54 protein-coding genes and 1 tRNA gene are annotated in these 52,643 nt (G+C 68.2%); 22 read left to right on the top strand and 33 right to left on the bottom strand.

Going from position 1 to position 52,643, the window contains the following annotated elements:
- Nucleotides 1-610 (bottom strand): xanthine dehydrogenase family protein molybdopterin-binding subunit (locus tag E0L93_RS14980; protein ID WP_424511432.1); only part of this gene is annotated, 610 nt, incomplete at its 3' end.
- 14 nt (nucleotides 611-624) lie between these two features.
- The gene (locus tag E0L93_RS14975; RefSeq protein ID WP_132692880.1) at nucleotides 625-1,107 is read right to left on the bottom strand and encodes a (2Fe-2S)-binding protein; all 483 of its coding nucleotides are present in this window, start codon (nucleotides 1,105-1,107) and stop codon (nucleotides 625-627) included.
- 316 nt (nucleotides 1,108-1,423) lie between these two features.
- Here E0L93_RS14975 and E0L93_RS14970 point away from each other — a divergent pair, with 316 nt between their 5' ends.
- The 6 genes from E0L93_RS14970 (at nucleotide 1,424) to E0L93_RS14945 (ending at nucleotide 4,933) form a co-directional block, all read left to right on the top strand.
- Nucleotides 1,424-1,819, top strand: a complete 396-nt coding sequence (locus tag E0L93_RS14970) for a Fur family transcriptional regulator (protein WP_165874408.1) — start codon at nucleotides 1,424-1,426, stop codon at nucleotides 1,817-1,819.
- Nucleotides 1,820-1,836: 17 nt separating this feature from the next.
- Nucleotides 1,837-2,166, top strand: coding sequence for a hypothetical protein (locus E0L93_RS14965; protein ID WP_132692878.1), 330 nt, complete (start codon nucleotides 1,837-1,839; stop codon nucleotides 2,164-2,166).
- A 67-nt stretch (nucleotides 2,167-2,233) separates the two neighbouring features.
- The gene (locus E0L93_RS14960) at nucleotides 2,234-2,755 is read left to right on the top strand and encodes a carboxypeptidase-like regulatory domain-containing protein (RefSeq protein WP_132692877.1); all 522 of its coding nucleotides are present in this window, start codon (nucleotides 2,234-2,236) and stop codon (nucleotides 2,753-2,755) included.
- Nucleotides 2,755-3,420: a cobalt transporter CbiM gene (gene cbiM, locus E0L93_RS14955; protein ID WP_132692876.1), complete on the top strand. Its 666-nt coding sequence runs from the start codon at nucleotides 2,755-2,757 to the stop codon at nucleotides 3,418-3,420. Before E0L93_RS14960 ends, cbiM begins: the two co-directional genes overlap by 1 nt.
- Nucleotides 3,417-4,178: a cobalt ECF transporter T component CbiQ gene (cbiQ, locus tag E0L93_RS14950; RefSeq protein ID WP_132692875.1), complete on the top strand. Its 762-nt coding sequence runs from the start codon at nucleotides 3,417-3,419 to the stop codon at nucleotides 4,176-4,178. The genes cbiM and cbiQ overlap by 4 nt, the downstream gene beginning before the upstream one ends.
- Entirely contained in the window at nucleotides 4,175-4,933 is a 759-nt protein-coding gene (locus E0L93_RS14945; protein WP_132692874.1) for an energy-coupling factor ABC transporter ATP-binding protein, read from the top strand. The genes cbiQ and E0L93_RS14945 overlap by 4 nt, the downstream gene beginning before the upstream one ends.
- Here the strand turns inward: E0L93_RS14945 and E0L93_RS14940 are convergent.
- Nucleotides 4,912-5,409, bottom strand: coding sequence for an NUDIX hydrolase (locus E0L93_RS14940; RefSeq protein ID WP_132692873.1), 498 nt, complete (start codon nucleotides 5,407-5,409; stop codon nucleotides 4,912-4,914). The genes E0L93_RS14945 and E0L93_RS14940 overlap by 22 nt on opposite strands.
- 147 nt (nucleotides 5,410-5,556) lie before the next feature.
- Here E0L93_RS14940 and nadA point away from each other — a divergent pair, with 147 nt between their 5' ends.
- From nadA to E0L93_RS14920, 4 genes are all read left to right on the top strand, one after another.
- Nucleotides 5,557-6,501, top strand: coding sequence for a quinolinate synthase NadA (gene nadA / locus E0L93_RS14935; RefSeq protein ID WP_132692872.1), 945 nt, complete (start codon nucleotides 5,557-5,559; stop codon nucleotides 6,499-6,501).
- Complete coding sequence (gene nadC / locus E0L93_RS14930) at nucleotides 6,498-7,328, top strand: carboxylating nicotinate-nucleotide diphosphorylase (protein ID WP_132692871.1); 831 nt, start codon at nucleotides 6,498-6,500, stop codon at nucleotides 7,326-7,328. The genes nadA and nadC overlap by 4 nt, the downstream gene beginning before the upstream one ends.
- Before the next feature lie 98 nt (nucleotides 7,329-7,426).
- The gene (locus E0L93_RS14925) at nucleotides 7,427-7,654 is read left to right on the top strand and encodes a hypothetical protein (RefSeq protein ID WP_132692870.1); all 228 of its coding nucleotides are present in this window, start codon (nucleotides 7,427-7,429) and stop codon (nucleotides 7,652-7,654) included.
- Nucleotides 7,655-7,659: 5 nt separating this feature from the next.
- The gene (locus E0L93_RS14920; RefSeq protein ID WP_132692869.1) at nucleotides 7,660-8,802 is read left to right on the top strand and encodes a cysteine desulfurase family protein; all 1,143 of its coding nucleotides are present in this window, start codon (nucleotides 7,660-7,662) and stop codon (nucleotides 8,800-8,802) included.
- On the opposite strand, the gene E0L93_RS14915 is transcribed toward E0L93_RS14920, so the two are convergent.
- Together E0L93_RS14915 and E0L93_RS14910 are read right to left on the bottom strand one after the other, a co-directional pair.
- Nucleotides 8,783-10,036, bottom strand: a complete 1,254-nt coding sequence (locus E0L93_RS14915) for an adenosylhomocysteinase (RefSeq protein ID WP_132692868.1) — start codon at nucleotides 10,034-10,036, stop codon at nucleotides 8,783-8,785. The two genes, E0L93_RS14920 and E0L93_RS14915, sit on opposite strands and share 20 nt — an antisense overlap.
- 3 nt (nucleotides 10,037-10,039) lie before the next feature.
- Nucleotides 10,040-10,912 (bottom strand): glycerophosphodiester phosphodiesterase family protein, encoded by an 873-nt coding sequence (locus E0L93_RS14910; protein WP_132692867.1) that lies wholly within the window; start codon nucleotides 10,910-10,912, stop codon nucleotides 10,040-10,042.
- 66 nt (nucleotides 10,913-10,978) lie between these two features.
- On the opposite strand from E0L93_RS14910, the gene E0L93_RS14905 reads away from it, so the two are divergent.
- A complete protein-coding gene (locus E0L93_RS14905) occupies nucleotides 10,979-11,716 on the top strand; it encodes an SGNH/GDSL hydrolase family protein (protein WP_132692866.1) in 738 nt (245 codons plus the stop codon).
- Between the two features lie 40 nt (nucleotides 11,717-11,756).
- Nucleotides 11,757-11,843 (top strand) — tRNA-Leu (locus tag E0L93_RS14900).
- A 101-nt stretch (nucleotides 11,844-11,944) separates the two neighbouring features.
- Here E0L93_RS14900 and secG read toward each other — a convergent pair.
- The 10 genes from secG to E0L93_RS14850 form a co-directional block, all read right to left on the bottom strand.
- The gene (secG, locus tag E0L93_RS14895; protein ID WP_132692865.1) at nucleotides 11,945-12,169 is read right to left on the bottom strand and encodes a preprotein translocase subunit SecG; all 225 of its coding nucleotides are present in this window, start codon (nucleotides 12,167-12,169) and stop codon (nucleotides 11,945-11,947) included.
- A gap of 37 nt (nucleotides 12,170-12,206) precedes the next feature.
- Nucleotides 12,207-12,968 (bottom strand): triose-phosphate isomerase, encoded by a 762-nt coding sequence (gene tpiA, locus E0L93_RS14890; protein ID WP_132692864.1) that lies wholly within the window; start codon nucleotides 12,966-12,968, stop codon nucleotides 12,207-12,209.
- Nucleotides 12,969-14,150 (bottom strand): phosphoglycerate kinase, encoded by a 1,182-nt coding sequence (locus E0L93_RS14885; RefSeq protein ID WP_132692863.1) that lies wholly within the window; start codon nucleotides 14,148-14,150, stop codon nucleotides 12,969-12,971. It abuts the gene before it with no gap.
- A 118-nt stretch (nucleotides 14,151-14,268) separates the two neighbouring features.
- Nucleotides 14,269-15,273 carry a type I glyceraldehyde-3-phosphate dehydrogenase gene (gene gap / locus E0L93_RS14880; RefSeq protein ID WP_132692862.1) on the bottom strand — a complete coding sequence of 335 codons (1,005 nt, stop codon included), beginning with the start codon at nucleotides 15,271-15,273 and terminating at the stop codon, nucleotides 14,269-14,271.
- Between the two features lie 71 nt (nucleotides 15,274-15,344).
- Complete coding sequence (whiA, locus tag E0L93_RS14875) at nucleotides 15,345-16,181, bottom strand: DNA-binding protein WhiA (protein ID WP_132692861.1); 837 nt, start codon at nucleotides 16,179-16,181, stop codon at nucleotides 15,345-15,347.
- Between the two features lies 1 nt (nucleotide 16,182).
- Nucleotides 16,183-17,145 carry a gluconeogenesis factor YvcK family protein gene (locus E0L93_RS14870; RefSeq protein WP_132692860.1) on the bottom strand — a complete coding sequence of 321 codons (963 nt, stop codon included), beginning with the start codon at nucleotides 17,143-17,145 and terminating at the stop codon, nucleotides 16,183-16,185.
- Nucleotides 17,146-17,163: 18 nt separating this feature from the next.
- Complete coding sequence (rapZ, locus tag E0L93_RS14865; protein ID WP_132692859.1) at nucleotides 17,164-18,081, bottom strand: RNase adapter RapZ; 918 nt, start codon at nucleotides 18,079-18,081, stop codon at nucleotides 17,164-17,166.
- A 52-nt stretch (nucleotides 18,082-18,133) separates the two neighbouring features.
- Nucleotides 18,134-19,954 (bottom strand): excinuclease ABC subunit UvrC, encoded by a 1,821-nt coding sequence (gene uvrC / locus E0L93_RS14860; protein ID WP_132692858.1) that lies wholly within the window; start codon nucleotides 19,952-19,954, stop codon nucleotides 18,134-18,136.
- Between the two features lie 31 nt (nucleotides 19,955-19,985).
- A complete protein-coding gene (locus E0L93_RS14855; protein WP_132692857.1) occupies nucleotides 19,986-20,639 on the bottom strand; it encodes a hypothetical protein in 654 nt (217 codons plus the stop codon).
- A complete protein-coding gene (locus E0L93_RS14850) occupies nucleotides 20,629-22,113 on the bottom strand; it encodes an alkaline phosphatase family protein (protein WP_132692856.1) in 1,485 nt (494 codons plus the stop codon). The genes E0L93_RS14855 and E0L93_RS14850 overlap by 11 nt, the downstream gene beginning before the upstream one ends.
- Nucleotides 22,114-22,348: 235 nt before the next feature.
- Between E0L93_RS14850 and E0L93_RS14845 the strand changes: the two genes are divergently transcribed.
- Complete coding sequence (locus E0L93_RS14845; protein WP_132692855.1) at nucleotides 22,349-23,674, top strand: S8 family serine peptidase; 1,326 nt, start codon at nucleotides 22,349-22,351, stop codon at nucleotides 23,672-23,674.
- Here the strand turns inward: E0L93_RS14845 and uvrA are convergent.
- Nucleotides 23,671-26,520, bottom strand: coding sequence for an excinuclease ABC subunit UvrA (gene uvrA / locus E0L93_RS14840; RefSeq protein WP_132692892.1), 2,850 nt, complete (start codon nucleotides 26,518-26,520; stop codon nucleotides 23,671-23,673). The two genes, E0L93_RS14845 and uvrA, sit on opposite strands and share 4 nt — an antisense overlap.
- 198 nt (nucleotides 26,521-26,718) lie before the next feature.
- On the opposite strand from uvrA, the gene E0L93_RS14835 reads away from it, so the two are divergent.
- The 3 genes from E0L93_RS14835 to E0L93_RS14825 all read left to right on the top strand — a co-directional run bounded on the left by E0L93_RS14835 (nucleotide 26,719) and on the right by E0L93_RS14825 (nucleotide 30,919).
- Nucleotides 26,719-28,386, top strand: coding sequence for a PucR family transcriptional regulator (locus E0L93_RS14835; RefSeq protein WP_132692854.1), 1,668 nt, complete (start codon nucleotides 26,719-26,721; stop codon nucleotides 28,384-28,386).
- A 263-nt stretch (nucleotides 28,387-28,649) separates the two neighbouring features.
- A complete protein-coding gene (locus tag E0L93_RS14830) occupies nucleotides 28,650-30,047 on the top strand; it encodes an ammonium transporter (protein ID WP_132692853.1) in 1,398 nt (465 codons plus the stop codon).
- Between the two features lie 116 nt (nucleotides 30,048-30,163).
- Complete coding sequence (locus tag E0L93_RS14825) at nucleotides 30,164-30,919, top strand: SDR family NAD(P)-dependent oxidoreductase (RefSeq protein WP_132692852.1); 756 nt, start codon at nucleotides 30,164-30,166, stop codon at nucleotides 30,917-30,919.
- Nucleotides 30,920-30,947: 28 nt separating this feature from the next.
- On the opposite strand, the gene E0L93_RS14820 is transcribed toward E0L93_RS14825, so the two are convergent.
- Nucleotides 30,948-32,396 carry an aldehyde dehydrogenase family protein gene (locus E0L93_RS14820; protein WP_207890539.1) on the bottom strand — a complete coding sequence of 483 codons (1,449 nt, stop codon included), beginning with the start codon at nucleotides 32,394-32,396 and terminating at the stop codon, nucleotides 30,948-30,950.
- 99 nt (nucleotides 32,397-32,495) lie between these two features.
- Nucleotides 32,496-33,314 carry a fumarylacetoacetate hydrolase family protein gene (locus E0L93_RS14815; RefSeq protein ID WP_132692851.1) on the bottom strand — a complete coding sequence of 273 codons (819 nt, stop codon included), beginning with the start codon at nucleotides 33,312-33,314 and terminating at the stop codon, nucleotides 32,496-32,498.
- A 132-nt stretch (nucleotides 33,315-33,446) separates the two neighbouring features.
- Here E0L93_RS14815 and E0L93_RS14810 point away from each other — a divergent pair, with 132 nt between their 5' ends.
- Entirely contained in the window at nucleotides 33,447-34,358 is a 912-nt protein-coding gene (locus E0L93_RS14810; RefSeq protein WP_132692850.1) for an MBL fold metallo-hydrolase, read from the top strand.
- Nucleotides 34,359-34,372: 14 nt separating this feature from the next.
- Here E0L93_RS14810 and E0L93_RS14805 read toward each other — a convergent pair whose 3' ends face one another.
- The 11 genes from E0L93_RS14805 to E0L93_RS14755 form a co-directional block, all read right to left on the bottom strand.
- The gene (locus E0L93_RS14805) at nucleotides 34,373-35,503 is read right to left on the bottom strand and encodes an FUSC family protein (RefSeq protein WP_132692849.1); all 1,131 of its coding nucleotides are present in this window, start codon (nucleotides 35,501-35,503) and stop codon (nucleotides 34,373-34,375) included.
- Between the two features lie 159 nt (nucleotides 35,504-35,662).
- Nucleotides 35,663-36,439, bottom strand: coding sequence for an ATP-binding cassette domain-containing protein (locus tag E0L93_RS14800; RefSeq protein ID WP_132692848.1), 777 nt, complete (start codon nucleotides 36,437-36,439; stop codon nucleotides 35,663-35,665).
- A complete protein-coding gene (locus tag E0L93_RS14795; protein ID WP_132692847.1) occupies nucleotides 36,436-37,440 on the bottom strand; it encodes an ABC transporter permease in 1,005 nt (334 codons plus the stop codon). Before E0L93_RS14795 ends, E0L93_RS14800 begins: the two co-directional genes overlap by 4 nt.
- On the bottom strand, nucleotides 37,440-38,516 hold the full coding sequence (locus tag E0L93_RS14790) for a sugar ABC transporter substrate-binding protein (RefSeq protein ID WP_132692846.1): 1,077 nt from the start codon (nucleotides 38,514-38,516) through the stop codon (nucleotides 37,440-37,442). The genes E0L93_RS14795 and E0L93_RS14790 overlap by 1 nt, the downstream gene beginning before the upstream one ends.
- 133 nt (nucleotides 38,517-38,649) lie before the next feature.
- Complete coding sequence (locus E0L93_RS14785; RefSeq protein ID WP_132692845.1) at nucleotides 38,650-39,435, bottom strand: SDR family NAD(P)-dependent oxidoreductase; 786 nt, start codon at nucleotides 39,433-39,435, stop codon at nucleotides 38,650-38,652.
- Nucleotides 39,432-40,601, bottom strand: coding sequence for a mandelate racemase/muconate lactonizing enzyme family protein (locus E0L93_RS14780; RefSeq protein WP_132692844.1), 1,170 nt, complete (start codon nucleotides 40,599-40,601; stop codon nucleotides 39,432-39,434). Before E0L93_RS14780 ends, E0L93_RS14785 begins: the two co-directional genes overlap by 4 nt.
- Complete coding sequence (locus E0L93_RS14775; protein ID WP_132692843.1) at nucleotides 40,598-41,539, bottom strand: U32 family peptidase; 942 nt, start codon at nucleotides 41,537-41,539, stop codon at nucleotides 40,598-40,600. The genes E0L93_RS14780 and E0L93_RS14775 overlap by 4 nt, the downstream gene beginning before the upstream one ends.
- Entirely contained in the window at nucleotides 41,536-42,285 is a 750-nt protein-coding gene (locus tag E0L93_RS14770) for a FadR/GntR family transcriptional regulator (RefSeq protein ID WP_132692842.1), read from the bottom strand. Before E0L93_RS14770 ends, E0L93_RS14775 begins: the two co-directional genes overlap by 4 nt.
- 98 nt (nucleotides 42,286-42,383) lie before the next feature.
- Nucleotides 42,384-43,862, bottom strand: coding sequence for a tripartite tricarboxylate transporter permease (locus E0L93_RS14765; protein ID WP_132692841.1), 1,479 nt, complete (start codon nucleotides 43,860-43,862; stop codon nucleotides 42,384-42,386).
- Nucleotides 43,859-44,317: a tripartite tricarboxylate transporter TctB family protein gene (locus E0L93_RS14760; protein ID WP_132692840.1), complete on the bottom strand. Its 459-nt coding sequence runs from the start codon at nucleotides 44,315-44,317 to the stop codon at nucleotides 43,859-43,861. The genes E0L93_RS14765 and E0L93_RS14760 overlap by 4 nt, the downstream gene beginning before the upstream one ends.
- 2 nt (nucleotides 44,318-44,319) lie before the next feature.
- A complete protein-coding gene (locus E0L93_RS14755) occupies nucleotides 44,320-45,294 on the bottom strand; it encodes a tripartite tricarboxylate transporter substrate binding protein (RefSeq protein WP_207890538.1) in 975 nt (324 codons plus the stop codon).
- A gap of 146 nt (nucleotides 45,295-45,440) precedes the next feature.
- Here E0L93_RS14755 and E0L93_RS14750 point away from each other — a divergent pair, with 146 nt between their 5' ends.
- From E0L93_RS14750 to E0L93_RS14730, 5 genes are read left to right on the top strand one after another with little or no spacing between them, the layout of a single operon-like run.
- Nucleotides 45,441-45,917: a 2,4'-dihydroxyacetophenone dioxygenase family protein gene (locus E0L93_RS14750; protein ID WP_132692839.1), complete on the top strand. Its 477-nt coding sequence runs from the start codon at nucleotides 45,441-45,443 to the stop codon at nucleotides 45,915-45,917.
- On the top strand, nucleotides 45,917-46,687 hold the full coding sequence (gene kduD / locus E0L93_RS14745) for a 2-dehydro-3-deoxy-D-gluconate 5-dehydrogenase KduD (RefSeq protein ID WP_279387509.1): 771 nt from the start codon (nucleotides 45,917-45,919) through the stop codon (nucleotides 46,685-46,687). Before E0L93_RS14750 ends, kduD begins: the two co-directional genes overlap by 1 nt.
- 30 nt (nucleotides 46,688-46,717) lie before the next feature.
- On the top strand, nucleotides 46,718-47,512 hold the full coding sequence (locus E0L93_RS14740) for an IclR family transcriptional regulator (protein WP_132692838.1): 795 nt from the start codon (nucleotides 46,718-46,720) through the stop codon (nucleotides 47,510-47,512).
- Between the two features lie 29 nt (nucleotides 47,513-47,541).
- Nucleotides 47,542-48,510: a sugar kinase gene (locus tag E0L93_RS14735; RefSeq protein ID WP_243638258.1), complete on the top strand. Its 969-nt coding sequence runs from the start codon at nucleotides 47,542-47,544 to the stop codon at nucleotides 48,508-48,510.
- Between the two features lie 5 nt (nucleotides 48,511-48,515).
- Nucleotides 48,516-49,367, top strand: a complete 852-nt coding sequence (locus E0L93_RS14730) for a dihydrodipicolinate synthase family protein (RefSeq protein ID WP_132692837.1) — start codon at nucleotides 48,516-48,518, stop codon at nucleotides 49,365-49,367.
- A gap of 14 nt (nucleotides 49,368-49,381) precedes the next feature.
- Here the strand turns inward: E0L93_RS14730 and E0L93_RS14725 are convergent, their stop codons facing one another.
- From E0L93_RS14725 to E0L93_RS14710, 4 genes are all read right to left on the bottom strand, one after another.
- Nucleotides 49,382-50,332, bottom strand: coding sequence for an FAD-dependent oxidoreductase (locus E0L93_RS14725; RefSeq protein ID WP_132692836.1), 951 nt, complete (start codon nucleotides 50,330-50,332; stop codon nucleotides 49,382-49,384).
- 112 nt (nucleotides 50,333-50,444) lie between these two features.
- Nucleotides 50,445-51,200, bottom strand: coding sequence for an SDR family NAD(P)-dependent oxidoreductase (locus E0L93_RS14720; protein WP_132692835.1), 756 nt, complete (start codon nucleotides 51,198-51,200; stop codon nucleotides 50,445-50,447).
- Between the two features lie 257 nt (nucleotides 51,201-51,457).
- Nucleotides 51,458-52,396 carry a D-isomer specific 2-hydroxyacid dehydrogenase family protein gene (locus E0L93_RS14715; protein WP_132692834.1) on the bottom strand — a complete coding sequence of 313 codons (939 nt, stop codon included), beginning with the start codon at nucleotides 52,394-52,396 and terminating at the stop codon, nucleotides 51,458-51,460.
- Nucleotides 52,389-52,643, bottom strand: a 255-nt coding sequence (locus E0L93_RS14710; RefSeq protein ID WP_207890537.1) for a LutC/YkgG family protein, incomplete at its 5' end; no start/stop codon positions are given. The genes E0L93_RS14710 and E0L93_RS14715, both read right to left, overlap by 8 nt.

Here is a 52,643-nt window from a genome sequence, read left to right as displayed (position 1 = left end):
GGGGCTCGATGGCGTTCGGGATCAGACGCTGCTGGATGTACCTCTCTTTGACCACCACATCCGCCCGCTCGAACGCCTCCTCCACATCTCCGACCTCAAGCGGCCAGGTGTAGCACTCGTTGGTGCCGAGCTCCTCATGCACCAGCGGCGAGCCCTCCTTAAGCGCCGCCTCCACGTCCACCACCGCATCCAGCGGCTCGTAGTCCACCTGAATGGCCTCCAGCGCGTCGCGCGCCCGGTAGCGGTCGGTCGCCAGCACCACCGCGACCGCATCCCCCACGTAGCGTACCTTGTCCCGGGCCAGCGGCCAGTGATCCGGGATCCTGAGGTCTTCTGTGACCTGCCAGCCACACGGCAGGGGAGCGGCCCACTCATCGGCCAGATCCCGGCCAGTGAAGGCCGCCACCACGCCGGGCATCTCCCTGGCGGGCGAGACGTCCAGGTTGGTGATCCTGGCGTGCGCGAACGGGCTGCGCAAGACCGCCATGTGCACCGTCCCCGGCAGCCGGATGTTGTCCGTCCAGGTGGCCCGCCCCGTAACCAGAGCCGGATCTTCCTTGCGGGGTACGCCGCCGCCGACGTACCTCTCAGGAGCCTGCGTCACTTGCACACACCTCCTCTCCCCTAAGACGCCGCCGCACGCTCGCCGCTGCGCTCCGCAGCCATCCGTACGGCCTTGACGATGTTCTCATAACCCGTACAGCGGCAGAGATTACCCTCAAGCCCCTCCCGGATCTCCTCCTCGCTCGGATCGGGATTCTCCTTGAGCAGGCTTACGGAAGCCATGATCATACCCGGCGTGCAGTAGCCACACTGCAGACCATGCGCCTCGTGGAAGGCCCGCTGTACCGGATGCCACTCCCCGTCCCGGGCCAGCCCCTGAACGGTGGTTATCTCATGGTTATCAGCCTGAACCGCAAGAATCGTGCAAGACTTTACCGACTCGCCATCCATCAACACCGTACACGCCCCGCAATTGGAGGTGTCGCACCCGACGTGCACCCCGCCAATGCCCAAAACCTCCCGCAGATAGTGCACCAGAAGCAGCCTCGGCTCAACCTCGTGCTCGTAACGCACCCCGTCTACCGTCACCCCTATCCTTCGCACCCTGCCTCCTTTCCAAGAATGACTTGCATTAGCAATAATCTATGCGTCAGCGGAGGATGCCGCGGACGGCTCGCTACCGATACGTTACTCAGACATCTCCCTTTCTCCCGCATCACCTGACCTGCTGAATGGTATCACAGTCTGCAGGAAGCGTATAAGTCAAGCCCGGCTGCGCACCAGCTCCCCGGCTAACCCGGCGAGCTGTTCCAACGGGCTCTCCACCGGTCCGGCAGAGAACCCGCCTAAGGCATTTTGCGCTACCAGCTCGTTTCTGCTATTTTTTTGCAGGAACATGGAAGTATCACATACACAGGTATTGCGTGAAAGGGGAGTACGGATCACGCCCCAGCGGGCTTTGATCTGGCAGGCGCTGTCTGAGTCCGGCCGGCACTTCACGGCCGAGGAGTTGTGGGAGCGGGTGCGAGGTGCGCTGCCGGGGCTGGAGCTGTCCACCGTCTACCGTTCGCTGGAGGCGTTGCGGGAGGCGGGGCTGGTGGTGGAGAGCCGGCTACCGGAGGGGCCTATGGTGTATGAGGCGCGTTCCGCACAGCATCCTCATCTGGTGTGCGGGGTGTGCGGCAGGATCTTTCATCCTGAAGATCCCCGACTGTGTTCCCGGTTGCTGGAGCTTCTGGGCGAGACTCCGGAGGGATTCGAGATCCGGGAGCTTCACGTGGTGGCTAAAGGAATCTGCAGAGACTGCAGAGCTTAGAGAGAAGGAGGCGTTCGGTGAGTAAGCTTCTGTTACCCGCCCTGTTGGCGGTGATATCTCTGACGCTCTTCGCGCCGGCCGCCCTGGCTCATGAGGGTCACCCCCACGGCGGCGCGGACTGTCACGGCGAGGGAGAAGACTTCCACTGTCACCTCGAAGACGGCACCGTCCTGACCGGCGACGAGGCCCGTGCCTTTGCCGCGGAGATGGGGCACGGAGATCACGAGGACGCCCATGACCACGAGGCTGAAGAGCTTCCGGACTCCGGCGGGCCGGCGATTCTGCCGATGGTAGCCGTTCTGATGATGCTAGGCGTTCTCATCGGTCTCGCCTGGCGGCGGAGTTAGCGACCAGAACAGGGTAATAGCCGGGGAGGAGTATACCTCCCCGGTCGTATCCGGGAGGTGATGTGCGGTGTCGCGCGGCAGCAAAGGGGAGAGATCCGGCCCGGCGGCGCTCCTTCTGGCGTTCCTTTTGGCGTGTGCCGCGGCGGCTCTAGCGGCTCAGCCCGCGGCCGCCCACGCCATGGAGGCCGAGCAGGGATGGGGCGAGGCGGTGGAGATCACGGCCACCTACGACACCGGCGACCCGGTAGACGGGGGACAAGTACTGGTCTACGCTCCCGGCGGCGACTCCGAGCCCTGGGCCACCGGCACGACCGATGACCGGGGCCGCTACGTCTTCATGCCGGACGCCTCGAAGCCCGGCGAGTGGGAGATACAGGTCCGGCAGGCCGGTCACGCCGCGAATGTGAGCGTGGAGGTCGGCGGCTCTCGAGAAGAGCCGGGGGAGGAGCGGGAGGCCGGAGACGAGATCCGGCCCGAGGACACCGATGAGGCCCGGGGCAGCGACACCCTGCAGCGCGTCCTGATGGGAGCCGCCGTGGTATGGGGTTTCATCGGGACCGCACTCTTCTTCGCGGGCCGGAGGCGCTGATGCACCTGCCGGACGGCATCCTGCCCGTGAGCGTGCTGGCCGCCGGTTATGCAGCCACCGGAGCTGTGACATGGTACTCGATGCGCCGGATAGGGCGGGAAGAAGATCCCCGGGAAGGCATCCCCAAAGCCTCCCTGCTCACGGCGGCCTTCTTCGTGGCGTCCCTGATCCACATCCCCGTACCTCCGACGAGCGTGCACCTGATCCTGAACGGCCTGCTCGGCGTGGTGCTGGGTTGGTACGCGTTCCCGGCCGTCCTGGTCGGTCTCTTCTTCCAGGCCGTCATGTTTCAGCACGGCGGCCTGACGACCCTGGGCGTAAACGCCGCGGTCATCGGCGGGCCTGCACTGCTGGCCTACGGGATATTCCGCCTCCGCCGGCTGCGGCCCGCCAGCCGGACCCTGACCGGGGTACTCGGATTCCTGGGCGGTGCGGCAGGAGTGGGTATTACGGTACTGCTGCTATTCGCCCTGCTCATCACCACCATCCCCGCCGAGCTGGATGCCGCCGCAGAGCGCACGGCCATCTATGCGCTCGTCCTGGCCCACGTACCGCTCATGCTCATAGAGGGCGTGTTCACCGCCATGGTGGTGCTCTTCCTGCTGCGGGTGCGGCCGGAGCTGCTGGGCGAGAAACGCCGGCCCCCGGAGGTCGCGGTGAGATGAAGACGTCTCTGGACGGGTACTCCCATCTGGACTCCCCACTGCACCGCTGGGAGCCCAGACTCAAGCTCATCGGGCTGCTGGCTCTGATCTCCGCCTTCGCCTTCGTGCGGGAGCTATACCTGCTGCCTGCCATGCTGGCTGCCGCCCTCGCCCTGCTCCTGCTCTCCAGGTTACCCGTCCGCTTCGTCCTGCGGCGGCTGCGCTATCCCGGCATCTTCATCCTGGCTCTGGCTGTGATCCTGCCGCTCTTCTCCGGAGAGACGGTGCTTCTGAGCGCCGGACCGCTGGCCCTGCACCAAGAGGGTCTGCTAGAGTTTCTGGTCATAGCGGCACGCTTCGCCGCCATTCTGGCGGTCGGGATAGTGCTCTTCGGCACGGCTCCCCTCCTGACGAACATCAGGGCACTGAGATCCCTGGGCCTGCCCTCCCTCCTCACAGACATGATGCTCTTCACCTACCGGTATCTGCACGAGCTGGCGACCGACCTGCGGGCGATGCAGACGGCTATGCGGCTGCGCGGATTCCGGGCGGTGAAGCCCGACGCCAGAAGCCTCGGTGGCCTCGCCAGCCTCTCGGGCAGCCTGCTGGTGCGCAGCTACGAGCGCTCCGAGCACGTTTACAGGGCCATGACGCTGCGTGGATACGGAAGAGAACCCCGGGCCCCGGAGGACCGGCAGATCACGCCGCGCGACACGGCCGCCCTCCTCTGCACGCTCACGGCAGCCGCCGCGTTCGTCGCCGCGGAGGTAGCCCTGTGAACGAACTCCTCGCCCTGTCGGTCTCCGGCCTGAACTTCTCCTACCCGGACCGCCCCGGCGTGCTGCGCGGAGTAGAGCTACGGGTGAGTCCCGGCGAAAGGGTGGGCGTGATCGGCCCGAACGGAGCCGGAAAGACGACGCTGTTTCACTTGCTCTGCGGCGTGCTGCGGCCGGCGTCCGGGCAGGTAGAGCTGTTCGGTAAGCCCGTAATCCCCGGGGAGTTCCGGCCCGAGATCGGGCTCGTCTTCCAGAACCCCGACGACCAGCTCTTCTGCCCCTCCGTCCGGGATGACGTGGCCTTCGGCCCGCAGAACATGGGCCTGCCGCAGAAGGAGGTCCGCGCGCGGGTGACCGCAGCTCTGGAAACGACCGGCACTCTGGAACTGGCCGACCGCCCCCCGCACCACCTCTCCGGCGGCGAGAAGCGGATGGTCGCGATCGCAGGCGTCCTGGCGATGCGGCCGCGCCTGATCGCCTACGACGAGCCCTCGGCCAGCCTGGATATCCGCTCCCGGCGGCGGCTCATCCGGTTTCTACAGGGGTCCGGGGAAACGTTCCTGCTCTCCTCCCACGACCTGGAACTGGTGCTGGAGGTCTGCGACCGGGTGCTCCTTATGGATGAAGGGCGAATAGTCGCCGAAGGAGCGCCGCGCGAGCTCCTGGGCGACACCGGCCTCATGGAGACACACGGCCTCGAAAAGCCCCACTCCCTCACCCCCCACACAGCCCCGCATCACGAACCGCGCCGCACGTAGTCCCTCAAGGCGTCGCGGGTGCTCGGAAACGCCAGCTTATCCCACGGGATCTCCTCCGGCGCGAAGCTCCGTACCTCCAGCACCTCGTCCAAGGGCGCAGGCTCCCCACCCCTCACCTCCGCAGTGTACACGGCGAGCGCCACCGCAGTGTCCACGTAGGAGTAGAGCCCCTGCAGCCCCACCACCTCGACCTCTACCCCGGTCTCCTCCAGAATCTCGCGCCGGACCGCCTCCTCCACAACCTCCCGGCGATCCACATACCCGCCCGGGAAGGTCCACCGCCCGTAGCCGGGCTCGATGGCGCGCCGGATCATGACGATCCCGCCCCCCAGCTCGAAGATGGCCCCCGCCGCCAGCTTCGGCCCCAGATAGAACACAAACCCGCACTCCGAACATACCGGCCGCTCCGGCTCCCCCGCCTTGACCTCCCGTAACTCCAGCCGCCCACCACACCGGGGACAGAACTCAAACTCCATGACCCCAAGTCTACACCCCCAGCCTGAAAACTACTTGCAATCTCCTCGTAAGCGTGTGATACTCTATGTAGTATATTGTTACAAACGACTTACTTTGTAACAAAAGCGAGTGGCAAGCTATCCGGATAGAGTTACAAGGAGGTAGGGTTGGAGGCGATCGGGGTGCGGCGGGATCTCTTTGAGGAGATCTCGGTGCGCAAGGAGGAGCTGAATGCGGTCATTCTGGCCCACTACTATCAGGAGCCGGAGATCCAGGACGTGGCGGACTTTATCGGGGATTCTCTGGCGCTGGCGCAGAGGGCGCAGCGGACGGCTGCGGACGTGATCGTGTTCTGCGGCGTGCATTTCATGGCGGAGACGGCCAAGATCCTAAACCCGGACAAGAAGGTTATTCTGCCCGATCTGGAGGCCGGGTGCTCGCTATCGGAGAGCTGCCCGCCGGACGCCTTCGCGGAGTTCGTGGAGCGGCATCCGGGGCATGCGGTGGTCTCCTACATCAACACTTCGGCGGCGGTGAAGGCGCTCTCGGACGTGATCTGCACGTCCTCCAACGCGGAGAAGATAATCGCGAGCATTCCGGAGGGGCGGCCGATCATCTTCGGCCCGGACCGACATCTGGGGCGGTACGTGGCGCAGAAGACGGGGCGGGATATGGTCCTGTGGCCGGGGACGTGCATGGTGCATGTTGTCTTCTCGGAGCGCAAGATCCGGCAGCTCAAGGTGAGGCATCCCGAGGCCGAGGTCCTGGCCCATCCGGAGTGTGAAGAAAGGGTGCTCCGGCTCGCGGACCACATCGGGAGCACCTCCAGCCTGCTCGCGCGGGTCGGGGAGAGCCCGGCCCGCAAGTTCATCGTGGCGACGGAGCCCGGCATCATCCACCAGATGCGCAAGCTCGCCCCGGAGAAGACCTTCATCCCGGCACCCGGCGAGGGGCCGGCCTGCACGGCGTGCAGCGAGTGCCCGCATATGCGCCTCAACACCCTGGAGAAGCTGCACCGGTGCATGGTCGAGCTGGAACCTGAGATAACGTTGGATGAGGAACTCCGGCTGCGGGCCCTCCGTCCCATCGAACGCATGCTGGAGCTGAGTTGAAGGAACCGGTGCGCCGGGCGCTGGCGGAGGACCTCGGGCGCGGAGACCTCACCTCGGCGCTAACCGTCCCGCCGGAGGCGCGGGCCACGGGGCGCTTCGTGGCGCGGGAGCGGCTGGTGGTGGCCGGGCTGGAGGTGGCGCGGGCGGTCTTCGAGGAGACCGGAGGAAGCACACGCTTCGCGCCGCTGGTACGGGACGGCGAAAAACTGGAGAGCGGCGGCGCGCTCGCCGAGGTACACGGAGCGGCGCGCGCCATCCTCGCCGGCGAGCGCGTCGCCCTGAACTTCCTCATGCGCCTCTCCGGGATAGCGACGCTCACACGCCGGTACGTCGCGGCGGTAGCGGGAACGGGGGCGAGGATAACCGACACCCGCAAGACCGCGCCGGGGCTGCGGGCGCTGGAGAAGGCGGCCGTGCGCGCCGGGGGCGGGATAAGTCACCGCTCCGGCCTGGACGACGGCATCCTGATCAAGGACAACCACCTCGCGCTCGCCGGGGGCGTGGCAGAAGCCGTGCGCCGGGCCAAGAAGGGTGCGCCGCACCTGCTCAAGGTGGAGGTCGAGGTGGAGAACCGGGAGATGCTGCGGGAGGCGCTGGAGGCCGGAGCGGACGCCGTGCTGCTAGACAACATGAGTCCGGAGGAAGTAAGGGAGGCGGTAGAGCTGGCCCGCTCCCTACGGCCGGACGTGCTGGTGGAAGTCTCCGGCGGCGTGAACCTGGAGACCGTGCGCCGCTACGCCGAGGCCGGGCCGGACCTGATCTCCGTCGGGGCGCTCACGCACTCCGCTCCGGCGGCGGACATCTCGCTGGACCTGGAGCCGCGGTGAAGGCGGAGGTAGTAATAGTCGGTGGCGGGGTGGCCGGGTGCTCGAAGCAGCGCTCCGCGACCCAAGCGGCAGGGGCCGGCACTACAGAGAGGAGATCCATGACCGAGGACGTATTCGAGTCGGCGGCCCGTAGCTACGAACGGGCCGCCGAGGAGCTGGAGAGAGCCGTAGCGCACCTGCGGGTGACGGCGCAGCACTTCCGGGACCGCGACGTGCCGCGCGGCTGCGCCCACGCCTTCGCCGCCCAGGGGCACGTGACCGGCGCGCAAAACCTCCTGGACGAACTGGCCCGGCTCCACGCCTCCCGCGCCCGGCCCGAGATCTAAGGCCGATGGAGCAGCCGGTCTACCTGGACAACAACGCCACCACCCCCCTCGACGAGCGCGTGCTGGAGGCGATGCTGCCCTACCTGCGGGAGAGGTTCGGTAACCCCTCCTCCGCCACGCACGCCTTCGGCTGGGAGGCCGAGGCCGCGGTGGAGCTGGCCCGGGAGGAGCTGGCCGCAGCCATCGGGGCCGAGCCGCAGGAGATCGTGTTCACCGGCGGGGCGACCGAGTCGGACAACCTGGCGCTGCAGGGCGCGCTGCGCCCCGGAGATCACCTGATAGTCTCCGCCACCGAGCATCACGCCGTGCTGGACACCGCCCTGTATCTCGCGGAAACGGGCGTCAAGGTGACCGTGCTGCCGGTGGACCGGTTCGGGCGGGTGGTCCCGGAGACGCTCCGGGAGGCCATAACCCCGCGGACCGCGCTCGTCTCCATCATGCTCGCCAACAACGAGACCGGGACGCTCAACCCGGTGCGGGAGCTGGCCGGGATAGCGCACGAATACGGTATCCCCTTCCACACCGATGCGGCCCAGGCGCTCGGCAAGATCCCTCTGGACGTGGAGGAGCTCGGCGTGGACCTGATGAGCCTCTCTGCCCACAAGTGCTACGGCCCGAAAGGAGTGGGCGCACTCTACGTCCGCCGGCGCCCGCGCCGCGTAAGGCTGCGCCCCATCCAGCACGGCGGCGGTCACGAACGCGGCCTGCGCAGCGGGACGCTCAACGTCCCCGGCATCGTGGGATTCGGCCGGGCGGCAGATCTGGCAGCGGAGGCGCTGCCCGGAGAGGCGCGGCGGCTGCGGGCGCTGAGAGACGAACTCTGGCGCCGGCTGAAGGCGCGCATCCCCGGGCTGAGGCTCAACGGGCACCCGGAGCTGCGGCTGCCGAACACGCTCAACGTGGCTCTCCCAGGCGGACGGGCGGAAGACCTGCTCCCCGGTATGCCCGGCGTGGCCGCCGCTCCCGGCTCGGCTTGCACCTCGGCAAGCACCAAGCCCTCACACGTGCTGCGCGCAATGGGGCTGAGCGAAGAGCTGGCCCGCTCCTCCGTCCGCCTCAGCGTGGGCCGCTTCAACACCCCAGAGGAGATAGCACGGGCGGCGGAGGAGATCTCCTCCGCCGCCCGGCTCAGTACCGCCAGGAGTTGAGGTAGTCTATCTGCTCCTGAGTCAGCTCCTCCGGCTCGACGCCCAGGCTGGCGAGCTTGGCGCGGGCAACGGTCTCGTCTATCTCGGGCGGTATGGGCTGCAGACCGGGCTCCAGCTCCCCGGCGCGCGTGGCTATGTAGTGAGCGCAGAGCGCTTGCACGGCGAAGGTCAGGTCCATGATCTCCACCGGGTGCCCGTCGGCCGCCGCGATGTTCACCAGCCGGCCGCGCGCAAGCACGTGCAGCTTGCGGCCGTCCTCCAGCTCGTACTCGGTCACGTTGCGGCGGACCTCCCGGATCTTTCGCGCCATCTCGCCCAAAGCCGCCACGTCCACCTCGTGGTCGTAGTGGCCGGCGTTGGCCAGGATCGCGCCGCTCTTCATCCGCTCGAAGTGCCGGCGGGTGAGTACCTTCAGGTTGCCGGTGCCGGTCAGGAAGACGTCGCCCTCGGAGGCGGCTTCGAGCGAGTTCATCGCCTCGTAGCCCTCGGCGTGAGCTTCGAGCAGCTTGACCGGGTCGGGCTCGCAGACGATCACGCGCGCTCCCATCCCGGCGGCATACTTGGCGAGCCCCCGGCCGACCCAGCCGAAGCCCATCACCACGACCGCCTTGCCGCTGAGGAAGAGGTTGGTGTTGGACATCACGCTGGCGATGGTCGAGTGCCCGGTGCCGTAGCGGTTGTCGAAGAGGTGCTTCATGCGGGCGTCGTTGGCTCCGAGCACCGGGAAGGACAGCACGCCCTCTCGCGTCATGGCCCGCAGCTTTAGGATGCCGGTCGTGGTCTCCTCGGAGGCGCCGCGCACGCCGCCGAGCAGGTCCGGGTGGTGTCGCACCAGGCGGGTGACCAGCTCGGCCCCGTCGTCCACCAGTATCTCGGGCCCCGTCTCCAGCGTCAGGTGCAGGTAGCGCTCGAACTCCTCCTCGGAGGGATCGTGAGTGGCGTAGACCCGCACGCCCCGCTCGGCCAGCGCCGCGCACACGTCGTCCTGCGTGGAGAGCGGGTTGCTCCCGGAGACCGTAACCTCTGCCCCGGCCCGCCGGAAGAGCAAGGCCAGATAGGCGGTCTTCGCCTCCAGGTGAATCGTCATGGCTATTCTGCGGCCCCGCAGCGCGCCGTCGGAGAGCCTCTCCGCGAAGATCCTGTTCAGAACCGGGGCGTGCTGCTCGACCCAGTCTATCTTCCGGTGTCCCTCGGGGGCGAGGGAGGGGTCTTTGACGATGGAGTCTCCTATCACGGGTCACCTCTCCTTCAGAATCTCCGCCAGCAGATCCGGACGGTCGGTCATGATGCCGTCCACGCCCATATCCAGCATCCGGCGCATGAGCCGCGGATCGTTCACCGTCCACACATCCACCCGCAGCCCGAGCGCGTGAGCGGCCGCCACGAACCGGGGCGTGACGATCCTGACACCCCGGTACCTCACGGGCACCTGCAGCGCCCGGTAGGCGGGCTTGAGCCGCCCCGTCCTCCCGAGCCGGAGGGCGATCAGAAAGTCCCGGACCTCGCGCCCGGAGGCAGCGGTCGGCACCTCCCCGCCCGAGACCTCCCGGAAGCGCCGGATGACATCGTGGTTCGCGGCGGCGACTATGGTGCGATCCCCGGCACGGTGGCTGCGGATCACATCCCACACCATGGTCTCCCACCCCTCGGGAGCGGCCTTGATCTCCACGTTTACCGGTACGCCCGGAAACTCACGGTAGACCTCTTCCAGCGTGGGGATCTTTATTCCCCGTCCCCGGAACGGGTAGGTCTCGCCGTCCGGCGTGAACCTGTACCCGGCGTCGAGCTGCCGGATCTCGCGCAGCGTCATCTCCCGCACCGCGCCCGCCCCGTCCGTGGTGCGGTTCACCGTGGCGTCGTGGATCACGACCACCCGCCCGTCGCGCGAGAGGTGCAGGTCCATCTCCAGGCGGTCGGCCCCGGCCTTAAGCCCGCGCCGGAAGGCCTCCAGCGTGTTCTCGGGCGCGAGCGCGGCCCCGCCCCGGTGCGCGAAGTTGACCGGTCTCGCGGTCGGCCGGGCGACCACCGGTCCGCTCCGGCGCAGCACACCGGAGACGGCGAGCCCGGCGGCGAAGAACACGGCCGCGAGAAAAACCAGCCTCCTTCTCACGGGAAGAACTTAGCACATTCAGGCCCGTTTAGGCACCGGCCGGCTCTGGTAGACTGGCAGGCAACGATGCGTCTTATGCTGACGGTGATACTCCTCGCGCTGCTCTCCACCGCCTGCGGCGGGGAGCTGCCCGTGCGGGAACCGCCGTCCGAAGAGCCCCCGCCGCTGACCTATCTCTCCCTGGGGGATTCGCTCGCCGTGGGCGTCGGGGCGAGCGACCCGGACGAGCTCGGCTACACCCCGCTCTACCGCGATCGGCTGGCCGAAGCGACCGGCCGCGAGGTGGAGCTCGTCAACCTCGGTGTGAGCGGCGAGACGAGCTCCTCCATGATCGGGGAGAGCGGCGACTCGCAGCTCGATCAAGCCGTGCGTGTGCTGCGGGAGAGCCCAGAGGCGGTGGTGACCCTCTCCATCGGCGGCAACGACCTCCTTCGCGTCCGCAATGCCCCGGACGCCGCGCGCCGGGAGGCTCTGGACCGCTTCGGGTGGAACCTGAACTATATCCTGCGCACCCTCAGGAGGGCTTCGGAAAGCCCGCCGGAGATAGTGGTGCTCACCCTCTATAACCCCGCGCCGGGCACCATCACCGACCCCTGGACCGGGCGGATGAACGAGACAATCCGGGCCGTGGCCGGCCGGCATGGAGCCTCGGTGGCCCGCGCCGACCGGGCCTTCGAGGGCCGCGAGCGGCAGTATACGCACTTCGGCGAGCGGCCGGACATCCACCCCACGGATGCAGGCTACCGGGCCCTCGCCGACGAACTGCTCAAGAGCACCGACGTGGAGCAATACTCCGGTCTTTGACCCCGGCCGGGTTGCGTCGTATACTCATGGAGCCCACCGGGTCGGAGTGGCGGAATTTGGTAGACGCGCTAGGTTGAGGGCCTAGTCCTCGCTTCAGAGGGTGGGGGTTCGAGTCCCCCCTCCGACACTAAAAACGCCCCGTTGGTGCGGCGGGAAGAGAAGTGTATAATTAAGCGCAGGAGTCGCCTGTTCTCCCCATCCTCCCCGGGCGGCTCCTTTTCCTATGCACTAGGCCAGGAAGATGAGCCCGAAGGTCGTAAGCAGGAAGACCCCGACCACGATCACGGTCAGGCGGGTAAGGTTCTTCTCCATGATGGTCGTGCCGGAGAACGTGTTCCCCATCCCGCCGCCCATGGTGGCCGAGAGCCCCCCGCCTTTGCCGGAGTGCAGGAGTATGAGCCCTACCAGGGCTATGCAGGCCAGCGTGTGTATGAGTGCCAGTACGTAGATCATACCGGTTAATCTACCACAGAAACCCGCGGCATTCCGTTCAGCGGGCGGCCTCGACCAGCGCAACGAAGGAATCCACCTCCAGACTGGCTCCGCCGACCAGCCCGCCGTCCACGTCCGGCTGTGCCATTATGTCCTCGATGTTATCGGGTTTGATCGAGCCGCCGTAGAGGATGCGGACGGCGTCCGCGGCCTCCCGCCCCTTGATCCCGGCGATCAGCTCCCGGATCCGCCCTATCGCGTCCTGCGCGTCCTCCGGCGAGGCAACGTCTCCGGTGCCGATGGCCCAGATCGGCTCGTAGGCGAAGACGAGCTCGCCACCCGAGATGTCCCCGAGCCGCTCCAGAACCTCCCGCACCTGGCCGGAGACTTTATCCCACATCTCTCCGGCGTCGCGCTCCTCCTTGGTCTCGCCCACGCACACGACCGGGAGCAGGCCGGAGTCTATCGCTCTGGCGGTCTTGCGGGCCACGAGCCCGTCCGTCTCGCAGAAGAGCTCCCGCCGCTCGGAGTGCCCCACGATGACCGCCTCCGCTCCCACGTCCTTGAGCATCGGTGCGGAGACCTCGCCGGTATAGGCCCCCGAGTCCTCCGGGTAGAAGTTCTGCGCCCCGGCGATCACACGCGAGGTCTCCGCCATGCGGGCGACCTCCTTGAGGCAGGTGAACGGGGCGAAGACCCCCACATCCACCTCTTCTGCGGAGTCCTCCACCCGCGGCAGGAGCCTGGCCATATACTCCTCGGCCTCGCGCACGAGCTTGTTCATCTTCCAGTTCGCAGCCATCATCGGGCGTCGCGCCATCTAGCCCTCCTCCCTGTCCGGCAGCACCGCTACTCCGGGCAGCTCCCTGCCCTCCACGAACTCCAGCGAGGCTCCGCCGCCGGTGGAGATGTGGCTCATCTGGTCCTCCAGGCCGAGCCTGCGCACCGCCGCCACGGAATCTCCGCCGCCCACGACGCTCGTCGCGCCGCTGGCCGCAACGGCCCGGGCTACCCCCTCGGTGCCCTTCGCGAAGGCCTCCATCTCGAAGACGCCCATCGGTCCGTTCCAGAACACGGTCCTTGCCCGGGAGATGCGCTCCCGGAACCTCTCCACCGTCTCCGGCCCGATGTCCAGGCCGATCCAGCCGGCCGGGATCTCCCCCACCTTCACCACCCGGTGCGCCGCGTCGGGCTCGAACCTCTCGGCGACCACCACGTCCACCGGCAGCACGAGTCTCCCTCCGGCCTCCTCCAGCAGGCTCTTGGCCTCCTCCAGGTAGTCGTCCTCGACCAGCGAGCCCCCGACCTCATGTCCCTGCGCCTTGAAGAACGTGAAGCACATCGCACCCCCGATCAGGAGCTCGTCCGCCACATCGAGCAGGCTCTTGATGACCCCCAGCTTGTCCGAGACCTTGGCACCGCCGAGGATCGCCACGAACGGCCGCTCGGGGCTCTCCAGGACACCGCTCAGGTAGTCCAGCTCCTCCTGCATCAGGAGCCCAGCGGCAGCGGGCAGCAGCTCCGCGACGCCGACCGTGGTGGCGTGCGCCCGGTGCGCAGCCCCGAAAGCGTCGTTCACGTAAGCTTCGGCGAGCGCGGCCAGCTGCCGGGCGAACTCCGGATCGTTCTTCGTCTCGCCGGGGTAGAAGCGCGAGTTCTCCAGCAGCACGACGCCCTCGCCGTCCCACTCCTTGAGCGCGGCCTCCACCTCAGGCCCGACGGCGGCGTCCAGCTTCAAGACCGGCCGCTGCAGCAGCTCCCCCAGCCGCTCGGCGACCGGATCCATCCGGTACTCAGGGTCCGGCTCCCCCTTCGGGCGACCGAGGTGCGAGATGAGGATCGGCCGCGCCCCTTCGGAGAGGAGGTACTGGATGGTCGGCAGGGCGCGCGCTATACGCGTGTCGTCGGTAACCCGGCCGTCCTCTACCGGGACATTGAAGTCTACCCGGACCAGGACGCGCTTGCCGCGCACGTCCAGCTCCCTGACGCTCCTCTTGCTCATCTGCCTCCCTTCGTCGGCGCCATCAGCGGGGCCGGAGCGCCCCACGCGCCGCAGCCGGGCCACGATTGCGAAGCCCGGCTGCGGCGCAACGGTCTCCGGCTGCTCGCTGAAAGCTCTCCTAGAGCCTCTCGCCCATGTACTGCACCAGATCCACGGTGCGGTTGGAATACCCCCACTCGTTGTCGTACCAGCCGAACACCTTCACCGTCCGCCCGCTCGCCATGGTGAGCGCGGAGTCGAAGATGCAGCTCGCCGCATTGCCCACGATGTCCTGCGAGACCAGCGGCGCCTCGGAGTACTCCAGAACGCCCTCCAGCTCGCCCCCGGCGGCCCGCTCGAAGGCGGCGTTGACCTCGTCCACTCCCGCCTCGCGCGAGAGGTTGGCGACGAAGTCCGTTATCGAGCCGTCCGCGACGGGAACGCGCATCGCCATGCCGTCAACCCTGCCCGCGAGCTCGGGGTAGATCACGCCCGCCGTCCGGGCGGCTCCCGTGGAGGTCGGGACGATGTTGTTCGGGGCCGAGCGGGCGCGCCGCGGGTCCTTATGCGCCGCGTCCAGGAGGCTCTGGTCGTTGGTGTAGGCGTGCACCGTGGTCATGAAGCCGCTCTCGATCCCGAAGTTGTCCTGCAGGACCTTGACCATCGGGATGATGCAGTTGGTGGTGCAGCTGGCGTTGGAGACGACGTGGTGCTCCTGCGGATCGTAGGACTCGTGGTTGACCTTGTAGACGAACGTGGCGTCGACCCCCTTGGCCGGAGCGGAGATTACGACCTTCTTCGCGCCGCCCTCCAGGTGCTTGGCGGCCCCGTCCCGGTTGGTGAAGACGCCCGTCGACTCCACGACTATGTCGACCCCGAGGTCACCCCACGGGATCCGGGCCGGGTCCCGCTCGGAGAAGGTCTTGATCTCCCGCTCCCCGACGCGCAGGATGTTGTCCTCGAAGCTCACCTCCTCCGGCCAGATGCCGTGCGTGGAGTCGCGCTTGAACAGGAGCGCCAGGCTCTCCATCGGCATCAGGTCGTTGATCCCGACGATCTCCAGGTCCAGGTTGCGCTCCAGCGCGGCCTTGACCGTGAGCATCCCTATACGACCGAAGCCGTTTATCCCTACTCTGGTTGCCACTCGGTATTCACGCTCCTCTCTTCGCTTACCACCTGGGCTTCGAAACTCTATTTTCCCTCAATCGCGGGCCGTTAACCAGAGGAACGCGCCGGGTTTCCGGCCCGCTCCAGCAGCCTCCGCAGCCGGTGGTTGGCCGCGCTCTTGCTCAGACCGCCGAGCCGGGCCAGCTCGGAGAGCGAAGCGTCCGGGTACCGCAGCCTGAGCTCCAGCATCTCGCGTAGCGCCCCCGGCAGCTCCACAGGGTCCAGACGCCCCAACGCCTCCAGCTGCCGGGCCGCAGCCCGGGCGGTGCGACCGGCGTTGGCCACTTCGAAGTTGGTGACCCGGTTGGCGTTGGCCTTGGCCTCCCCCACCACCGCCCGCGCCTCGTATTCCAGCACCGCCTCATACAGCCCCATCTGGGACAGCACGGAGGTCACGCCGTCGGCGCTCTTGGTGTAGGCGACCCAGCGCCCCCGGCGGCGGGTGACCCTGAGCGGCGCCCGGGCGTACCCGGCGACCCGCTCGATGAACTCCCGGTCCCGGTGCACGAACTCCAGATGGTGGCTCCGGCCCGGTCGCACCACGGAGCCCGCGCCCTGGAAAGCCCCCCGCAGGTAGGCGTTTTTGCACCCCGGAGCCCGGGCAGCGCGGGCGAAGCGCAGCTCCTCGGCCGCCTGCACCGCCCGGTTGCCCGAGACCTCCACGGCGTAGCGCGGCCGCCCGAAACGGTCCGGGATCACCGGGTCCAGCCCGGACTCCAGCCCGAACTCCGAGCGCCACAGCCGCACCACCGCGCGGGCGACGGCCGCGCTCAGGGTGTGCACCACCAGAACCTGACCGCTCCACTCCCCGGCGGCGTCCACGAGGCCGGCCAGCTCGGACCTGCCGCACTCCTTCTCCGGCCGGGCGGCGAGCTGGCGCTTGATCTCAGCGGCGAACGAGGGCGACTCTCAGCACCTCCTCCGCGAGCCGGTCCGGGTCGTGCCGCACGCTGCCGCTCTCCAGAGCCTCGCGGGAGGCGAGCTCGGCCTCGTGCACGCGCACGCCCAGAACCCGCACCTCGTCCGGATCCACCACCACCGGGTACGCCCCTTCGGCGGCGTACCGTTCCAGCGCAGCCTCCGGCAGCTCCCCGGCGTGCACCAGCACGTCCGTCACCGCGACGCCGGCATGCTCCCGGATGGCGCGCAGGTGGTCTGAGACGGCGAACCCGGTCGTCTCCCCCGGCTGCGTCATGATGTTGGCGGCGTAGACCACCGGCCCGGGAAACTCCCCGATGGCCTCCCGCACACCCCCTCCCAGCAGCGCCGGGATGGTGCTGGTGAAGAGGCTGCCCGGGCTCAGCACGACCACGTCCGCCCGCCGGATGGCCTCTACGACGGGCTCCGGCGCGGGAGCCTCCTCCGGTATGACGCGGACTCCCCGGATCGGCTTGTTGTGTTTGCGGACGGCCGACTCGCCGCGGGCCACGGTGCCATCCGCGAACCGCACCTCCAGCGTGAGGCTCTCAGTCGCTGCCGGGTACACCCGTCCCCGGGCGCGCAGGAAGCGGGCGGCCTGCTCCACACCTCCGGCGAAGCCCCCGGTCATGTCCGCCAGCGCCGCGATGATGATGTTCCCCACGGTGTGGTTGCTGAGATCTCCGGCGGAGAACCGGTAGTTGAATACCTCGGCCAGCTGCCTCCGGCTCGCCAACGCGACCAGGCAGTTGCGCACATCTCCGGGCGGGGCGACGCCGAGTTCCTGGCGCAGCCGGCCGCTGGAGCCCCCGTCGTCCGCGACGGTGACCACGGCGACCAGATCCTCCGTCCGGTCCCGCAGTCCGCCGAGCAGCACCGGGAGCCCGGTCCCGCCCCCAAAGGCGACCACCCGCAAACCTTCACCGCTCATGCGGAGAGGATATACCCGCTAGCCCCCGCGGTCCACGTCCCGGTGCCGGACGTGAACGCTGAAGCCCTCCCCGAGCCCGCTCAGACGCGCCCGCAGCTCCTCGGCGATGGCGACCGAGCGGTGGCGGCCGCCGGTGCAGCCTATCCCCACGGTGAAGTAGGTCTTCCCCTCGGCCGCGTACCGCGGCAACAGGAACTCCAGCAGCTCCCGGGTGCGCCGCAGGAACTCCGGAGCTCCCTCTGCCCCCAGCACCGCAGCCCGTACGGGCTCGTCGTGGCCGGTTAGCGGCCGCAGGGCCGGGTCGTAGTGCGGGTTGGGCAGGAAGCGCACGTCCAGCAGCATGTCCGCGTCCAGTGGCGCGCCGTGCTTGAAGCCGAAGGAGACGAGGCTGACGGTCAGCCGCCCCGGCAGGTCCTCCGCCAGCCGCTTGAAGCGGGCCCGGATCTGGTGCATGGACTGCCCGGAGGTATTCACCACCAGGTCGGCGAACGCCCGCAGCTCCGCCAGCGCCTCCCGCTCGGTGCGGATGCCCTCCAGCACGTCCCCGTCCCGGGCCGCCGGGTGCGGGCGGCGGCTCTCCTTGTACCGCTGCACGAGCGTGGCGTCGTCGGCCTCGACGAAGATGATCCTGCACTCCCAGCCCTCCCCGCGCTCCAGCGAGCGCAGACTCTCCTCGACCTCCCGGCCGAAGTACCGGCGGCCGCGCATGTCCACGACCACGACCACCCGCTCCATACCGCTCAAGCCCGTGCGGGACATCTCGGCGACCGCGGGGACCATCTTCGGCGGCAGGTTGTCTATGCAGTAGTAACCGGCGTCCTCGAACGCCCTGAGGGCGGCGGACTTGCCGGCTCCGGAGAGCCCGGTGATGATGACGAACCGCCGGACGGCCGGCGCGGAGACGGAGCTTTCCTCGTCCTGCTGGCTGCGGGCCATTTGGCGCGAAAATATCACTGCTTCCGGCGGTTTGCAACACACCGGTTACTTTTCAACGGTGCAGGCGGGCGTGGATCTCGCGTGCCACCCGTCCCGGCAGGCCCGGCACCCGTTCCAGCTCTTCCAGCGAGGCGTTCAGGAACGCCTCCGGGGTGCCGAAGTGCTCCAGGATCTTCTTCCTGCGCGCAGGTCCCACCCCCGGCAGCTCGTCCAGCACCGAGGCGGTCATCGCCGATCCGCGCAGCTTGCGGTGGTAGCCGAGCGCGAAGCGGTGCGCCTCGTCCCGGATGCGCTGCAGAAGGTGCAGCTCCGGGGAATCCCGGTCCAGAATGACGGGCTCCGGGCGGCCCGGCTGGAAGACCTCTTCTTCCCGCTTGGCGAGCGCCCGGATCGGGATCTCCGGCAGGCCCTCGAACTCCTTGAGCGCCGCCACCGCGGCCGAGAGCTGGCCCTTTCCGCCGTCCACCACGATAAGATCCGGCGCGGCGGCGAACTTGGGGTCGTTCGCCTGGAGCCGTTCGAGGCGGCGCCGGATAACCTCCGCCATGCTCGCGAAGTCGTCGGAGCCTTCGACGGTCTTGATCTTGAACCGCCGGTACTCATTCTTGGCGGGCCGTCCGCCCTGGAAGACGACCATCGAGGCCACGGAGTTGGTGCCCATCGTGTTGGAGATGTCGTAGCACTCGATGCGCACCGGGAGGCGCGGCAGGGCGAGCTGCTCGCGCAGCGCGTCGAGCGTGGAGGCCACCCGGTTGCGGCGGGCCTCCTGGATCGCCCGCTCGTGCTCCAGCCCCAGTTCCGCGTTGCGCTCGGCCAGCTCCAGGATGCGCCGCCGGTCGCCCCGCCGCGGCGTCCGCACCCTGACCCGGTTGCCGCGCAGCCCGGAGAGGTGCTCCTCCAGAGCCTCCGGCTCCTTTGAAACCCGGACCAGGATCTCCCCGGGGACCGCTGCTGTGCCGTAGTACTGCGGGATGAACGAGAGCGCCACCTCCTCGGCGCCCGCCTCCCCATAGTTATCCAGCAGGAACGAGTCACGCCCGACCACCTGACCGCCGCGCACGGCGAAGATCTGGACGCACGCCAGCTCCCCCTCGGCGTGAACGCCCACGGCGTCGAACGAGTCCTCGGACGCTATGGTCGCCCGCTGCCGCTCGCGCACGTGCCGGAGCGCGGCCAGCTCGTCCCGCAGCCTGGCCGCCAGCTCGAAATCCAGGCTCTTCGCAGCCTCCTCCATCCGCCGCTCGCGCTCCCGGATCAGATGGTCCACCCGGCCCTCCAGGAAGGCGATGACGTCGGAGATGATCCTGCCGTACTTCTCCCTGCCGACCGCGCCGATGCACGGCGCGGCCGAGCGTCCGATATGGTAGTTCAGGCACGGGATCCCGCTCCGGCGTCCCGGCTGCGGCCCGCGGCACTTGCGGAACGGGAAGGTCTTGTTCAGCACGTCCAGCGTGGCGTGCACCGCCCCGGCGCTCGGGAACGGCCCGAAGTACCGGTGGCGCGGGTCGTGCGGCCCGCGGGTGGCGTACACGCGCGGGTACTCGTCGCCCAAGGTGACTACGATGTACGGGTAGCTCTTGTCGTCCCGGAGCGAGGCGTTGAAGCGCGGCCGGTGGCGCTTGATGAGGTTGGACTCCAACACCAGAGCCTCGGTCTCGCTCCCGGTCGCGATGAAGTCTATCTCGCTCACACGCTCGCGCAGCTCCCCTATCTTCGGCCGCCCGTCGCCGGAGCGGGTGAAGTAGCTCGCCACCCGGCTGCGGAGGTTCCGCGCCTTGCCAACGTAAAGCACGTTCCCTCCGGAGTCCCTGAAGATGTAGACGCCGGGAGAGCGCGGCAGATGCGAGCGGTCGGGGAATCCGTTCTCCGTCATCTCGGAGAGATTATACCGCGGGGCGCCGCCCCTACTTCTTCCGGCGCCCGGCCCGCGCCCGCCCCAACCGCTCCCTGATCTCGGGCGGCAGCGCCTCCTCTCCCCCGGCGCGGGAGTAGCCGATCCCGGCCACGTACCCGCCGGCGGCCGCGGCCATGGCGGCGAAGACGGCCCCCGTTATCCCGAGCAGCGCGAAGTCCAGCGCCAGCACCACCAGCCCGCCGGCGAGCACGATGGCGGCCGCCACGCCCACCAGCCGCCTCCGGAGCCGCTCCGGGGCCGAACCGGAGAAGAGGGCGTAGAGCACCATCCCGGTCGCCAGCCCGGAGAGCGGCACGAACAGGTACCCCAGAGCGCTGTCCAGCCAGGCGAAGAAGAAGAAGCTGGTCCAGCCCACCATCGCACCGAGTGCGGATCCGACCCGCCGGCTCCGGCGGGGCTCGCCCCGGTAGGTGCGGTAGCCCAGGATCGCACCCACGATCATGCCGGGGACGATCAGGAAGAGCCCGTAGAGCGTGAGCCCGACGAAGGTCTGCTCGAAGATCTCGGGCTCGCCCAGATAGCGGAAGGGCAGCGGCAGCAGGAACGCGGCCGCCAAAAACACTAGCATCCCCATATTGACCCAGGTGATGCACCCGAAGGCCCGGCGGATCCTGACACTGCGCCCCACTCCCTCAGAGGACACCGGGCTCCACCCTGCTCCGCTCGAAGTGCTCCAGCAGCATCGGGGCCACATCCGTGATCCGGCGCGGCGCGGGCAGCCCGCAGGCCAGCACGAAGACGTTGGAGTCGCTGGCGTGCAGCGAGCCGTGGTCGCTGGCCTCGTGGAACTTCCCGGAGACCTCCCCGAAGGTGTAGCCGGGCGTGGCCGAGAGTATGACGTCCCCGCACCGCGGCGACTCCAGCGCGCCCCGCAGCCGTCCCAGAGCATCCGGGTACTCGCCGTACCGCAGCTCATCCCCGTCCACCTCCATGTCCAGAGTCCCGGGGTCTCCTCGCAGCTCCCACCGGCAGCCGAAGCCGTCCGCCGGCCCCGTACCGGGCCGGAAACTAATCTCCCGCCCGAGCCGCCGCACGGTACACCACTCCCCCTCGCGCCAGGCCGCCAGGTCTATCCCCCGGCGTGCGACGAGATCCTCCACGACCTCCCGCTCCACCCCCTCCCGGAAGTACAGCAGGGCGGACCGGCCGTTCGGCACGGCCACGAGATCCACGCCCGGACCGAACCCGGCCCGGGCCCCAACGGCCGCCCGCTCGCCCAGGATCTTAGCCAAGCGCACGTGCCGCCGCCGCTGCGGCATGAGCGGGGTGTGACCATGGTCGGAGAGCACCACGACCGCGTACTCCTCCAACACCCGCTCCAAACCGCCGCCGGCGCGCAAGATCTCCGCCACGTACTCGTCCAGCTTCCCCACGTACCTCCGCTGGGCCTCCAGACCGTAGTGGTGCGCGATCGAATCCCCTTGGTAGAAGTACACCAGCGTGAACGGTGCGGCCCGCTCCCGCACCAACCTCGCCCCAACGGCCGCCGCGTACTCGTCGTTGATCCCAACCGAGCGCCGCAGCCCGCCGAGCCCCCGATAGCCCTGCAGCCCCGTATCCCGGGTGTAGAAGATGTCCCCCAGATAGTACTCCTTCGGGCCGGAGACCACCTCACCCAGGTACTCGCCGTAACCGGCGACGCTCTTTACTATCTTCAGCCGCACCGGATGCTCGTACGGACCGCGCCGGATCGGAAAGTTCACGCACGCCCCCTCCACCCCGAACTCATGCAGCCGCTCGAAGAGCGTCGCAGCCCGCAGATGATCGCGGTTCATGCGCCAGACGTTGTTGTGAAAGACCTTCAGGGGGCCGGTGGAGATGACGGTCTCCGTCGTCGCCCCGTAGACGATCACCTCCCCTTCCCCCCGGTCATACCAGGCGTGCCCCACGATACCGCTCCGGCCCGGAGCCTCCCCCGTCACGATGGCCGCCGTCGCCGCCGGAGTTATGCTCGGGAAGACCGAGACCGCATCCCACACCGCCTCTCCGCGCCCGGCCAGGGCCTCCAGCGCCGGCGCCTCCCCGCCTCCGATGGCGTCCTGCAGCACGCTCGGCCGGATGCCGTCCAACACCAGCATCAAGACCGGCCGCGCCAGACCCTGCTTGTTCTCTTCCACACTCTGCAAGGCTCATCAATTCTATCCGAGATGCGCTCCGAACGTCACCGGGAGACCCGGCCACAAGGAATCGTCACACTTCTTGCTAATACGCAAGCAATCAGGTTGAAAACGAGCATTCAACGGGTATGGTTTGTAAGGTATGGAACGGTGAGGACGACCGGGAGAGGAGGGGATAGAGATCTTTTCGAGAGGTGTTAACTTACCGGGGTATGCGCTGGCCGCGTTCGCGCTCATGTTGCTGGCGCTCTTCGTCGCGTCCGGTTCATCCGGGGCGCAGCAGGCTTCGGTGAAGGTGGACGGTGTGTTGCAGGTGGAGCTGGCCGGGCTAGACGCCGGTGAGGTGACGCGGGCGATCCTCACCTTCGAGGGCCGGCCGACGCAGGAACAGATCGGTGCTGTGCGGGAGACGGGTGTTGCGGTGCACACCTTCCGGGAGCTGCCGATGCTGGCCGTGCGGGGCACGGCGGCTCAGATCCGGGATCTCTTCGACCTCGACGGTCTGACCGGCGTCTGGGCCGACCAGCGGTTGGAGTACCACCTGCATGAGAGCGTGCCGCTCATCGGGGCCGACCGGGTGCACGAGGAGCTCGGGATCACCGGTGAGGGCGTCGGCATAGCGATCCTGGATTCGGGAGTCGACGGGCTGCACCGGGACGTGCGCTACCCCGAGCGCACGGTACAGAACGTGAAGATCCTGGGCGATCTCTTCTTCGACACCGCGACCGTGTGGGTCGAGAACCAGCCCAACACCGACACCTCCAGCGGGCACGGCACGCACGTGGCCGGCATCGCCGGCGGCGACGGCACCGAGAGCGGTGGCTACTACACGGGCGTGGCGCCGGGCTCGGACATCATAGGTATTGGGGCCGGAGACACGCTCTTCATCCTGTACGCGCTGGAAGGCTTCGACTACGTACTGGCCAACGCCGAGCGCTACAACATCCGGGTCGTCAACAACTCCTGGGGCACCACCGGGGAGTTCGACCCGGAACACCCGATCAACGTCGCCACCAGGTGGGTTCACGACCGCGGCATAACCGTGGTTTTTTCGGCCGGCAACTCCGGACCGGCTCCGGACACGCTCAACCCGTATGCGGTGGCGCCGTGGACGATAAGCGTGGCGGCCGGAGAGAAGGACGGCCGGACGCTGGCGGACTTCTCTTCGCGCGGCCGTCCCGGCGACGACCTCTACCGGCCGGATCTCACCGCGCCGGGCGTGGACATAGTCTCCGCGCGCGCCTCGACCGGGGCCACCATCAACGCGCTGACGGCCCGCAGGGACGCCACCTACGTCCCTCTGGAGTACATCGCCCGCTACACGACGGCGAGCGGCACCTCGATGTCCGCGCCGCACGTGGCGGGCACGGCCGCGCTGATGCTGGAGGCCAACCCGAACCTGACGCCGGATGAGATCAAGGACATCCTCCGGCGGACCGCCGACCCCATGCCCTACGAGGAGTGGGAGGCCGGCGCGGGCTACCTGAACGCCTACAGCGCGGTCACCGCCGCCGGGCGCGAGGCCGACACCAGACCCGGCAAAGGCAAGGGCCGCCGCTAACTGGCCGCGGCGACCTTCGGCAGCAGGTCGCGCAGGAAGCGGCCGGTGTGAGAGGCCTCCACGCGGGCGACCTCCTCGGGAGTGCCGGTGGCGACCACCTCGCCGCCGGCGTCTCCCCCCTCTGGGCCGAGGTCTATGACGTAGTCGGCGGAGCGGATAACGTCGAGGTTGTGCTCGATCACAACGACCGTGTTCCCGGCGTCCGCCAGGCGGTGCAAAATGGCCAGCAGCCGCTCCACGTCGGCGAAGTGCAGCCCGGTGGTCGGCTCGTCCAGTATGTACAGCGTCTTGCCGGTGGCGCGCTTGCCCAGCTCGCTCGCCAGCTTCACCCGCTGCGCCTCGCCGCCGGAGAGGGTCGTGGCCGGCTGCCCGAGCCGGATGTAGCCGAGCCCCACGTCGCGCAGCGTCTTTAGCCGGCGCGAGATCGCGGGCACGGCCTCGAAGAACCCGCACGCCTCGTCCACCGTCATCTCCAGCACGTCGGCGATGCTTTTGCCCTTGTAGGTGACGCGCAGGGTTTCGGCGTTGTACCGGCGGCCCTTGCAGACCTCGCACGGCACGTAGACGTCGGGCAGGAAGTGCATCTCGATGCGGATCTGGCCGTCTCCCCGGCACGCCTCGCACCGGCCGCCCTTCACGTTAAACGAGAAGCGCCCCGGCTTGTACCCTCTTATCCTGGCCTCCGGGGTGGCGGCGAAGAGCTGCCGGATATGGTCGAAGACCTTGGTGTAGGTCGCCGGATTGGAGCGCGGCGTGCGGCCGATCGGGCTCTGGTCTATATCTATGACCTTGTCCAGCTGATCCACGCCATCAAGACCGGTGTGGCGCCCGGGTCGGTGCTTGCCCCGGTTGACCCGGTTGGCGAGAGCCTTGTAGAGGATCTCGTTCACCAGCGTGCTCTTCCCCGAACCCGAGACCCCCGTCACGCAGGTAAACACCCCGAGCGGGAAGCTCACGTCTATACTCTTCAGGTTGTGCTCGCTCGCCCCCAGCACGGTGACGTACCCGGTCGGCTCCCGCCGCTCGGCCGGGGGCTCGATCCTGCGCCGCCCGGCGAGGTAGTCCCCGGTCACCGAGCTTGGCTCGGCCTCGATATCCGCGACGCCGCCCTGAGCCACGATCTCGCCACCGTGCACCCCGGCCCCCGGCCCCACGTCCACGATGTGATCTGCGGTGCGGATCGTCTCCTCGTCATGCTCGACCACGATCAGGGTGTTGCCCAGGTCCCGGAGCCTGAGGAGCGTCTCCAGCAGCCGCCGGTTGTCCCGCTGGTGCAGCCCGATGGAGGGCTCGTCCAGCACGTAGAGCACGCCCACCAGCCCGCTCCCGACCTGGGAGGCCAGCCTTATCCTCTGCGCCTCACCGCCGGAGAGCGTGCCGGCCGAGCGGCTCAAAGTGAGGTAGCCTAGCCCCACGTCGTGCAGGAAGCCCAGGCGCTCCCGGATCTCCTTCACCACCCGCTCGGCGATGAGCCACTCCCGGGAGGTGAACTCCACCGTCTGCAGGAACTCCAGCGCCTTCGTGACGCTAAGCTGCGTGAACTCGTAGATATTGATACCCCCGACGGTCACCGCCAGAGCTTCGGGCCGGAGCCGCGCCCCCTTGCACTGCGGGCAGGGAACGTGGCTCATGAACTCTTCGATCTTCTCCCGCAAGTACTCAGAGTCCGTCTCCGTGTAGCGGCGCTGGAGGTGTCCCACCACCCCCTCGAAGCTCGTCATGTACTGCCGCTTGCGCCCGTAGCGGTTGGTGTATGAGATGTAGAACCGCTCCCCATCCGTGCCGTGCAGCAGCAGCTCTCTGTGCTCCTCCGGCAGCTCCCGCCACGGGGCGTCCAGATCTATGCCGTACTTGTCCGCGAGGCCGCTCAGGATGCCGGCGTAGTACTCGCTGGAGGAATTGGCCCACGGCGCCAGCGCCCCCTCGTTCACCGAGAGGCCCTCATTCGGCACTACCAGCTCCGGATCTATCTCCAGCCGGCTGCCCAGACCGTCGCACCGGGGACACGCCCCGTGCGGGCTGTTGAACGAGAAGGTGCGGGGCTGTATCTCGGCTATGGACGCCCCGCAGTTGGTGCACGCGAAGTTCTCAGAGAAAAGCATTTGCTCCCCGGCCGCCCCATCCCGCTCCACCGTCTCGACCAAGACCAGCCCCTCGGCCAGCTTCAGTGCCGTCTCGATCGAGTCCGTAAGGCGGCGCTCGATTCCCTCGCGCATCACCAGCCGGTCTACCACCACCTCGATGTCGTGGCGGTGGTTCCTGTCCAGGTTCAGATCCACCGGCAGCTCGTGCACCTCGCCGTCCACCCGCACGCGGGCGAACCCCTCCTCGGCCAGCTCCTTGAAGAGCCTGCCGTACTCGCCCTTGCGGCCGCGCACGACCGGCGCCAGCACCATGAAGCGCGTCCCCTCCGGAAGGCCAAGCACCCGCTCCACCATCTGCTGCGGCGTAGAGCGGGCGACCGGGAAGCCGCAGACGTGGCAGTGCGGCCGTCCGGCCCGGGCATACAGGAGCCGGAGGTAGTCGTAGATCTCGGTCACCGTGGCTACGGTAGACCGGGGGTTGTTGCTCGTGGTCTTCTGGTCTATGGAGACGGCCGGGGAGAGCCCGTCTATGTGGTCCACGTCCGGTTTGTCCATCTGGCCCAGAAACTGCCGGGCGTAGGCCGAGAGACTCTCCACATAGCGCCGCTGCCCCTCGGCGTAGATGGTGTCGAAGGCCAGCGACGACTTGCCGCTCCCCGAGAGGCCGGTGACGACCACCAGCACGTCCCTCGGGATGGAGACGGTCACGTTCTTCAGGTTGTGCTCCCGCGCCCCGCGGACGACGATCTGCTTCTCCGCTATCTTACGTCCCCTCTTCGGCCGGAGGAACGATCTCGAAAAGTATACGGCCTCCCGCCCGGAGGCCAACCGCCACTTCTACTGCCCGGCGGATAATTTTAACACCGCGATCCGGCCTCTCAACGGATATCGTTTGCGATTCCCTCCGGGCGGGTCCAGAATTACGGCGGACGGAGCACCGCGAGCGCGTGAGGAGAGCCGTTGAACCTGAGAGAGCTGAGCCGGTTGCTGGCCGACGAGCTGGAGGCCCGGTCCCCGGTGCCGGGAGACGCCGCGGCCCGGATCCGGGGGCTCGCCGTGGACGACGGCTCGGAAGGCTGGCTCGGTAAGGAGGAGGTCGCCATCACCGCCCGCCCCTTGCTGGATACGGCCTTTCTGGAGCGCATCTCGGAGGCGAGCTCACCCGCCGTCATCTGGCGCACCGACTCCCGCCCGCCGGAGGGGATTATCGAGGAGCTGCGGCGGCGCGGGATCGGGCTTCTCACGGTATCCGGCGTTCATTCGGCGGGCAGGATAATCTCCGCCGTCTTCGAGCCGGACGAGAAGCTGCTCTACTCGCACGGCGTGGCACGCGAACTGCTGGAGGGGCTCACCGCCGGGGACGTCCTGGCGCGTGCGGGCAGGCTGCTCGGGTTCCCGGTGGCCGTGGAGGACTCCGTCGGGCGGCTCGTGGCCGGCGGCGATGAGGCCGGAGAGCTCGTCCGCTTCCTGCAGGAGCGCGGCGTCCGGGCCTCGAAGCCGGACGGCGTCGAGGAGACGCGGCGCGAGCGCCGGGACCGCTACGTCCGGCTGCCGGAGGGCTTCCTCTCGGTCCCCGTGGAGCGCTGGCGGGTGGAGGACCGCGAGCTGTTCTGGACACCGGTCGGCGGCCGGACGCCCTCCGGCTACCTGTGGCTCGATCCGGGCGGAGACCTGCCAGCACACGCCGTGATCGTCCTCTACTGGGCGGTGCGCACCCTGGCGGCCGAGCTCGGCAAGGAGCGCGTCCGGCTGGAGACCGAGCTCAGCGTCCGCGGCGAGTTCGTGGACGACCTGATCCACGCCCGCTACGGTTCTGTGGAGCTGCTGCTGCAACGCGCCCGCTACCTGGGAGCGGATCTCTCCCGGGGCGCGCTGGTGCTCATAGTGGATATAGACGACTTCGCGAAGTACCTGGAGCGCCGCCGGCTCGAAGAGCCCGCCATTCAGGAGCTCAAGCGCCGGCTGGCCGACGCAACGCACCTGCAAGCCCGGGAGCTGTTCGACAACTACCTGCTTGCACCCCGCTCGGACAACGTCATCCTCTTCCTGCCTCCCTCTGGGAGCACGCCTCCGGAAGCGCTCCCGGAAGCCGCCGCCCGCCTGGCCACGAGGATCCAGCGGTACGTGAAGGGACTGCTGCCGGATCTCACGGTCTCCATCGGGACCGGACGCTACACCCCGGACCCCGCCCGGCTGCCGGAGGCCTACTCCGAGGCGGAGATGGCGTTAGAGATCGGGCGCAGGATCCGCGGTCCGTCCTCCTTCTCCACCTTCGAGGAGACCGGCACCTACAAGCTGCTCTTCCGGGTTCTGAAGGAGAACCCGGAAGAGCTAGAGGCCTTCTACCGGGAGACGGTAGCGCCGCTCGTCGCCTACGACTCTCGGTACGGCACCGAGCTGGTCGAGACGCTGGCGACCTATCTCAGGAACGACGCCAGCATGGCGAAGACCGCCGCGGAGCTCTTCGCCCACCGGCACACCGTCCGTTACCGGCTGGAACGCATCCGGGAACTCACGGGCCTGAACGTGGACCGCAGCGAGGATCGCGAGAGCCTCACGCTGGGGATCAAGGCCATGCAGCTCCTCGGCCACGCGCCCCAGCAGCCGGCCAGCTTCCTTGACCGCTGAGGTTTGGGATCCCGCCTTCTGAGGTAGAGATATATTAAAGAGCCGTCTCACAAGACGGTTCGGGGAGGGTGGGACTACTTCCCTTTCACACTCGAAACCCTTGTTTCCCCACCAGACCCGCCCTCCCCTCCCTTGTACGCCGGGTCCAACCCCGCCCCTCCCCCACGCGCGCAATCTCTGTACACCGGGCCGATGACGCCCACCCGGCCGGAGCAATAACCTTCCTGCCGTAGTCGTGGCACCCTTCCGGAGAGGAGAAGTACTTGCGCAGGTTAGCAATCGTAGCGTCAGCCGCCGCCTCGCTGACCCCGGCTCCGGCTCTGGCTCAGGCACCCTCACCCGCTGAGACGGCGGCTACCCTGGACGTGCTGTGGGTCATGGTCGCCTTCGTCCTGGTGCTGTTCATGCAGGCGGGCTTCGCGATGCTGGAGGTCGGGTTCTCCCGCATGAAGAACGTGGGGAGCGTGGTAGCCAAGATCCTGGCCAACATGGGCGCCGGCTTCCTCATCTTCTGGGCGCTGGGCTTCGGTCTGGCCTTCGGCGCGGGCAACGCCCTGTTCGGTACCGAAGGCTTCTTCCTCACCGGTGACATGGCGGCCGTCTCCGACCCGCTGCCGCCCTCGATGCTCTTCCTCTTCCAGGCCGCCTTCGCGCTAGTTTCGCTGGCCATCGTGTGGGGCACCATGCTGGAGCGGACCAAATTCCCGGTGTACCTGATCTTCGCGGTCGTCTTTGTGGGCCTGATCTACCCGCTGGTGGCGCACTGGGTCTGGAGCGACGCCGGCTGGCTCGGCGGGCTGGGCAAGCAGGACTTCGCCGGCTCCACCGTCGTTCACCTCTCGGGCGCCATGGCCGCCCTGGCCGGGACGCTCATCCTCGGCCCCCGGCTCGGCAAGTACGACGAGCACGGGCGGCCGCAGACCATCCCCGGGCACAATATGCCGCTCGCCGTGCTCGGCGTGCTTATCCTGTGGCTCGGCTGGCAGGGCTTTAACCCAGGCTCCACGCTGGCCGCCGGGCCGGAGATAGCGGACATCGCGCTCACGACGAACCTCGCCGCCGGCGCCGGCGTGCTGGGCGCCATCGCCATGAGCTACCTCTACCGGCGCACCATAGACGTGGGAATGGCCGGCAACGGCGCGATCGCGGCGCTGGTCGCCATCACCGCCGCCTGCGCCTTCGTCGCCCCCTGGGCCGCCGTGGTCATCGGGTTTATCGCGGGCGTTATCATGTACGCCAGCCTCGTCTTCTTCGACAGCATCGGCGTCGACGACCCGGTGGGCGCCATCGCGGCCCACGGCATGGGCGGTATCTGGGGTACGCTCTCCTGCGGCCTGTTCACTACCCCCGAGCTGGCCGAGTCGGTCGGTGCCGGAGGCCCCGGCCTCTTCTACGGCGGCGGATTCACCCAGCTCGGCGTACAGGCGGTCGGCATCCTGGCGGCGGGAGGCTTCGTCTTCCTCGCCTCCCTGGCGGTGTTCGCCGCCCTGAAGGCTACCATCGGCATCCGGGTAAAGCCCGAGCAGGAGCTAAACGGCCTGGACATCAGCGAACACGGCGTCTACGGTCTCGCCGAGAGCCTGGTCGCCACCGACCACCCGACCAACGGCAACCACAGAAGCCCCTCCCCTATCTCCCACCCCGCCGGAGACACCGCGTAGCCGGCCCGTTCCCTCGAGAGCCCCGGAGCGCGATGCGCCCCGGGGCTCGCCCTCCGGACCCGTCCGGGGTAACCTGAAAGCACCCCACGGGAAACGGAGAAGGGAGGAGATGCTCCATGGTAAACCTCGACGGCAGGGTGGCGGTCGTCACCGGCGGGGGCGGAGGGCTGGCCGAGGGGATCTGCTCCACCCTGACCGCCTCCGGAGCGGCGGTCGCAGCGGTGGACGTGGAACTTAAGAAGGCCGAGAAAGTGGCGCAGATGGCCGCCTCAAACGGCGGCGGGCGCTGCACCGCAGTTGAGGCCGACGTCTCGGATCGCACCTCGGTGGAGGCGATGGTCGAGAAGGTAGCTGCGGAGCTCGGCGGCATAGACATCCTGGTCAACAACGCCGCCATCTACCCCTTGCGCCCGTGGACGGAGATCGAGGAAGAGGAGTGGGACCGGGTGCTCTCGGTAAACCTCAAGGGCTACTTCCTGTGCGCCCGGGCCGCCTACCCTCACCTCCGGGAGAGCGCGGGCGGCAGGATCATCAACGTAGCCTCCATCACCTTCTTTATCGGGTGGGCGGGCTTTCTGGACTACGTCTCCTCCAAGGGCGGGGTCATAGGCTTCACCCGCACGCTCGCCCGCGAGGTGGGACCCGAGGGGATAACGGTTAACGCCATCTCTCCCGGCGCCTTCCCCACCGACGCCGAGCGGGTCCACCCCGACCAGGAGGAGCTCAACCGCCGGATACTGGAGCAGCAGTGTATCAAGCGGCGCGGAACCCCCGAAGACGTGGGCAACCTGGTAGCGTTTCTCGCCTCGGACGCCGCCTCTTTCATCACCGGGCAGACGATCATGATCGACGGCGGCTGGGCCATGCACTGAACGCCGCCCGAGTCTGGCAGCAGAGAGCCTACAGCGGCAGGACCGAGACGGTCTTCCAGGAGGAGTAGAAGTCTAGCGCCGCCGGACCCTGCTCCCGGCCACCGACGCCACTGGCCTTGTTGCCGCCGAACGGCACCTGGAACTCCAGGCCCGCCGTGGGCAGGTTCACATTGACGAGGCCGCTCTCAGAGCGCGCCGTGAACTCACTCGCGTAGCGCAAAGACCGGGTGGCTATCCCCGCGGTGAGCCCGTAGCGGGTGTCGTTGGCGAGCTCCACGGCGTGATCGAAGTCCTGCGCCTTAATAACGGCGAGCACGGGGCCGAAGATCTCCTCCTGCGCCGTGGTGCTCCGGTTGTCCACGTCGGCCACTATGACCGGCGAGATGTAGTAGCCGTCATCTTTGGAGCCGGTGGCCCCGCCATCGAGCACCCCCCTACCTTCGCGCTTGGCGGTCTCTATGGCCTCCAGGATGCTCTCGTACTGCTTCTCGTCCACGACGGGACCTACCGTGCCCTCTTCCTCCAGGGGGTCCACGGGCTTGTAGGACCCTGCGGCCTCCAGCAGCTCCCGGATGAACTCCTCGTAGACCTCCTCGACCACTATGGCGCGGCTTGAGGCGGTGCACTTCTGGCCGGCGTAGCCGAAGGCCCCGTAGGCGACCTTCGCCGCAGCGTCCTTGAGGTCGGCGTCCTCCATGACCACGTAGGGGTTCTTGCCGCCCATCTCCAGCTGCACCTTCTTGCCCACGGCCCGCTCCTGTATCGATAGACCCACGGCCGTGGAACCGGTGAAGGAGATGCCCCTCACCCGCGGATCGGTCACCAGGGCATCGCCCGCAGTGCCACCCGGCCCGCTGACCAGGTTGACCACCCCGGCGGGCAGCCCCGCATCCTCGAGCGCCCGGATGAGGGCCGCCGCGTTCAGCGCCGCCTGCGTCGCCGGCTTGATGACGACCGTGTTGCCGCAGATCAGGGCCGGAGCCAGCTTCCACGCCGGGATGGCCAGGGGGAAGTTCCACGGGGTTATGAGCGCCACCACCCCGAGCGGCTCCCGAACCGAGCTCACCTGTACCCCGGGCCGCGTGGACGGCGGCATCATCCCGGGCATGCGCCAGCCCTCGGAGCCGTAGTAGCGGAAGATGGCCGCAGCCCGGGGCACCTCCATCCGGCTCTCGGTCATCGGCTTGCCCACCTCGCGGGCCATAAGCCGCGCCAGCTCCTCCCCACGCTCCTCGATGATGTCCGCCGCGCGCATGAGGACCGCGCCGCGCTCGGCGGGCGGCAGCGCCCTCCACTCCGGCAACGCCGCAGCCGCAGCGTCCACTGCCTGGCGGATCTCACCCGCTCCCGAGTTCGGCGTGGTCCCCAGAACCTCGGACGGGTTGGCCGGGTTCATGATCTCTAGCGTCTCCCCCGACTCCGCCGATACCCACTCACCGCCGATGAAGTTCAGGGATTCTACCCGGGACTCGATCACCGTTTTTCACCTCCTGAAATATACTTTCGGTTTTCGCCGGGCAAAGCTCGCCTGCCCGGTAAGCTCCGCTCTCTTACTTACCCTGTGCGGCGCGGCGGATCACAGGGTCACCTTGTTTTCGAGCACGAGCCCGCCGACCGAGATCTCGGTCCGGTCGCCCGGTTTGAGGGTGAACTCATCCGGCGGCACTATGCCGGTGCCGGTCATGAGCAGGGCTCCGTCCGGGAAGGAGAGCTCGCGCCCGAGATAGGCTGCCAGTTCCTCGAAGGAGCGGTGCATCCGGGAGGTGCTGATGGCGTCCTCGAAGGCCGGCTCTCCACCCCGCAGGATACGGAGCCGGATCTCCAAGCCGTCCAGATCCTCCGTCTCTCCCGGCAACACTATCCCCGGCCCGATGGCGCAAGAGCGGTCGTAGATCTTGGCCTGTGGCAAATACAGGGCGTTCTCGCCCTCGATGTCCCGCGAGGAGACGTCGTTCCCGGCCGTGTAGCCCACGACCTGCATCTTGTGGTCGAGTACCAGCACGAGCTCCGGCTCCGGCACGTTCCAGCCGCTGTCCCGGCGGATGCGGACCGGTTCCCCGGGCCCTACCGCCCGCCAGCCGACGGCCTTCAGGAAGAGCTCGGGCCGCTCGGCGTCGTAGACCCGGTCGTAGAGGTCGTCGCCGGACTCGGCCCTGCGGGCCTCCCGGCTGCGCTGGTAGGTCACCCCGCTGGCCCAGATCTCCTGCATCGGCTCCACCGGCGGCAGCAGAGGGTCCCCGTCCGCCGCCTCCCCGACCGGCAGCGTCTTAAGGAACGCCCGGACGTCTGCGGCCGGCAGCTCCAGCAGTAAACTCAGGGTGAACCGCGCCGGAAGGTACCGCCCGTCGAGCGCCCAGCGAATCTCCGGGCCGCGCCGGTGTCTGGTCAAGTACACGCTCTATACACCATCCCTCTCCCGCTCGTCTGCCACGCATTATCGTATTACCAATTCTGATAACATATCCGCGGCGCCGCAAGGTCCGGCGCGGAGAGGGAGCCGCGATTCACCGACCGGAGGGAGAGTCCGATGGAAGAAGTTCTGCCGGGGATTCACCGGATCGAGTCAGACCTCGGGGCTCGCTTTATGTGTCAGTACCTGCTGGCCGGGGAAGACCGGACGGTGCTGGTGGACACGGGGCTGGCCGGCACACCGGACGAGGTTATCGCGCCGTATCTCCGGAGCCTCGGGCTCCACCTGGAGGACATAGACGACGTCATCATCAGCCACGCCGACGTGGACCACTGCGGCGGGAACCGGCTGCTGCGGGAGTTGAAACCGGACCTGCGCTTCTGGTGCCACGAGCTGGACCGGCCCTACGTGGAGCGCAACCGCGTGATGCTGGCCGAGATCTACTGCTGGTCCGAACCCTACGGCTTCGGCCCCGACGAGGAGTCGAAGGAGTGGATCCTCCGGGAGCTGGGCGGCGACTCTCCGGTAGACGTGGGGCTGCGCGGCGGCGAGACCCTGCGCCTCGGCCCAGGATGGCGGGTAGAGATACTCCACCTGCCCGGGCACACCCCGGGCCACCTCGGTATCTGGGACCCCAGGAGCGGGGCGGCGATCATCATAGACGCGGTGTTGGAGAGCGGCATCTACGACCGGGAGGGGAACCGGCTCATACCTCCCAGGTACTTCGATGCGGTCGCGTACCGGCGCACCATCCGCGCCCTGCGCTCGCTGCGGCCCGAGCACCTGCTCACCGCCCACTACCCGGTGATGCGGGGAGAAGAAGTTACGGACTTCCTCGACCGCTCGCTGGAGTTCACGCGGCAGGTGCAGCGGGCGGTGGACGAAGGACTCGCCCGCGGGACCACGCACCTCGGGGAGCTGACGCGGTTCGCCACAGAGCGGCTCGGGCCCTACCCCGAGTTCGCCACCGAGCTCGGCGCGGGCGTGCGGGCGCACATGCTCGCCGGAGGTCCTGGGGCGGACCGGTAAAAGCGGTCCCGCCTTCAGGGGGTGCGGCGGGAGGTCTCGCGCACGACCTGCAAGGCCTCCGCGTAGCCCATGCCGGCGGCCTGCAGGAGGTCCAGGGCGGTAGACTGTATCTGCCAGACCAGCGCGCTGGTGGCCAGATCACTGCTCGCGCTCAAGGCCGATGCGGCCTCTTCCACGGCCATGAGCGCGAAGTGGCGCGCATGCGGGGGGTGTCCGGCCTCCTCGAAGTACTCGCGCAGCATCTCCACCGCCTGCGAGAGATCCAGGACCGCCCCGAAGAGCTGCTCGGGTGCGGCTCCCTTCTCCTGCACCACGCCGACGGCGGCACGGGCCAGCACGCGGGTGTTGCGAACCGCGAAATCCAGCTGGTCCACCGCTGCTGCATAGCAAGCGAGGTGCCCGAGGTGCCGTCTGCGGGGCGGTGAGAGGCGCGCGATCTGGTATCCTCCGTCCAGCTCTTCGCGCAACTGCGCGATCGGGGCGTCCAGCCTCCGCGCCCCGGACAAGGCCCGCTCCGCCAGATCCGGGTCGCCGCCCGCCAGTGCAGCCGCCACATCCCGGTGCACGGCGGCGAGATCCTCGAGAATAGACCGGGCCGCCTGCCCGACGCGCGCGCTGGGGTTGCTGGGGAAGGCAGCACTGACGGCCAGGGCCACGCCACCGCCCACCAGAGCCTCCAGGAACCTGTCCGGCGACACCCCGTAGGTGGTAGGCTCCAGGTTGGCTACCAGCAGCGCCGAGACACCCGCCTCGGTCACGAACATTATCCCGCCCCGGATCAGGAGCGCGGCCGTCATGGCCAGTCCCACTATGATCCCGGTCTGAACCATGCCGGTGCCTATGGCGAGCATGATCAAATCCGCGACCGCAAGCCCCACGGCCACGCCGAAGATCCACTCCGCAGCCCGCCGCAACGTCTGCCCGGCCACCGCACCGACCGAGATCACGGCCGCAATCGCCGCCACGAACGGCCGCTCATGTCCCAGCACCAGACCCGCCACGTACCACGCCAGGCTGGCCGCAACGGCCGTCTGCACGACCGGCCAAAAACCGGCCCGCAGCCGCCCGAACGCCCGCTCAGCCCGGCCCCGGACAACCTCCAGGCCACCTTCCCTCACGCCGGCCAGCGCAGCAGAGATCGCCATCTCACCTCCCTTCTAGATGCCTCCGGCACACAAACAGGCGCAGAATCTAGCACGCTTTGCCGGGCTGGCAAGGGGTCTGGCCGGATTATTGAGGTTTCGTTACCGAACCGTTACGAAGCGAAGAGCAGAACCCCGGACAGACTGTCCGGGGCCCATCCTTCATCCTCCGCCGCCGGTGCGAGCCCTGCGGTACTCGGAGACCATCAGCTCGGTCAGCTCCTCGACTGAGGTCTCCGCAGCGGGTTTGTCGTAGGTGATCCGGCCGTGCTGCAGCACGTTCACCCGGTCGCAGACCTCCAGGACGTGGGCGTAGTTGTGAGCGATGAGGATGATCGAGACCCCCCCACTCTCCTTCAGGCGCTGCACCAGGTCCAGGATCATAGCCCCCTCCTTCGCGCCCATCGCAGCCAGCGGCTCGTCCAGGAGCAGGATCCTGGCGTCCTCCGAGTAGACGGCCCGGGCCACCGCGATGGCCTGCCGCTGGCCGCCGGAGAGCATCGCCACCTCGGTCTCTATGGACGGGATGCTCACCCCGATGTCGTCCAGGTAGCGCCGGGTGAGATGCTTCATCTTGCGGTTGTTCAGCAGGGGCAGCGGCCGCCAGGTTATCTCTTTGTTCAGGAACATGTTGTGGTAGACGGTCATGTCGTTCACCAGCGCCAGGTCCTGGTAGACCGTCTGGATGCCCAGCCGCTGCGCCTGCGAGACCGACTTCAGCTCCACCTCTTCGCCGTCGAGGTAGATCCTGCCGGCATCCGGGCGGTGGAACCCGGTGATTATCTTGATCAGGGTGGACTTCCCCGCACCGTTGTCCCCGATGAGGCCCAGGACCTCCCCTTTGCGCAGGTGCAGCGAGACGTCCTGCAGAGCCGTCACCGAGCCGAAACGCTTGGCGATGTTCTCTACCCGCAGGGCGTCCGGAGCCTCCGCCGTCACGTTACCCTCCTCCCCTTGCGCAACCGGGTAATGACGTAGACGTTGAGCACCATGACGATGAGCACGGTGATGCCCAGGATCACGTTGAAGGTGAAGGCACTGACGCCCTGAAGCGTGAAGCCGTTGCGCAGCACGGAGAGCGCCAGCGCCCCAAGGAACGCCCCGAAGACCGTGCCGATCCCACCGGCGAGCGGTGTCCCCCCGATGACCGCCGCCGAGATGGCCAGAAACATTATCTCGGCCCCGCCGGCCAGCGGATCTATGGAGTTGATGCGCATGGCCTCCAGGATGCCGGCGAACCCTCCGAGCATGCTGCACAGCATGAAGTTGCCGATCCTGATGCGGTCCACCCGGATTCCGGCCTCCCGGGCGCCGATGAAGTTGCCGCCCGTGGCGAACGTGTGCATCCCCCAGCGCGTGTAGTTAAGCAGCACGTGCATGAACGCCAGGATGACCAGCGCCCACATTATTCCGGCGTAGGGATAGGCGCCCAAAGCCGACTTGAGCCAGCTCGCCTCCGGCGCAGGCTTGGGGAAGCCCGCGACCAGGATGACGTTCAACCCGCCCAGCAGGAAGAACATGCCCAGCGTGGCCACGAAGGACGGCACGCCGAAGAACACCCGCATGACGCCGTTCACGAGCCCGACGGCGGCCGTGGCGAGCAGACCTATCACGACCGCCAGCGGCAGGACCAGCAGCAACTGGTCGTAGGCTATCCACATCACGATGGGCGCGAACGCGAACGCCTGGCCGACCGAGAGGTCTATCTCGCCCAGAATCATGACCATGACCAGCCCCGAGGCGACGATGGCCGTTGCGGCCATGAACTGCGCCAGAGTCTGGATGTTCCCCTGGGTCAGGAACGCCGGGTTGCGGAGGTAGAAGTAGAGGATCAGGCCCACCGAGACGACGAGGATGCCGGCCTCCTGCCGCCGGACCAGGGCCTCCAGCAGCTGCGGGAAGAACCCGGGCCTCTTCTCTGCCGTCGCTTGGGTCGCCATCAGCCCTGAGCTTCGGGATCCAGGATCTTCTGCTCCTCCGAATCGCCCTCGAAGCGGGACTCGGTCTCCAGGTAGAGCGCCGCGTCCTCTTGCTCCACGAAGAGCAGCCCGGTGTTGGTCTCCGCCGGACCCGTAAGCCCCCCGGAGATCTTGTACAGAAAGAGCTGCAGCACCGGGTAGAAGCCCTGCAGATACGGCTGCTGGTCTATCGTGAAGTCTATGTGACCCTCGTTCAAAAGCCGCAGCGTCTCCGGCAGCAGATCGTACCCGCCGCCCCGAACGCCCTGCGCGTGCAGATCGTACTTCTCCATTATCTGGGCCACAGCCTGCGTGCTGCCGGCGTCCACGGCGAACATGCCCCGCACATCCTGATGCCCCTGATAGTAGGACTCGACGCGGCTCAACTCCTCCGGCAGCTCGGCCCCGGTCGCGATCTGCTCGTACTCAATGGGCGCCCCAGAGTCCTCGATGGCCTGTATGGCCCCGTCTATCCGGGGCTGGATGTTGAGCTGCCCGGGCGTGGCGATGAACAACACCACCGGACCCTCCTGGACGAGCTCCACGATCCGCTTGCCCATCTCCACCCCGGAGAGGAAGAGATCCTGCCCGATATATGCCAGCGCCGGGTTCGTCCCCGGCCCCTCGCCGTTGGCGTTGTACGCAACGACCGGGATGTCCTGCTCCAGCGCCCGCTCGATAGGCCCGTTGAACGCGTCGGGATCCACGATGGAGACCGCTATGCCATCTGCGTTGCCGGAGATCGCCGTGTTCATCGCGTCCACCATCTCCCGCACGTTCGACGTCTCCGAACCCGTCCACTGCGAGGTAGTGCCCACCAGCGCCTGCGCGTCCTCGATCCCGTACCGCGTCGGCGTGAAGAACGGATTGGTCGTCACGTGGTTGACGAAGACGAAGTTGTACTCAGGAGTCTCGGGATAATTGCCGTAGCCGGCACCCTCGGCCGGTCCCTCCTCCCGACGTACACCACACCCAGCGAGCAACGCCCCCGCCAGCGCACTCGCAGCCAGAAACCTCCGCCGCGATAGCCCGTAACCGTCCGGTACGCTCCCCTCCATAACCGATCTTTCCTCCTTCCCCAGCGAAACCCTTCCACCTGAGACGAGCCACCCGGCTAGTAAGAAGCCGTGCAAGCTCTTAAAGATATTGTTATACCAATCACCACATCTCTGTCAAGCGCTTCTCGCTCTCCTAGCGGGGCCGGTCGCCCTGGTCCCACCAGAGTCCCATCCGGGCGGAGGTGCCGCCGTCCACGTAGAGCACCTGTCCGGTGATGAAGTCTGCGGCGTCGGAGGCGAGGAAGGTCACGGCGCGCCCCACGTCCTCCGGGGTTCCCACCCTTCCGGCGGGAACCAGGGTGTTTCCGAACTCGGTGGTGTAGCCGGGGATGTCGAAGTAGCGGGGCACCTCGATGATGCCGGGGGCGACGGCGTTTACCCGGATCTTCTGCCCGGCCAGCTCTACGGCCAGCTCGCGGGTGAAGGCGTCCACCGCGCCCTTGGTCGCGGCATAGGCCGAGTGCCGGGGAAGCCCGCCGCGGCCGTGAATGGAGCTTATGTTCACTATGCTGCCTCCGCCGCGCTCCAGCATGTGCGGGACCGCCTGCTGCGCGCAGAAGAAGTAGCCCCGCACGTTCAGTTCGAACTGCTCGCCGTACACCTCCTCGTCCATCTCCAGGAAGTCTCGCGTCCGGGTGACGCCGGCGTTGTTCACCAGGATGTCGAGGCCGTCCAGAGCGGCGGCCGCCTCGTCCACCACCCTCCGGCACTCGCTCACCACCCGGAGGTCGCCCCGTACGGTCGCGGCTCTCCCGCCGAGCCCGTTGATGCGCTCCACCGTCGCGTCCGCGCTCTTCTCGAACGGCGGGTAGTGGACGGCGACCTCGGCCCCCTGCCGGGCCAGCTCCACGGCCACCCCCTGCCCGATGCCCATGCCGGCTCCGGTGACCAGCGCCTTGCGGCCGCTCAGGTCGATCACCGGCCGGCTCCGGAGGCGCGGGCGGCGGCGCGCTTCTCCCACCCCTCGGCGAAGAGGTTGAAGTGCACGTCCTGCCGGGGGTGGGCCTCGACTGCGGCCTCGTCCAGTTCGACGCCGAGGCCCGGGCCGCCGGGGAGCTCGAAGTACCCGTCCCGCACCTCCGGCACGCCGGGGGCCGTCTCCTTCACCCAGGGGTCGGCGAAGTCGTTAAAGTACTCCTGGATGCGGAAGTTGGGCGTGCAGGCCGCCAGGTGGAGGGCCGCGGCGGTAGAGATCTGGCCGCCCACGTTGTGCGGGGCGACGGTCACGAAGTAGGCGTCGGCCCAGGCGGCCAGCTTCTTCGTCTCCAGGAGGCCGCCCATCTGGGTTATGTCGGGTTGGATCACGTCCACCGCCTGCAGCTCGAACAGCTCCCGGTACTCGACGCGGTTGTGGATGCGCTCTCCGGTCGCGACGGGCACGCCGATACCCTCTGCCACCTTCTTCAGGGCCTTGAGGTTCGTGGGCGGGACGGGCTCTTCGGCCCAGCCCAGCCCGTAGGGCTCCAGCAGGCGCGCCATCTCGATCGCGGTGGCGGGCGAGAACCGGCCGTGCATCTCCAGCAGGATCTCGGCCTCCGGCCCTACCGCGTCCCGCACCGCCTCCACAATGGCGGCGGCCCGCAGCTTCTCGGCGCGCTCCAGCTCGTAGTAGCCGGGACCGAACGGGTCCAGCTTGAGCGCGGTGTAGCCCCGCTCTACCACCTGTTTTGCGGCGGCGTGGAACTGCTCCGGGGTGCGCTCGACCCGGTACCAGCCGTTGGCGTAGGCTTTTATGCGATCGCGCACCGGGCCGCCGAGCAGGTTGTACACCGGCTGCCCTAGAGCCTTGCCCACGATGTCCCAGCAGGCCATCTCCAGCACGGCGATCCCGGAGCTCATCACCTCGCCCGGCCGCGAGAAATCGTCGCGCTGCATCCGGCGCACCAGGTCCTCGATGCGGAAGGGGTCGTGCCCGATCACGTACCGGGGAACGGCCTCCTTGAGGTACCCGAGCAGGGCGTCGGTGTGGTTGACCATCCTGACCTCGCCCAGGCCCGTCAGCCCCTCGTCGGTGCGCACCCGGACGATGGTCAGGTTGCGCCAGCCGGTCCCGACTACGAAGGTGTCTACTCCGGTTACCTTCATGCCCTCTCCTCGACAACGGTGGGAATGCCGGAAAAGACCGCACCGGGCGTCGTGGTTTCGGCCTCCGGATAGTAGCGCCGCAGCAGTTCGAGCCCTACCTGCGCCCGCCGCACCCGCTCCCTGCCGAGCCTGATCGCCACGTCCTCCAGGTGTAGCCCGGACGGGTAGATGTTGGGCGCGTTGCGCAGGCCGAACTTCACGTACACCGGGGCGGCCACCCGCACGAGATCGGGGATCTCGTAGTGCCGTACGAACCCGCCGAAGTCGTCCGGCGCCTCGACGTACACGTCCAGCGGTAGGCCGGCGGCAGCCCGGATGGCGGCGAGCTGCGCGAGGCTGAGGTCCGTCGGGACGTTGTACGTACCGGCTCCCAGATCCTCCATCGCCTTTATGGCCGCGGCGTTGGCAGCCGCGAGCTGCACGGAGACCTTGACCACAAAGTCCTCCGGCAGCACGCCCCGTTTTTTGAGGTCCCGCAACACCCACATCAGGCCCACATCCGCGACCAGCACCCCGCGCAACCCCAGCTCCACGCCCCGTAGCACGTCCTCCAGCGCGTAGGCGAGCTGGTCCTGTCCCCGGTGCTGCGCGCCCAGCGTCTTGCCGGCGCTCGATACCACGCCCGCGCCGGTGTCCCAGCCGGCCCGCGGCCCCACGAACAGCGAGAGCTCCATCCCGGCCTCGCGGGCCATGTGGCACATCTCCAGGATCTCCGGGTCGGTAAGCAGCATGATCCCCGAGCCCTGCGAGACCCGGTGGACGTGAACCTCCCGCCGCCGCGCCTCCTCAATGACGGCCTCCAGCACCCGCGGACCCTCGACGCTCGGGATCTCGACCCGGTAGTGCGCTCCATCTGGGAAGCGCTTCTCCGAAGCGGGCAGCTCGTGCAGATCGCGCCCCGGCAGACCCAGTCCGGCCAGCAGCTCCCGCGCCCTCATGAACCTCCCTCCGTGAGTCTCTCCGGCCGCCGGAGGCCCAAGTCCACGACCTGGCCGCCGGTGGCCCGCTCCATGTCTCTCGCGGTGGCCATCAGGTGAGCGCGCATCTCGCACCGGGCCCCCTCGACATCCCCGGCGGCCACGCGGTCCAGGATCGCCGCGTGCTCCCGCAACGCCCGCCGGGCAGTGCCGGGCAGCGACGCCGTCACCCGGCGGCTGGCCCGGAGCAGCTCCACCACCGGCTCCAGCATCACGAGCAGAACCTCGTTGCGGGTGCAGCGCGCCAGGTGCGCGTGGAACTCTACGTCGGCGTCCACATACCCCTCGGGAGCGTCTATCCGGGTGCGCATCCTGTCCAGAGCCTCCCGCATCGCCCGCACGTCCTCCGGGAGAGCCCGCTCGGCGGCGAGCCCGGCTATCTCCACCTCCAGGATCCTGCGAATCTCCAACAGCTCCCCCAGAGCCCGGGGCCTGACGCGCAGCAGAAGCTCCAGAGTATCCCGTACAGCATGCCCGCCACCGCCACTGACCACCGCCCCCCGGCCGTGCTCGATCTCCAGCAGACCCCGAACCTCAAGGAGATTGAGCGCCTCCCGGACCACGGTGCGGCTCACGCCCAGCCGCTCGCACAGCTCGCGCTCCGGCGGCAGCCGCTCCCCCGGGCTGAGGTTGCCAGAGATTACCATCTCCAGAATCCTCTCCGCCGCCCGGTCCCGCAGCTTCGTCCGTCTCTTCTGCCCGGCCACCCCGCAGATATTGTCATACCAATTTTCGGCTCTGTCAACCGGGCGCGCCCGGTGCTTGGGGCGGAGGGTTCTCAGGAGGGCGTCTTCCGCGGCCGGAATTATGCTGAAGAGGCGGACCCGCTCCTGGCGCGCAGGGCGGCGAGGGCGATCGAAGCGAGGGTGAGGATGAGCAGGGTGAGCGGGATCGGGGTGAGCAGCCACTCGAAGCTACCGCCGCTGATGATCATGGCCCGCCGGAACCCGCTCTCCGCGATGGGACCTAGGATAACCCCTATCACCAGCGGGGCCAGCGGGTAGCCGCCCTTCATCATGAAATAGCCGAGCACGGCGGCCAGCAGCATGACCAGCACGTCGAACGGGTTGGAGCGCAGGGCATAGGAGCCCACCACGCTCAGGACGAGCACGGTCGGCCAGAGGAACCGCGTGGGCACCCGCATCAGCTGCACCCAGAGCCGGATCCCCAGCAGGCCGACCACCAGCAGGCAGGTGTAGACGAGGAAGAACCCGATAAAGATGCCGTAGACCAGCTCCGGGCTGCCGGTAAAGAGCTGCGGGCCGGGCCGGAGACCGTGGACCGTGATCGCCCCGATCAGGATCGCCGAGACCGAGTCACCGGGGATGCCGAGGGTGAGCGTCGGGGTCAGCGCCCCGGCGGTCGAGGCGTTGTTGGCCGACTCCGCCGCCGCGACTCCGCGCGGGTCTCCCCGGCCGAAGTTCTTCTCGCCGCGGGCGAATCGTTTGGTCTCATTGTAGGCGACGAAGGAGCCGATGTCCCCGCCCGTGCCGGGCAGCACGCCGACCAGGAACCCGAGCACGGAGGAGCCGGCCGTGGTGGGGGCGAGCCGCTTCAGGCGGTCGAACCCCAGCCGGAAGCTGCCCAGCGCCGGCCGTTCCTCCACTCCGCCCCGCAGCCGCTCGAACTGCCGCAGCGCCTCCGCAACACCGAAGAGCCCGATGAGGATCGGGATGAACTGGATGCCGGCGCTCAGCTCCACGCTCCCGAAGGCGAAGCGCGGGAAGGCCTGGATGGGGTCCAGCCCGATCATGGCGATGAGCAGGCCCAGCGTGCCGCTGATCAGGCCCTTCACCATCGCGCTCTCAGAGAGCGAGGCGATGATCGTAAGCGCGAAGATCGAGAGCATAAAGTACTCCGCCGGCCCGAACCGCAGCGCGAACTCCGCGACCCTCGGAGCGAAGAGCGCCAGGAACACCACGCCCACCATCCCCCCGACCGCGGACGCGACGACGGAGATGCTGAGCGCCTCGCCCGCCCGTCCCCGCTGACTCATGGGATGCCCGTCCAGAACGGTGGCGGCCGCCGAAGGCGTGCCCGGGGCCCGGATCAGGATCGCCGGGATCGAACCCGCGTACAGCGCTCCGCCGTAGATGCCCAGAAGCAGCATCATCCCGTCCACCGGCTCCAGCGCGAAGGTGAAAGGCAGCAGGACGGCCACCGCCATCGTGGCCGAGAGCCCCGGCAGAGCCCCCACGAGTATCCCGACGAGCACCCCGGCCAGGATGAGGAACAGCGCCTGGGGGTCCAGGACGGCCTCGAAACCCGCGGCCCAGCCGCTCAAAAGATGAACCTCTCCAATACGCCGCGCGGCAAAGAGACCCTCAGCAGCACGGAGAACACGTAGAAGAGCGTGAGACTCACCCCTACGGGCATGAGCGCCAGCATCAGCGGCCGGCGCATCCCGGCCAGCAGCAGAGCGCCCACCAGGAAGAGCATAGTCGCCAACATGAAGCCGAGCGCTTCAAGCACAGCAGCGTAGATGGCGAGCAGCACCACAACCCCCACCACCCGCAGCAGCGCGCGCCCCCGCGGCAGGGACTCCTCACTCCTTCCCCCCTGCACGAGCAGCAGCAGAGCGAAGACCGCAAGCGCTCCCGCAACCATCCTGGGAAACGTGGCCGCTCCCGGATCGTCCGGCTGTCCCGGCGGAGGGAAGTCCAGAGTAAGCAGAACCACCGCAACCGCGACGGCCACCAGGAGCGCAGCGGCCACGATGTCGCCCACCCCGGCGCGCACGGCTACTCCGCCCGGATGTCCAGCTCCCGGATCAACTCCCCAAACCGCTCGAACTCCTCATCCATGTAGCTCTCGAACTCGCCGGCGTCCCGGTAGACCATCCCGAAGCCCTGAGTCTCCATGAAGTCCTGGAACTGCTCGGACTCGTACGCCTCCCGGAAACACTCGTTCAGGGTCTGGACCACGTCGTCCGGCGTGTCGTTGGGCACCACAAGCCCTCTCCACGCCCCGGACTCCCAGTCTATGCCGACCTCCTGCGTGGTGGGCGTGTCGGGCAGGATGTCCAACCGCTCCTCGCCCATCACAACGAGCGGCCGCAGCTCTCCCGCTTCCACCTGCGGCGCGACCTCGGCCCCGCTGGCCGAGGTGGCCTCGATCTGCCCCCCGAGCACGGCCGCGATCGCCGGGGCCGCCCCGTCGAACGGCACGTAGGTGAACTCCACCCCGGCCTCCCGGGCCAGACCGGCAGCCGCCACGTGCCAGATGCTCCCGGTCCCGCTCGTCCCCACCCGGATGTCCTCGCCGTCCTCAGCAGCCGCGATGACGTCCTCGATGCTCTCATACGGGGAGTCGGAGCCGACGCTGAAGGCCGCCGGGTCGAAGTTGTACTGCATCACACCCCGCACATCCTCGGGCGTGACCGGAGCGACGCCCAAGTGGTTGATCATGGCGATCTCCACCGTAGCCAGCCCCACCGTGTAGCCATCGGGCCGCGCCGTCGCAGCAGCCTGAAACCCCACAGCCCCCGTGCTGCCGGTCTGGTTGCTGACTATGATGCCCGTGCCACAGGTCTCCTCAGCCACCGCCGCCAGCTGCCGGGCGGTCTGGTCCGTGCCACCCCCCGCAGCCCACGGCACTATTATCTCGATCTGCTCCGAAGGAAACTCATCCTCCCCAGCAGGCCCGCACGCCACAACCCCCAGCAGAGTAACCACCGCTACAGCCAGCCCCGAAACTCGCAGCAACCTCCACCCCACGGATGAACAGCCTCCTCTCAGGATTAAACCTACCGCCAACCCCCAACCTCTGGAATCGTTGTTCTTGGCAGTGTATCATGGGTTTGTGTTGTCAGGCAAGACTGGGTTTTACTATACGAAACCCAGTCCGGGAAGGGGGTAAAAACATGAATCCGCAGGAGGGGCTTCGGGAGGCTCTGGAGCGGGGTCTGCCCGATCAGGCGATCCACGGCGAGGAGATCCCGTGGGTTCCGCAGGCGGAGGGAGTCTGGTTCAAGCCGCTCCGGTTCGACCTTGGGACTGGGCGTTGGATTAACCTCCTGAAGGTAACCGGCGGCGGCCGGGTAAACCGGCACCGGCACGGGGGGCAGGTGCACGGGTACGTCATCCGGGGCAGCTGGCGTTATCTGGAGCGCGACTGGGTGGCGCGGCCGGGCACGCTGGTTTGGGAGCCGCCGGGCGACATCCACACGCTGGTCGTGGACGAGGGGGAGATGATCACCCTCTTCATGATCGAGGGCGTGATCCAGTACATGGATGAGGAAGACAACCTGATCTACCAGGACGACGTCTTCACGAAACTCGAACGCTATCTGAACCACTGCCGCGAGCAGGGCATCGAACCGCTGGACCTCTGTTACTAGTGGGCATCCTCGACGCGTTCAGGCTCGACGGGCGGGTGGCGCTCGTCACCGGGGCCGCCCGGGGGCTGGGCCGGGCCATCGCCGCCGGTCTGGCCGAGGCGGGGGCCGACGTGGCCGTACTCGACCGTCTGGAGGCGGAGGAGACGGCGCGGGAGATCTCCGCTTCGGGCCGCCGGGCGCAGAAGCTGCGCTTCGATCTGCGCGAGGCGACCGCCGCGCAGGCGGAGAAGATAGTCGCGGAGTGCGTCCGGGAGCTCGGGCGGCTGGACATCCTGGTAAACAACGCCGGCGTCATCCGGCGGGCGCCGGCGCTGGAGTTCTCCGAGCAGGACTGGGAGGACGTGCTAAGCGTCAACCTCACGAGCGTGTTCTACCTCTCCCAGGCCGCCGCGCGGCACTTCGTAGCGGCGGGCCGGGGCGGCAAGATCATAAACCTGGCCTCGGTGCTCTCCTACCAGGGCGGCATCACGGTCCCCTCCTACGCGGCGTCCAAGAGCGGCGTCGCCAACCTGACCCGGGCGCTCGCCAACGAGTGGGCGGGCCGGGGCATAAACGTCAACGCCCTCGCCCCCAGCTACTACACAACCGAGCTCACCGCCGATCTCCGCGACGACCCGGAGCGCAGCGAAGCGCTGCTCGCCCGGATACCGGCCGGACGTTGGGGAGAACCGGAGGACCTGAAGGGGGCCGCGGTCTTCCTCGCCTCGGACGCGGCCGCGTACGTGCACGGAACCATCCTGCCCGTGGACGGCGGGTGGCTGGGCCGGTGAGAACGGGAGGGGTGTAAGATAATTAGAATTATGCCAGAGCCTTCCAACACCCGGGACGGGTACAGGGTCCGGGCCGTGATCCGGGCCGTCTCCCTGCTGGAACTGCTCCGGACCAGCAAGGGAGGAGCCTCCCTGAACGAGCTGGCCTCACGCTCCGGGCTGGCCAAGCCGTCGGTCTTCCGCATGCTGCGGACGCTGGAGGAGACCGGCCTCGTAGAGCGGGTCGCGGGCTCCGACTCCTACCGTCTCGGGGTCCGGTGCCTGGAGCTGGGACAGGCCTACCTGGAGCAGACCGACCTCCGCCGCGAGGCGCGGCCCATCATGGAGCGGCTGCGCGAGGAGTTCGACGAGACGGTGCATCTGGGCATGCTCGACGACGAGCTCCGGGTGGTCTATCTGGAGAAGCTGGCGACCACGCACGCCGTCGGCGTCATGATGTCAGAGGTGGGGCGTACGGCTCCCTCCTACTGCACCGCTCTGGGCCGGGCGATGCTCTCCGGGATGGAAGGAGACCCGATCGCGGAGCTGGAGAGCCGCGGCTCGCTCCACAAGTACACGACCAGCACGCTCTGCGACCCGGACGAGCTGAGGAGAGAGCTGGAGAAGGTGCGCGAGCGCGGGTACGCCCTCGACCTCGAAGAGCACGAGGAGGGCGTGCGGTGTGTGGCCGCTCCCATAAGGGACGCGAGCGGCAAGACCGTCGCGGCCGTCTCAATCTCCGGCCCGGCGCACCGGCTGCCCAAACGCCTGCTGCGCGGCGAGCTCGCCCGGGCCACGAAAGCCGCTGCCCGGGAGATTGGGCACCGGCTCGGCGCCCGCTGCTAGGGAATCTTAGAGAGGGAGGGAATCCGGTTTTGGTACGGCAGGACAGCCCGGCAGCCCGGCCCAGCGTGGTCACGGCCGGGGAGACCATGGTGCTTGCGACCCCGTCCGCTCCGGGCCGCCTGCGGCATGCGACCGGCCTGGAGCTGAAGATCGGGGGCGCCGAGTCCAACGTGGCGATCGCACTCTCCCGTCTCGGCATAAGCGCGGGCTGGGTGAGCGCCCTGAGCTCGGACGAACCCGGCCATCTCGTGCTGGACCGCATCCGCGGCGAGGGCGTCGACACCTCCCGGGTCCGGCTCCTGCAGGAAGCTCCTACCGGCCTCTACCTGCGGGAGCGGGTGGGGAAGAGCACGCGCGTCTACTACTACAGGGAAGGATCGGCCGCCTCAAAGATGAGCATAGACGGCGTGGATCTCGAGTACTTCGCGCAGGCGCGCTACGTGCACCTCACCGGCATCACCCCCGCCCTCTCCGGGAGTTGCCGGACGTTCACCCGGGCGCTGATGCAGAAGCTCGGCGGCAGCCCGGCCCGGATCAGTTTCGACGTCAACTACCGGTCCAAGCTCTGGTCCGCCAAAGAAGCGCTCCGGTTCACGGAGGAGGTGCTGCCGATGGTGGACCTGCTCTTCGTCAGCGCGGAGGAGGCGCAGGCGCTCTGGAACCACGACGGCGCGGACCTCCTGCAGAAGCTGAGCGAGGCAGGCCCCCGGGAGATCGTGCTCAAGCGCGGCCGGGAGGGCAGCCTGGCGCTGGTGGGCGGCGAGCCGATCGAACACCCCGGCTTCCGGGTGGAGGAAGTGGACCCGATAGGAGCCGGCGACGCGTTCGCGGCCGGGTACCTCGCCGGCATGCTTTGGGGACTCCCGCCGGAAGAGCGCCTGCGCGTCGCAAACGCCATGGGAGCCTACAGCGTGATGACCCTCGGCGACTACGAGGGGCTGCCCGACCGGGAGGAGCTGGAAGAATTTCTGGAAGGTCGCGAGTCTCTGGGGAGGTAGATCATATGCAGGGCGGCGTGTACGTGGCCAACGTAACCCCGTTCAGAGAAGACGGGGAGTTCACCATCGACCGGGAAGCCTACCTGGGGCACGTGGAGTGGCTGGGCGAGCGGGGCGTGCAGGGGGTTGTGCCCTTCGGCACCAACGGGGAGGGCCCCTCCGTGGCGCTCCGGGAGAAGCTGGAGGTGCTGGAAACCCTCTTCGAGCGGGAGCTCCCGCTCGAGATCGTACCCAACGTGGCGCAGGGCAACCTGCCCGAGACGCTGCAGATGCTAGACTGGCTCAACGACAAACCCGCAACCGCGGTGATGGTGCTCCCGCCCTACTATTTCAAGCCCGCGAAGGCCGAAGGGCTGAAGAGGTTCTACGAGCCGGTCCTGGAAGCCTCCCGCCACCCGGTTATCGTGTACCACATCCCCAAGTACGCCGTGCCCGTCCCGGTGGAGCTGGTGGCGGAGCTCCCGGTCTGGGGAGTGAAGGACTCGGGAGGAGACCCGGCCTATACCAAGGCCGTGCTCGATGCCGGCAAAGGGGTGCTGCTGGGCACCGAGGACAGCCTCTGGGAGAACCTCAATCTGGGGGCTCAGGGCATGATCTCGGCCCTCGCCAACTTCATCCCCGAGGAGGTGGTCGAGATGTACCGCCGGGTCGAGGCCGGAGACGAAGCCGGAGGCCGGAGACTCTCCGAGAAGCTGCAGAAGGTGCGGGCGATGACCAAGGAGTATACCTCGGCCGCGCTGCTCAAGAAGCTCGCCGGGGCCCGGCACGGAATCCTACTGGGCACCGTGCGCCCGCCGCTGGTCCCGGCCCCCGCGGGCTACGACCCCGGGCCGGTCCTCTCAGCGGCGCTCCAGTAGCCGGCCTCCACACACTACCCTATCCGCTCCAATACCAGCGCGCACGCCTCCCGGGCGCAGCCCCAGGAGAGCGTGACCCCCGCCCCGCCATGCCCGTAGTTGTGCACGCACAGAGCGCCGCTCCCAAGCTCCTCGCGCTCCAGCCGCACCTCCGGCCTGCCCGGCCTCAACCCCACCCTGTGCTCCAGCACCTCGGCGTCCGCCAGACGCGGCTCCAGAGAGACGCAGCGCCGCAGAATTGCCGCCGCGGTCTCCGGGTCCGGCTCTATATCCCAGCGCCTCTCCTGAGCCGTGCCCCCGAGAACGCAGTCCTCCGTGCGCGGCACGATGTAGGTGGGCTCTTCGGGGTGCTCCTCGTCCAGCACGAAGCGCTCTAGGCCGGGGTTGCGCACCCGCACTATCTGGCCCCGAATCGGGCTCAGTAGTCTGTCACCAACCAGCTCGCGCGCCCCGAGCCCCGTGCAGTTGAAGACCAGCGGTGACGCCTCCGCCGCCTCTTCCAGCGAACGCACAACCCGCCTTGTGAGGCGCCCCCCGGCCCCGGCAAAACGCTCCAGCAGGTACTGCAGGTAGCGGGGCATCTCGATCACCGGCACGGTGAACACATAACCGTCGCGGTAGCCCGGCGGCAGCTCGTGTTCTTCGCACCGCCGGAAGCGTGAGACCGCATCCTTCCACCAGGGGTCCGGCACCTCCCTGCGCCAGAGCTCTACCCCCTCGCCCATGCGCACGCCAGTCTGCCCGTCTCCGGCCAGCTTCTCGAAGGCCGCGTAGGTCTGGCCGCCCCACTTTAGCACCCGGTTCTGGGGATAGGCTTTGTAGGGGTACCACACGGCGGCCGCAACGCCGGAGGTGGATTCGCGGGGCATCTCCGCCGCCCAGACCTCCACCTCCAGCCCCGCTTCCTGCAGGCAGATGGCCGTGGAGAGACCGATTACGCCGCAACCGATTACCAGGGCGTCCACGCTTCCTCTCCACCCGAGATCCGGAAGATCGCCCACCTCAGGTATCTCAACCGCTCCTCACCGATGTTCCGCCCCCACCGACCCCGCGGATCCCGATCATCTCTCCCGCCCCTTATCCGGCGACCAGTCCGCCGTCCATGAAGAACGGTGCGCCGGTGGCGAACTCCGTGTCGTCCTGAGCCAGGAACACCACCACCGGGGCCACGTCCTCCGGGTAACCGGGCCGGCCGATGGGGTGGATGTTCTGCTTGACGGCCTCGGGGTCCTCCTGTTGCTGGGCCCAGTTGAGTCCGAGGGGGCTCAGGATAAGACCCGGCACGATGGCGTTGACCCGGATGTTCTCCCTGGCGTGGTCCATGGCCATGGCCCGTGTCAGGGACATCACGGCCCCCTTGGAGGCTATGTAGGCAGCGTTGCCGGCCCAGCCGACGAAGGAGCTGGGGGAGGCGGTGTTGATGATCCTGCCACCACCGCTTTTGCGCATCTCGGGGATGGCGTACCGGCTGCACCAGAAGATGCCGTCCACGTTGACCGCAAAGGTCCTGCGCCAGTCCTCGACCTTCATCTCCGGGACGCCGCCCTCGGTGATGTTGATCCCGGCGTTGTTGAAGAGCACGTCTATCCTGCCGAACGCAGCAACGGCCTCCTCCACAAGCCGCCGGGCATCCTCTTCTTTGGAGACGTCGCACTCGACGAAGAGCGCCTCACCCCCCTCCCTCTCTATCTCCTCGACGGTCTTGCGCCCCTCCTCGACGTTTACGTCGCCGACCACGACCCGGGCGCCCTCGCGGGCCAAAGCGAGGGCGGAGGCCTCACCGATGCCGGTGGCGCCTCCGGTCACTATGCAGACCTTGCCTTCCAGCCTCATCGCTCACCCCTTTCTCTCCTCCCACGTTCGGACACGACCGGTTCCTCCCGATCCGCCCGCCTACCGCCTCGTAGCGAGCCCCCGGTCTATCTCCCCCATAACCCAAGAATGGTAACGCTTGTTTCTAGTATCGTAGTATTGGCAGGATCATCTGTCAATTCAGGCGGGCGAGTGCTACGTCCGACCGCCGGGTTTAGGAGAGTCCTCTTTCAGCCGGCGTTTCGCAAGCCGGGCATCCTTTATCTAAGTCTTTCGGGCTAGTAGCCCGCCTCCATGTCCACGGGTGCTATCAGATCCTCACCCCTGCGGAAGCGGGAGACGTTCTCCTCGATGCGCCGGCCCAGGTTGCGCGCCAGGGCCTCGGGCGGATTCGCCGCGTGCGGTGTGATGAGCGCCCGCGGCTCTCTCCACAGGGGGTGTCCATCGGGCAGCGGCTCGGGGTCGGTGACGTCCAGTGCAGCCCCGCCGATGCTGCCGGCTGCGAGCGCCTCCACCAGAGCCTCGGTGTCTATCAGGGAGCCGCGGGCCACGTTGACGACCCAGGCGCTCTCCTTCATTGCGGCCAGCTCGCCGGCACCTATCATGTGCCGCGTAGCGGCGGTAGCCGGCGCGGCGATCACGAAGAAATCTCCTTCTGGCCAGAGTCTGTCCATCTCATCCGCAGCGCGGCTCTCGTCCGCGTCCGGCACCTCGCGCCCGCTGCGGGTCACGGCGAAGACCCGCGGTCCCAGCGGCTTCAGCATCCGGATCAGGGCCCGCCCGATCCCTCCGGCGCCCAGCACCACGACGGTCGAACCCGCGAGCGTCCGGCCCCAGCCGGCCCTCCACTCCGTAGCACGAGCGCACTCGTGCAGCCTCCGGGCTCCGGCCAGCATCAGCGCGAGGGCGTGCTCGGCCACCGTATCCGAGTAGGCCCCGGCGGCCGAGGTAAAGACCCGCTCCCGGTCCAGCAGCCCCTGCTCCACCCAGGTCTCCACTCCCGCAGACGGCAGCTGTACCCAGCGGATACCCGGGTGGAGCAGCTCCCGCAGCCGGGAGCCGTCCGAGCCGAGCCATACGATGGCCTCGGCCTCCTCCGGGCTCTCGACCACCCTGCCCCCGCCCCGCTCCACGGCCTGCAGGAAGGCTCCGGCGTGCTCGGCGCCGAAGTAGTCCCTTTCGGGTCCAACGTATACGGCCGGCCCCTCGCTACTCATCTCCGCCTACCAGCACCACGTGCACGTCCCCCGGCCCGTGCACCCCTATGGCCAGCGACATCTCTATGTCCCCGGAGCGGCTGGGGCCGGTGTGGAAGCAGAAGTTCGCCGGCACCCTCCCGCGGCTCGCAAACTCCTCGATGGCATCGGGCACCGTCGCCAGAACCCGCCCCGCCGGGACCACGGCGACGTAGGTCGGCGGCAGAAGCGTCACCGCGCGTCCCCGCCCCGGCCCGCCCGTCAGGAT

It is taken from the genome of Rubrobacter taiwanensis (genome assembly GCF_004337705.1).
Classification (GTDB): Bacteria; Actinomycetota; Rubrobacteria; order Rubrobacterales; family Rubrobacteraceae; genus Rubrobacter_C; species Rubrobacter_C taiwanensis.
The sequence above is the reverse complement of the archived record's forward strand: the minus strand, read 5'-3'. Positions and strand labels throughout refer to the sequence as shown.

What these genes read in the sequence shown, in the direction of transcription:
- E0L93_RS14715 (WP_132692834.1), bottom strand. Translation starts at nt 52,396, where the DNA reads ATGAGTAGCGAGGGGCCGGCCGTATACGTTGGACCCGAAAGGGACTAC.
- E0L93_RS14905 (WP_132692866.1), top strand. Translation starts at nt 10,979, where the DNA reads ATGCGTCTTATGCTGACGGTGATACTCCTCGCGCTGCTCTCCACCGCC.
- E0L93_RS14795 (WP_132692847.1), bottom strand. Translation starts at nt 37,440, where the DNA reads ATGGCGACCCAAGCGACGGCAGAGAAGAGGCCCGGGTTCTTCCCGCAG.
- E0L93_RS14805 (WP_132692849.1), bottom strand. Translation starts at nt 35,503, where the DNA reads ATGGCGATCTCTGCTGCGCTGGCCGGCGTGAGGGAAGGTGGCCTGGAG.
- E0L93_RS14845 (WP_132692855.1), top strand. Translation starts at nt 22,349, where the DNA reads ATGTTGCTGGCGCTCTTCGTCGCGTCCGGTTCATCCGGGGCGCAGCAG.
- rapZ (WP_132692859.1), bottom strand. Translation starts at nt 18,081, where the DNA reads ATGGCCCGCAGCCAGCAGGACGAGGAAAGCTCCGTCTCCGCGCCGGCC.
- E0L93_RS14720 (WP_132692835.1), bottom strand. Translation starts at nt 51,200, where the DNA reads ATGAGGCTGGAAGGCAAGGTCTGCATAGTGACCGGAGGCGCCACCGGC.
- E0L93_RS14825 (WP_132692852.1), top strand. Translation starts at nt 30,164, where the DNA reads ATGGTAAACCTCGACGGCAGGGTGGCGGTCGTCACCGGCGGGGGCGGA.
- E0L93_RS14920 (WP_132692869.1), top strand. Translation starts at nt 7,660, where the DNA reads ATGGAGCAGCCGGTCTACCTGGACAACAACGCCACCACCCCCCTCGAC.
- cbiQ (WP_132692875.1), top strand. Translation starts at nt 3,417, where the DNA reads ATGAAGACGTCTCTGGACGGGTACTCCCATCTGGACTCCCCACTGCAC.
- E0L93_RS14885 (WP_132692863.1), bottom strand. Translation starts at nt 14,150, where the DNA reads ATGAGCAAGAGGAGCGTCAGGGAGCTGGACGTGCGCGGCAAGCGCGTC.
- E0L93_RS14925 (WP_132692870.1), top strand. Translation starts at nt 7,427, where the DNA reads ATGACCGAGGACGTATTCGAGTCGGCGGCCCGTAGCTACGAACGGGCC.
- E0L93_RS14870 (WP_132692860.1), bottom strand. Translation starts at nt 17,145, where the DNA reads ATGAGCGGTGAAGGTTTGCGGGTGGTCGCCTTTGGGGGCGGGACCGGG.
- E0L93_RS14780 (WP_132692844.1), bottom strand. Translation starts at nt 40,601, where the DNA reads ATGAAGGTAACCGGAGTAGACACCTTCGTAGTCGGGACCGGCTGGCGC.
- E0L93_RS14775 (WP_132692843.1), bottom strand. Translation starts at nt 41,539, where the DNA reads ATGAGGGCGCGGGAGCTGCTGGCCGGACTGGGTCTGCCGGGGCGCGAT.
- cbiM (WP_132692876.1), top strand. Translation starts at nt 2,755, where the DNA reads ATGCACCTGCCGGACGGCATCCTGCCCGTGAGCGTGCTGGCCGCCGGT.
- E0L93_RS14740 (WP_132692838.1), top strand. Translation starts at nt 46,718, where the DNA reads ATGCCAGAGCCTTCCAACACCCGGGACGGGTACAGGGTCCGGGCCGTG.
- E0L93_RS14730 (WP_132692837.1), top strand. Translation starts at nt 48,516, where the DNA reads ATGCAGGGCGGCGTGTACGTGGCCAACGTAACCCCGTTCAGAGAAGAC.
- uvrC (WP_132692858.1), bottom strand. Translation starts at nt 19,954, where the DNA reads ATGACGGAGAACGGATTCCCCGACCGCTCGCATCTGCCGCGCTCTCCC.
- E0L93_RS14810 (WP_132692850.1), top strand. Translation starts at nt 33,447, where the DNA reads ATGGAAGAAGTTCTGCCGGGGATTCACCGGATCGAGTCAGACCTCGGG.
- E0L93_RS14940 (WP_132692873.1), bottom strand. Translation starts at nt 5,409, where the DNA reads ATGGAGTTTGAGTTCTGTCCCCGGTGTGGTGGGCGGCTGGAGTTACGG.
- E0L93_RS14790 (WP_132692846.1), bottom strand. Translation starts at nt 38,516, where the DNA reads ATGGAGGGGAGCGTACCGGACGGTTACGGGCTATCGCGGCGGAGGTTT.
- tpiA (WP_132692864.1), bottom strand. Translation starts at nt 12,968, where the DNA reads ATGGCGCGACGCCCGATGATGGCTGCGAACTGGAAGATGAACAAGCTC.
- secG (WP_132692865.1), bottom strand. Translation starts at nt 12,169, where the DNA reads ATGATCTACGTACTGGCACTCATACACACGCTGGCCTGCATAGCCCTG.
- E0L93_RS14750 (WP_132692839.1), top strand. Translation starts at nt 45,441, where the DNA reads ATGAATCCGCAGGAGGGGCTTCGGGAGGCTCTGGAGCGGGGTCTGCCC.